Below are 57,671 nucleotides of genomic sequence, written 5' to 3'. Positions count from 1 at the left end.
TCCATTTCCTAAAATAGTCTCAGAACATCGTTCAGGATGAGGCATTAATCCAAATACATTCTTCTCTTTATTACAAATCCCAGCAATATTCTTAACAGAACCATTTGGATTCTCTTCTTCTGCTGCATATTGAACTACAATCTGATCATTGGCAACTAATTCTTCTAAACCATCCTCATCAATATGATAATTACCTTCTCCGTGAGCAACAGGAAGATTTAATATTTCTCCTTCTTCACATTCATTGGTAAAAGGAGTGTCAGCATTAACTACTTTTAAATTAACATATTTACAAGTAAACTTTAAAGAATCATTTATCTTCATTGCCCCTGGTAAAAGCCCGGCTTCTAATAAAATCTGAAATCCATTACAGATTCCTATTACTAAACCACCATTATTAGCATAATCTATGACGGAATTCATAATTGGAGAAAACCTAGCAATCGCTCCTGTTCTCAAATAATCCCCATAAGAAAAACCTCCAGGCAGTATTACACAATCATAATCTGATAAATCTTGTGCTTCTTTATGCCATAACATTTCAGTAGGTTGACTTAATACTTCATGGGCTACGTGATAACAATCCTGATCACAGTTAGAACCAGGAAAGGTGACTACAGCAAATTTCATACTACCCCTCCATCTCTTCAACTTCAAAAGTATAATCTTCAATTACAGGATTAGCTAATAGACGTTGACACATCTCATCTACTTGCGTCTTAACTTTATCTTTCGTTACTACATCTTCAATCTCTAATTCCATATACTTACCAATATTGACATCAGATACATTCTTATATCCTAGGGAATCTAAACCACCTTCTACTGCCTGTCCTTGTGGATCCAGGATACTTTCCTTTAATAGCACTTTAATTTTTACTTTCCAATTCATTTTATATCCTCCCTATCTATAAGTTCAATCGTTTTAATATTTCTTGATATGCCCCTTCTACTTCACCTAAATCTCTTCTAAATCTATCTTTGTCTAGTTTCTTTTTACTTTGAGCATCCCAAAAGCGGCAAGTATCTGGAGAAATTTCATCTCCTAAATAGATCTCCCCATCCGTTCCTTTACCAAACTCTAATTTAAAATCAACTAAATCGATCCCTTTATCAGCTAAAAATTCAACCAGTATTTCATTAATCTTAAAGGCTAAATCTTTAATCACTTCTAAATCATTAGGATCAGCTATTTCTTCCGCTTGAATATGATATTCATTAATCATTGGATCTCCTAAGTCATCATCTTTATAATAAAACTCTAAAATCGGTTGACTTAACTCAGTACCTTCTTCTAAACCTAATCTCTTTGCTAAACTACCCGCTGCTATATTTCTCATTACTACTTCAACCAAAATAATATCTAATTTCTTAGCTAGTACATCTGTGTCATTTAGTCGTTCTATTAAATGAGTTGGAATATCGTTATCTTCTAATAGTTCAAAAAAGATAGTAGAAATTTCCGCATTAAGCTTACCTTTCTCAACAATTTGCCCTTTTTTCTCACCATTAAAAGCAGTTGCATCATCTTTATACTCTACAATTACCTTATCATCTTCTTCTGTCTTATAAATCCTTTTCGCTTTTCCTTCATAAAGTTCCTCTAATTTCTCCATTTTTATAACCCCCACTCTTAATATTTCAGCTAAATTATTAATAATATAAATTAAATATTTAAAATTCCTTGCCAATAATCCACTACTTTCTCTGTCTTTTGTACTGCAATCCCAATATATTTTTCTGGCTTAGTTAGTAGTTCCTTTTGTTTTTGATTTAACTTTTGCCAGTAGGCTTCTAATTCCTCTTTATCTTGAATCAATTCTCTCAATGTTTGTCCTGTTTCTTGAGCTTCTAAAGTCAACTTTCTGACTGCTTCATGAGCATCTGGGTGTCCTAAAGAGGCTAATAGAATATAAAGAGGCTCTGCTACTATCATTTCTTTGCTTTGATTAAAGTTCTCCTCCATATTCTCCTGATCAACTACTAGTTTACGACAAGTTCTAATTAAACGATTAACTGATGACAAAAAGCCCACTATTAATTCTGGAATAAATCTTGACGAAGCTGAATTAGTTAAGTCTCGTTGGTGTTCTGAAATTTGATCTTGATAAAGAGTCATCATTCGCGGCATAAATTCCTTCCACATACTCTTAATATTTTCATAATTAATAGGATTTCGTTTATGAGGCATAGTCGAAGAACCAACCTGATCCTTACCAAAATATTCTCCTACTTCACCGATCTCTGTTCTTTGCAAATGTCGCATATCATCACTAAAATTGGCAATTACTCCAAAGCCAGAGACTAAAGCATGAATAAAATCTGTTAAATATTCCGGTTCCACTATTTGAGTAGAGTGAGTACTAGCCTCTAAACCTAACTCTTCTAAAACTTCAGCTTCAAATGTCTCTGGATTATTAAAGAAAAGGTGACTTGCATTATAAGCTCCTACTGCTCCGGTCATCTTTCCTTTTAGTCTTTCACCGCTTTCTTTAATTGCTAAAATTCTATTACCTAATCTACTAACATATTCAGCCACTGCAAAACCAAATGTTACCGGCACTGCATGCTGCCCATGAGTTCTTCCCACTTGAATTGTATCTTTCTCTCTTAAAGCTATCTCCATTAAAATTTTCTGTAACTCTTTAAGGGTAGGTAAAATTAATTCTTCAGCGCATTCCTTATATCGTACAGAATTAGCAGTGTCTACTATATCAAATGATGTTGTAGTAAAATGAACATATGGTTTAGCTTCCTTACTAACTTTTCTTTGAATACAATTCACTAAAGCCCGAATATTATGTCTAGTCTTCTTCTCTTCTTCATATACCTCTTCTGCTGTAAGTTCTTCGATTGCTTTCTCTACTTCTTTAACTACTTCAAAAGAACAGATACCTTCTTTAGCTAATGCTTTAACTAAAGCTAGTTCTACTTGGGCTTGATATTTAATCTTAGCTTCTTCTGATAAGTATTTTGAATAATCTTCAAAATTTTCTTTACGTAAAGAGTAACGGTGGTCTAATGGACTTATATTTTTGAAAATATTTCGTTCTATCACTTTTTACTTACCTCCTTTTATCAACCTTTCTATTTTAGGAACTAACTGGTATCCGATCTGCCTCCCAGTCTTTAGAAGATATGGGATCTTTTCTATATCAGTTAAACTGGCCTTTTCCACTTTAGGTTCAATTATTAGATCAGCGTAATCTTCTAATATTAAGTTGGAAACCTCCTGCCCCATAATATCAACTGACTGCAGGATAAGATCTACTGGATTCTTAATCAATTTATCATCTTGGATGGCAAAACCTAAATCAATTGCTACCTTAATATCTACTCCTAACTCATCTAAAATATCTGCTGGCACATTATTTTTTAAACCACCATCTACTAGTAAATGTCCTTCAACCTCTAATGGGATGAATAATCCAGGAATAGAAATAGTAGCTCTAATAGCAGTAGCTATCTGTTGATCAGTAATAAAGATTCTATCATCTAAATGCTGTAAGTCTGGCTTGAATTCATTAGCAATAAATATTACTAATTCTCCACTCATAATATTGGTTGCTGTAATAGCTATTGGTATTCTTGCTTCATTAAAATATTTTCCTTCCGTTTCCTTCAATAAATCTTTTTTAATCTTATTACCTGATATTAAGCCCATAGGCATTTCTTTTGGAGAAGGACCTAATTTTGCAGATATGCTCTTTATTAAAAATTTAATTATTTCAATAAAACCTAAACTTAAGTCAAAACGCTTACCATCTTTAACTTCTAATGCTAATTTATCTAAATCACTAGGTTCTAATCCTGCTCCATATAAACCGGCGATTAGGCCTCCCATGCTACTACCACTAATCATATCAATCTGAATTCCTTCTTTAGATAAGACTTCTAAGATACCAATATGAACTATCCCTCTCAACCCACCGCCTCCTAAAGCGAGTCCTATAGTAGGACGATTAACTGCTTTTCTTCCTAACATCAACCTCCACCTACCTTGAATTATATATATTTATCTTATTAACTGATATTAAAAAGAGTGCAGCCTGTTAAGAATGATTATTCAAGTATTCTTGATACCCCAAGTTTTCTAATTCCTCAGCAGTTTCTTTAACTTTGTCAGCCATTTTTTCTTTATATTTTTTAAATTTTTCTCTAATTTCCTGATTAGCTACTCCTAAAATTTGAATTGCCAATAAACCAGCATTCTTAGCACCATTAAGAGCAACAGTCGCCACTGGAACTCCTCCTGGCATCTGCACCATAGAATATAAAGAATCATTTCCACCTAATGTAGAAGTTTTAATCGGTACTCCAATTACTGGCAAAGAAGTATAAGCAGCTAATACTCCTGCTAAATGTGCTGCCTTTCCAGCTCCAGCAATAATCACCTCTAATCCTCTATCCTCAGCTGTCTTTGCATATTCTTCAGCTTTAGCTGGTGTTCTATGAGCAGAAATAACAGTTAACTCATATTCAATTTCAAAATCCTCTAAAACCTCTGCCGTTTCTTTCATAATAGGTAAGTCTGAATCACTACCCATTATTATCCCTACTTTAACCATTGAATTCATCTCCTTTTTATTTTAGTTATAATAGTTATTTATTTAAAGCTTTTTGTCCTATATCTTCTCGATAATGAGCATCTTCAAAATTAATCTTCTCTACTCCTTCATATGCCTTTTGAATAGTATCTTCATAGCCATCACCTAAAGCTGTAACGCCTAAAACCCTGCCTCCTGCCGTTACTAATTTACCATCCTCTTTAGCTGTCCCTGCCTGAAAAACATTAATATTCGATTCCTTAATCATCTCAGCTATACCCTGAATCTCTTTACCTGTTTCATATTCAATTGGATATCCTCCTGAAGCCATGACTACACAAACTGCCGTTTTATTTAACCATTCTATTTCTACTTCTTCTAATTTTTCATCAATAATCGCTTCTGCTATCTCTACTAAATCAGTCTTTAATAAAGGCAATACAGCCTGTGCCTCTGGGTCGCCAAATCTAACATTATATTCTAAAACTTTTGGTTCTCTATCTTCAATCATCAATCCACTATATAATATCCCTTTAAAATTAATTCCTTCTGCTTGCAATGCCTCAATAGTAGGAATTAAGATTTGATCATACGTCTTCTGTAAAACCTCATCTGTCACTACTGGTGCCGGAGCATATGCCCCCATCCCTCCAGTATTTGGCCCTTCATCATTATCATAAGCAGCTTTATGATCTTGTGAAGGAAGCATAGCAACTATTTCTTGGCCATCAGTAAAAGCTAAAACTGTCGCCTCTTCACCTGTTAAAACCTCTTCAATAACTACTCTTTCTCCAGCTTCACCAAACTTTTGTTCAACCATAATAGTCTTAACTGCCTCTATAGCTTCTTCTTTAGTTTCTGCTACAATAACACCTTTCCCAGCCGCTAAACCTTCTGCTTTTACTACTATTGGAGCTCCTTCTTCTTTAATATAATTAATTGCTTCTTCTTGGTCAGTAAATACTTCGTAATTTGCTGTTGGTATATCATACTTTTTCATTAAATCCTTTGAAAATACTTTACTACCTTCTAATTGTGCAGCTTCTTGATTAGGTCCAAAAATCTTTAACCCTTCTTCTTCAAAAAGCTCTACAATCCCAGCAACTAAAGGTGCTTCTGGACCTACAAATGTTAAATCAATCTCTTCATCTTGAGCAAATTTAAGTAAATTATCTAAATCATTACTTTTTATATCTACGTTATTAGCACTTTCTTCTGTTCCAGCATTACCAGGAGCCACAAAAATATCATCTACATATTGGCTTTCTTTCAATTTCCAAACTAAAGCATCTTCACGCCCACCACTGCCAATCACTAATACTTTCATTAAATCACCTCAGCTTTTTAATTTTTGTTAATAATTAATAGATAATAATAAAAACCCAGGCAGGCAGGCTCCACTATCAATAAACTAAGAGTAGAACCTCCCCGCCTGGGCTTTTTTCCCTTCGGTGTGATTAACTGTACCGCTCGGACCAGACCATTATACATGCGGAACCCTAGGTACACTTCCCTCATAGTCAGGTAGTTTACGGCTACCTGGTAGAAACTTGTGAGCCTTATTCTCACGGTTATATGAGGTTATTATTATTCAAATATTATTTATACATTATTAACTTACAGATTTATAATAACAAATATAGAACATTTAGTCAACAAATAAACGAATATTTTTGGGTTTTTTGTTTATAATATTCGGTAATAGTTTAATCCAAGCAATTCTTCCTACTTATTTTATTATAAAAATTAATTTCTGATCCTAAATAAAACAAAACCGCTTAGGTGACAATTAAGCACTTAAGCGGTCAATTATTCTATATATTATATTCTCTTAATCTACAAATTTATCTAAAATCATAGTTTCAGCTCTTTTAGGCCCAACAGATAAAATTGAAATCTTAGTACCTACTAATTCAGATATCCTATCTAAATACTTTTTAGCATTCTCAGGTAATTCATCATACTCTCTAATCTTAGAAGTATCTTCTTCCCAACCTGGAAATTCTTCATAGATAGGTTCACATTCTTCTAGTATATTCTGATTCGTTGGAAACTCTTCCAAAACTTCATCTTTATACTTATAGCCGGTACATATCTTAATCTTTTCTAAGCCATCTAAAACATCTAATTTAGTAATAGCTAAACTAGTTAAACCATTAACTCTATTAGCATATTTAACTATCGTAGCATCGAACCAACCGCATCTTCTTGGACGTCCAGTGGTTGTTCCAAATTCTCCACCTTTATCTCTAATAATCTCTCCCATTTCCCCAGTTAATTCTGTAGGGAAAGGACCTTCTCCTACTCTAGTTGTATAAGCCTTAACAATACCAATTACATCCTCAATCTTTGTTGGACCTACCCCAGTTCCAGTACAGACTCCACCAGAAGTTGGATTAGAAGAAGTTACAAACGGATAAGTTCCATGATCAATATCTAATAGTGTTCCTTGAGCACCTTCAAATAAAACATTAGCACCTTTATTAATAGCTTGATTAATGAAATAAGAAGTATCTGTTACAAATGATTCTAACTTTTTACCATACTCTAAATACTCAGCAACTAATTCATCTACTTCAAAACCATCTGCTTCATAAACTTTCTCTAACATTATATTCTTCAAGGCTAAAGTCTTTTCAAGTTTTTCTCTTAAAGCTTCTTCATCTAATAAATCAACCATTCTAATTCCAAATCGTCCAATCTTATCCATATAAACTGGACCAATTCCCTTTCCTGTCGTTCCAATCTTACCATTACCTTTACGTTCTTCTTCTAATTTATCTAATGCACGATGATAAGGCATAATCACATGAGCATTAGAACTAATATGAAAGTCAGTTACCTCTACTCCTTTATTAGCTAAATAATCTAACTCTTCAATTAAAACTGCTGGATCAACAACTACACCATTAGCTATAATACAAGTAGTATCTTCATATAAAATTCCAGATGGTACTAGATGTAGTTTGAATTCTTTGTCTCCAACAACTACTGTATGGCCTGCATTATTACCTCCTTGGTAGCGGACTACAAAATCTGCTTTTCGGGAAATCATATCCGTAATCTTCCCTTTTCCTTCATCTCCCCATTGTGACCCTACCACAACTACAGTTGCCATTAATAAAACCTCCATTTTTTCTAAAATATTTTTTTCTTTACTCTAAATTTAAACGCTTATAGATAGCATCTATATTTCTAAGATGATAATCATAATCAAAGATTTTATTAATTTCTTCTTCATTTAGATGCTTTAAAACCTCTTCATCTTCTAATAGATAATCTTTAAAAGGCTTCTCATCTTCCCATGCTTTTAAAGCATTTCTTTGTACCAATCCATAAGCATCATCTCTTAATAATCCTTTATCAACCAACTCTAACATAACCTTCTGTGAAAAGATTAAACCATTAGTTTGCTCTAAGTTACGTAACATATTATCTTCTAAAACCCTTAACTTTTCAATAACCGTCTCAAATTTAGCTAGCATATAATCTATTAAAATATTACTATCTGGGAAAATTATTCTTTCTACAGATGAGTGTGTTAAATCTCGCTCATGCCATAATGGTTGATTCTCATAAGCAGAAATGGTATTAGACCTAACCACCCTAGATAAACCAGAAATCCGTTCACAAGTAATTGGATTCTTTTTATGAGGCATAGCAGAAGAACCTTTTTGTCCCTTTTTAAATGATTCTTCTACCTCTAAAATATCAGTTCGTTGTAAATTTCTAATTTCAGTGGCAAACTTATCTAGTGAACCAGCAATAACTGCTAAAACAGAAATATATTCAGCATGCCTATCTCTTTGTAGAATTTGAGAAGAAATAGGTGCCGGAGTCAAACCTAAAGCTTCACAAGTCATCTCTTCAACTTTAGGACTAATATTTGCAAAAGTCCCTACTGCTCCTGAAATTTTACCATAACTAATCCGATCTTTGGCAGCTTTAAACCTCTCAATATTTCTTTCCATTTCAGCATACCAATTAGCTAATTTTAATCCAAAAGTAATTGGTTCTGCATGAATACCATGGGTTCTACCTACCATTACTACTTTTTTATATTCAACTGCTTTCTCACCTAATAACTTAGTCACTTTCTCTAAACGCTCTAATATTATTTCTGCTGACTCTTTCAGTTGTAATGAACGAGCTGTGTCTTTAATATCAGATGAAGTTAAACCTAAATGAATATATTTTGATTCTGACCCTAAACTTTCAGCCACAGCTGTTAAGAAAGCTAAAATATCATGTCTAGTTTCTTTTTCTATCTCTTTAATTCTATCTACTGTAAAAGTGGAATTTTCTTTTATCTTATCTACATCTTCTTGAGGGATATCACCTAATTCACCTAATGCTTCACAGACTGCTACTTCAATTTCTAACCATTTAGCAAATTTATTCTCTTCACTCCAAATCTTTTTCATTGCAGGCAAAGTATATCTATCTATCATTAAATTCAACCTCCTTATGTACACATTACCTTAAACCGAATAACCCACTAATATAATAGCAGAATAACCTGATAATGTCAAGTTAAATACGAATTTAAAACCAATATTTCAATTTAATATTCGTGTATTTCACCACTTTACTATTTTAAAGTAATAGAACAATAAAGAAAATTTAGCCATGGTGCTAATGAACCATGACTAAATCATATTTTATCCTAACCATATATTAATTATGATTACTGTGCATCTCTATGTGACAAGTCTACAAACTTAGTATATTCTTTCTGGAATGCCAGTTCTACCTTTCCTACTGGTCCATTACGCTGTTTTCCAACAATAATTTCAGTAATACCCTGTTTTTCAGAATCAGGATTATAATAATCATCTCTATAAATGAATGCTACCAAGTCTGCATCCTGCTCAATACTTCCACTAGATCTAAGATCACTTAGTTGAGGTCTCTTATCATTTCTTTGCTCCACAGCTCTACTTAACTGTGACAAAGAAACTACTGGTACATTTAACTCTCTAGCTAACCCTTTAAGGGAACGAGAGATTTTAGAAACCTCTTGCTGTCTACTCTCAGGTCGTCCACTTCCCTGCATCAACTGCATATAATCAATCAGAATTAAACCTAAACCATGCTCTGCCTTAATTCTTCTCGCTTTAGCACGCATTTCCATAACAGTAATACCTGGTGTATCATCAATAAATATCTTTGAATCACTTAGTTTCCCAGCAGCATCTGTTAATCTATTCCAATCATTCTCATTTAAATAACCTGTTCTCAAACGATGATTATCAACCTGCGCTTCAGAACATAACATTCTTTGTACTAATTGTTCTTTAGACATCTCTAAAGAGAAAATAGCTACTGGTATTTCAGATTGAATAGCGGCAAATTGTCCTATATTTAAAGCTAACGCTGTCTTACCCATACTAGGCCGGGCAGCAATAATTATTAAATCAGAATCCTGAAAACCAGAAGTCATATTATCTAAATCCTTAAATCCAGTTGGAACTCCTGTTACACCGCCTTTATTATCATAGAGTTGTTCTAAATTATCAAAAGTCTTCATTAATACATCTTTAATTCCAGAATAACTCTGTACTGCTCTCTTTTGAGAAATATTGAAGATTAATTGCTCTGCTTTATCTAAAACCACTTCTGTATCTTTCTCACCATTATAACCTAGCTGTGAAATATGGTTTGATGCTTTAATTAAATTTCTTAGAATTGACTTCTCTTCAACCATCTTTGCATAATAAGTGACATTTGCAGAAGTCGGAACACTATTAGCTATAGAAGTAAGATATGATACTCCTCCTATATCTTCTAATGCATCTTCATCTCTTAACTCCTCACTAACAGTCACTAAATCTACAGGTTCTCCATTATCAAATAACTTATTAATTACTTTATAGATAATCGAATGTGCTTCACGATAAAAATCAGCTGGCTTTAGAACCTCTATTACCTTTGCTATGGCATCACGGTCAATTAACATTGCACCTAATGTTGACTTTTCAGCATCAATACTTTGTGGTGGAACTTTATCACTTAATTGGGATTGCATATTATCCCTCCTTTAACCAACCCGTTCTTCTTTAGTAACTAATACTTCTTGTAATATTTCTTCAACATCTTTAATTAGGTTAATCTTTACTTCTGTCTCATTTTTTGGCACTTCCTTACGGTTAGCATATGGAAGAAAGACTTCTTTAATTCCTGCTTGTTTAGCTCCATAAATTTTTTCTACAATTCCACCTACCGGCTTTGCCTTACCACGAATCGAAACTTCACCAGTAATGGCTATATCCTGTCTAATTGGTTCTTCTTGTATAGCACTAATAATGGCTAAGACAATCGCTAAGCCTGCCGAAGGACCATCTATCTGTCCACCACCGACTACATTAATATGAAGATCATAATTACTTATATCTTCTCCTGTTATCTTTCTGACAACTGAAGCCGCATTGAAGACAGCATCTTTGGCCATACTCCCAGCCGTCTCATTAAATCTTATTTGACCTTTATTCTCCTGGGCTGCTGGGAAAGCAATAGCTTCAATCTCCAATACACTACCTAAAAATCCTCTCACCCCTAGACCAAAGACTTTTCCAACCTCTGGACTAGTACTAACCTTTTTTTGTTGATAAGGAGTTAATCTACTAGTCTGAACTACTTTATAGATATCCTCTTTATTAATTTTAATATCTGTCTTTTCTCTTTCTTCAACTTCAGCTTCATATAAAACCATACCGTAAGCATCAGCTAAAATATTTACTGCTTTCCGTCCTTCAATAGTATATTGACTAATTAAATTTGAAACTTTTCCATCCATATCTACTTTTAATTTACCTTGAGCATTTTCCACAATCTTTTCAATGCTTTCTCTTTGTAAAGGTTCAAAAAACACCTCAACAGCCCGTGAGCGTAATGCTGGATTAATCTCACTTGGTGAGCGAGTAGTAGCACCTATCAAAACAAAATCAGCCGGCGCTCCTTCTTCAAATAATTTCTTAATATATTGGGGAACATTCTTATCACTAGGATCATAATAAGATGACTCAAAATAAACTCGCTTATCTTCTAATACTTTTAAAAGTTTATTTTGTAACATAGAATCCAATTCACCGATTTCATCTATAAAGAGTACTCCACCATGAGCCTCTGTTACTAATCCTGTTTTAGGTTCTGGAACTCCACCATCGACTAAATTCTTACTAGCCCCTTGATAAATTGGATCATGAACTGATCCTAATAAAGGATTAGTAACTTCTCTTGGATCCCAACGTAAAGTAGTACCATCTACCTCTACAAAATCAGCCTCTTTATTAAAAGGAGTATGGAACATCTCTTTAGCTTCTTCTAAGGCTAATCTAGCAGCAGTTGTTTTACCTACTCCAGGTGGTCCATAAATAATTATATGTTGAGGAAAAGGTGAAGCTAACTTAGATAACAAAGCTTTAATAGCACTCTTTTGACCAACTATTTCCTCTAAGCTAGCAGGACGCAATACTTCCATAGCTGATTTAACTAATCCTTGGCTTTCCAATTTCTCTAATTCACCATATTTTTTTAGAGTTTGGGGATTATCAACAGTACCGCTTTCTTCTTCAAGAATTTCCTTCTTTATCTCTTTGAGGTACTCTTCATGTCTCTCCTGCATCTTTTGAGTTATCTTTTTCTCCACTCTTTCATTAACTGTTCTTTTTATGAATAACCCAGTAACTTCTTCTTCTATATCAGCTAATAATTCTTTTAAATCTTTATCCTCTATATCCAATTTTTCAATAGTAGGATCTTCATAAATAATTCTTTCCATAGCCACTAATTGATCAATAACTGAGTCTGATTCCATCAAATCTAAAGCATCTAATTTCCCTGCCTTTAAAACTAATTTATCAGCCCCATAAAACTCTGATAAAAGTTCAAAGAGAGCAGTTACTTGATACTGCAACTGCTCTTCCTTTAATTGATCAAATGCTAGGCTATCCTTTTCCTCTATAAGTAATTTCTGTAATATACTTTTCTTCATCTTAACCCCTTTCTATGCTTCAGTAACTTTAACTTTTACTGTAGCAGAGACATCCTTATGTAGGTTAATTGAAACTTTTTTAGTCCCTAAAGACTTAATATAATCCTCTAATTCAACCTTACGTTTATCTATCTTAATTCCTACTTGCTCTTGAATAGTATCTGCAATATCATTAGTAGTTACTGAACCAAATAATTTACCAGTTTCACCTGCTTTAACTGAAATTTCTAGAATAACATCTTCTAATTCAGCTGCTTTTCCTTTAGCTTCTTCTAGTTCTTGTTCTTTCTGACGTTTTTTAGCCTTTTCCTTCTCTTTTAACTTAGCTAATTCAGTACCACTAGCCTCAACAGCTAAACCTCTTGGCAATAGATAATTACGAGCATGCCCATCAGCTGCTTTAACTATTTCACCTTTTTCACCTAAACTTTTAACGTCTTCTTTTAAAATAACCTTCATACCTAATTCCTCCTTCTTAAATTATATAATATCCTTGAATAATTAACAACATTAATAGACTAGTAATTAATCCTAAGATTAGAAGCATTAATCCAACTTTAGAAGCATTAACTTAAAATTTAGTCTTCTAACTTCCTAAAATCAAACCATTGATCTAAAATTCCTACAAAAGCTAAAATTTGGTTTATTGGAATAATTGCTAAGATAAACAAGATCACTTTTTGAACTACATTAGAAATATTTAACCGTTTTAAGTAATGAGCTGCCACCGCCAACCCCTGGATTAAATATACGAAATTAAATATAAAATAAATATTCTTCCCAAAACTATTACTAATTAAAAGTATCCCTAATATATAACCCAAAATTATATATTTAGGAAGTCTCCATCTCGCAAAAGGAGTAGGAGTATCAAAATCATAACCTAATCTATTTAGCACAGGTAAAGCTATGTAATAATTAATTAAACCTTTAACTGAACTGGCTGCTAAAATGATAGAAGGGAAAAATATCTTAAACATCTTCTGCATATCATTAATTATCGTTTCTAGTTGTTTCATAGTTGCTTGGTCAAGCCCTAACTGTTTATATTGCTCTAAGGCAGTATTAAAAGCATTAGTAACATCAAAATCAAGAAAATACAAATTCACTCCAATTATCAGTATTGTTGATAGAATAGAAGTTACAATAGATACAGCAATAATTTTAAATGGAGAGAAATTTTCTTCAAAAGCTGCCCCCAAAACTACTCCAGTTAAACCAAAACTAAGTAATACAATTAAAACCATAAATGGATTAACAATAATACCTAAAATAATTGCACTTATTATAGTAGATAAAATACTAGTCTTACTACCTTGTCTTACTCCTAAAATTATAATGGGAACTGGTAAAGTTAAAATTATAGCAATTCCAAATGGGGGTGGTAAATAAAAACCAAACAATGACAAGACTACAGTTATAGCACTAAATAAAGCCCCTTCAACTAATGCCTTCGTTTCAAATTTTGCCAAAACTTTTATCTCCTTTCACCTATTTTCTTTTGACCAAGTGCTTCAGTAATAAACTTAAATCACCATACCATTCTTCGATCTGATGCTTCTGGTCTATATTCTCTCGTAAATTATCCTTAACTTTCCTCTCCAATCTTTCTGGAGAAATACCTAACCTCTTGGCTAATAAATAAGTAGAAATTATTAAATTAGCTAAGGTACCAATTATTTTGTCCTGATTCCCTTTTAACATTACTTTAAATAAATGTGAGACACTACCTAATAATTCACTCTTTAGCCATTCTATTACTTTTAAATTTTTAGTAATATTATTCTTATTATTCTTAAAGTTATACTCTCTCATGTAGCTCCCCCTAAAACTTATTTTCTATTAAGATAATTTCTTGAGAGAAATACATTTTCCTGCTTAAGATAAAAAAACAGAGAGGAAATTCCTCTCTGTTTTAGTTCTTTTAATTAATTGTAAAAGGTAATAAAGCAATATTTCTAGATCTCTTTATTGCTTGAGTTAACTGTCTCTGGTGACGAGCACAGTTCCCAGAAATTCTGCGTGGTATAATCTTACCACGATCTGTGATATACTTTTCTAATCTATTAACATCTTTATAATCTATATGCTCAACTTTGTTAGCACAAAAGTCACACGACTTATTTCTACCACGTGCCATTTAGTTTACCTCCTTATCTAATTCTAAAATGGGACATCTATATCATCTTGGTCAGTATTATTATTAGAAGCTTGTCCCTGGCGATTATCATCATCAGGCCAATCTAAGAACTTAACATTATTAGCTACAACTTCAGAAACTCTCCTACGTTGACCCTCATTATTCTCATAACTTCTAATCTGTAAACGTCCTTCTACTGCAACTAGTCTTCCTTTTCCTAGGTGGTTTGCACAATTCTCGGCCTGCTTTCTCCAAACAACTATATCAATAAAATCTACGTCTTTCTCTCCACTTTTATTCGTGAAGGGACGTTCAACTGCTATACTAAAGTTAGACACAGCTACTCCATTAGGAGTATATCGTAATTCTGGATCTTGAGCTAGCCGTCCAATTAAGATTATCTTATTAAGCAATTAAAAGCACCACCTTAAATTTCAAAATTACTCTTCATCACGTAAAATTAAGAACTTTAAGATATTATCATTTATTCTATAAATTCTTTGTAATTCATTTACAGTGTCAGCCTCACCTTCAAACTTAACAACTGTGTAATAACCAGCTTTATGATCTTCTACTTCATAAGCTAACTTTTTAGTTCCCCATTTATCTAAATTAGTAATTTCACCTTTAGTATTATTAAGAGTATCTTCAACTTTTTCTACTATAGCTTCAGTTGCTTCATCATCTAAATCAGGATTTATAATAAAGATTGTTTCATACTTACGCATTATCTCTTCACCTCCCCCACTTGGACATAAGGCCCTCCCTTTATCAGGATAGAGCATGGATATGAAAGTATTATAACATCTTCATTTACAAAATGCAAATCTTAAACATTAAATCTAAAATAACAAACATCTCCATCCTTAACTATATAATCTTTCCCTTCTAATCTCAATAAACCTTCGTCTCTAGCTTTAGCAAAAGATCCAACCTCTATTAAATCTTCATAACTGATAACTTCTGCTCTAATAAATCCTTTCTGCATATCAGTATGAATCTTACCAGCAGCTTCTGGAGCTGTAGAACCTTCCTCTGCTGTCCATGCTCTTACTTCTTTTTCACCGGCAGTAAAGAAAGTAATCAAACCTAATAATTTATAGCCAGCTCTAATCAACTTATCTAGACCAGATTCTTCAATCCCTAATTCCTCTAAAAAGAGTTCTTCTTCTGCTCCCTCTAATTCAGCCACTTCTGCTTCTAATTTAGCACTTACAGTAATTACAGCCGCCTCTTCTTTATCTGCATAATCTCTAACAGCTTGTACATGCTTATTATCTTCTTCACCAATCTCATCTTCACCTACATTAGCTACATAAAGAATTGGTTTAATAGTTAATAAATGACAATCTCTAATTATATCCTTTTCTTCAAAGGATAAATTCAAGCTTCTCACTGGCTTGCCATCCTCTAAAGTTCCTATAATCTTTTCTAAAACTTCCATCTCTTCTTTATACTTTTTCTCCCCAGTCTTTAACATTTTCTCTGTCTTCTCAGCTCTCTTTTCCATCGTTTCTAAGTCAGCCAATATTAACTCCATGCTGATAGTTTCAATATCTCGAATCGGATCTAAATCTCCTTCAACATGAGTAATATTTGAATCATCAAAACAACGCACTACATGTGCAATAGCATCAACTTCTCTAATATGAGATAAAAACTTATTTCCTAAGCCTTCTCCTTTGCTAGCTCCCTTTACTAAACCAGCAATATCAACAAATTCAATAGCTGTTGGTATACTCTCTTTAGGATCAATAACTTCAGTCAATACATCTAATCTTTTATCTGGAACATCAACTATACCTACATTTGGATCTATAGTACAGAAAGGGTAGTTTTCTGCTCCTGCACCTGCTTCCGTAATTGCATTAAATAATGTAGATTTACCTACATTTGGTAAACCTACAATACCACATGTCATTCCCATATCCAATAACATCCCCTTTAATTATTTAAAATTTAATCACAACAATGATTATAACTTAAACTGGATTTATTTGCAAGATTAACCTATGATCAATATCTCTCATATTTAAAATTAAATAGCTATTCCTCTACCCTTTCTTTAAAATTCTTTTCAAATTTCTTACGTGGAAGCATAATTACTCGCCCACATCCTACACATTTCACTCTAAAATCCATCCCTGTTCTCATTATCTCCCATTTATCTTCTCCACAAGGGTGCTCCTTTCTAAAACTAACTACTTCCCCTACATTAAATTTCATTAATACTCCTCCTGTTCATTACTTTCAGTGATAACCACCCGTTTAGGATAAGGTATTTCTATACCCTCTTCTTCTAATTTCTCCTTTATCCTTCTCTTTAATTCCCTAGCAACCTGCCATTTTTCTAAAGGTGGCGTCCAAGCTAATATCCTTAAAACTACACTAGAACCTGCTAATTCTTCTACTCCTAAAACTCTAGGACCTTCTTTAATATCCGTCATATCTTCAGCTAACTTTTCACAATAATCATTTAACATACTAATCACTTCAGTAACATCCTCATCATAACCTATACCTACATCAACTAAGACTCTACTATTATCAGCTGTATAATTAGTTACCATCTTAATTTGACTATTGGGAAGAATATATAAGTCACCATCAAAACTCTTAATTCTAGTAATACGTAGATCTATTGCTTCTACAATTCCTGACACACCAGCTGTTTCAATATGATCCCCAACTCCAAATTGATTTTCAAAAAGTATGAAAAAACCAGTAATTATATCTTGTACTAAACTCCGAGCCCCAAAACCAACAGCTAAACCAACTATTCCAGCACCAGCTAATATAGATGAAGTTGGAATTCCTAATACTTCTAGTCCCATAGTTATACCTAAAAAATAAATTACATAACGAATAACACTCTTAACTAGAGAATTTAGTGTCTTTGCCCGTTGGTCACTGATTCCACTCCACTCACCTTTACTTTGCTTTAAAACTTTATCTACTAACATATACCCTAATTTTTTTAATATATTACCTAAAACCATAATACCTGCTAATTGTAAGATTGAAATACCAATTAATATTAAATTTTTCGGTGAAACAGACTGTTTGACTATCTGAATTAAGTCATTAAATACTTTTTCTAACGTCATATTTATCTTCCCCCTGACAACCCTTTACCTTAAACATTTTAATATTATTTAACTAAACCTTTTTAACTCTAGTACTAATCCTTGAAATAAATCCTAATTATTATTTTTACCCTTTTCCTATTAATTAATACCCCTATCCTTAAGCCAATCTAAATTATTAAATAATGATTCTCTGTTTTATATAGTTAAAAAATAAATATAAAATAATTAATCCACCAACATTACCTAGTACTGGATAAACTGTAGCCACTAAGATACCAAAACGAAATCTAGCTAATATAAAACTTAAAGCAATTACAATAATTAATAATCTATTCTCTGAAATAAAATAACGTTCTTTTAGTCTTGTAATTAAACCATATAAACTACTAGTGGCTGTAGTAATCATAGCTAACCATAATACTAAAGAGTATAATATATATATGTTATTATCTTGATAATTTAAAATTTCTAAAATAGGTATTTGACTTTCTTTAATTAATTCCAAATTCTGAACCAATAAAGTATTAATAATTAACGCTAATATAGCTAATATGCCTCCTGCTAGAAAACTTCCTTTTTTCAAAAGACTTTTTTGATTAATTTGAGTAGGAATTGCAACTAAGATTGGGAGTGCTAAAAAGAAGTTATAAATAACATAAATAATAGCATGAAAAAACCAATTATTAAATAGTAAATTATCATAAGAATTTAGATTAAGATTGGTATCTACATTCAAAAGAAAAGTTATAGATATAATTATAACTAATCCAGGAATTAAAACTATATTTAAATTCATAACTCCCTGAATTCCAAACTTAATTGCAAAAATTATAATAATAAGAGTTAAAACAATACCAAAATTCTTATTCAACTGAAAATAAGTAAAGAATATTTCACCGCTACCAGATAACATTACTATAAAACTACCAAATAAAAATAACAAAATAATTAAATCAGCAAATTTACCTAACATTTTATCTCCAAGTCTATAAAATAATTGATCATAAGTACTTAAATTAAACTGTAAACTAATAGTAAAAATTATATACCCCAAAATCCCAAATAAAGCTCCACATATGATAATACCTAAATATCCCCACCCACCTTGTAAAGTGAAGAATTGTAGTATTTCCTGTCCTGAGGCAAAACCAGCTCCAATCACAGCCCCAACATATGTAGTAGCAATTAAGAAAATAGCTTTATAATCTTCAATCATTTCCTGTTTCCCCCTAAAACTTCGTTACACCTAATTATATTCCCTTGTTTTACGCTTTATTAAAATTAAACACCAACATTTAACAGTTTATTATCCTCCTCTTTTACATATATTAAATTAAGACTTTTTTAATAATTAGGGGGGCTTAACTTGGGAAACTTTCAAGCTATTACTTGTCAGGGATGTGGTCGACAAATAATGGATTTAGAATTTTTCAACAATACTAAAACTGTCTGTAACAGGTGTGCTAATGCTTCATCAAAAGAAAAAAGATTAACCAAAAAATCAAAACTAAACAAGAATAAACTTTCTAAAAAAGAAAATAGAGTACATATAGATAATCCTTTAGCAGCTAATAAATTAAAAAAAATAATTATTTATACTCTAAAAGAATTATATTCAGACACTAACCAAATTGTTATTTTATGTATAGGTACTGACCGTTCTACTGGGGATGCTTTAGGTCCGCTAATTGGGAGCAAATTGACTAGATTAATCACAACTAATATTCCAGTCTTTGGCACTTTGGATGAACCTGTTCATGCTAGAAATTTACAAGAGCAGATAGAATTAATTGAACAAGAATACTTTAACCCTTTTATTCTAGCTATTGATGCTGGATTAGGTAAAAATAGTAGCGTAGGGTCCGTTACAGTAAAACCTGGTCCTCTCAAACCAGGTTCAGGAGTAAATAAGGATTTACCACCTATTGGAGATATGCATATTACTGGATTAGTTAACATTGGTGGATACATGGAATATATGGTCCTCCAAAGTACTCGGCTAAGTCTAGTCTTTAAGATGGCTAAATTAATCTCTAGAGGTATTAATTGGAGCATTAGAAGTGTCAACTATATAAACTAAATTATTTACTGCTAAGATTTTTTCCTCATTTTCTTTTTCCTTTTAAAATCATCCTTTGCTTTAGCTTTAGTATCATTGACTGCTTTACTATCATTTTCTTCAGTCTCATTCTTATTAAAACGCTTGGTAGTAGCTGTCCTAGATTCACTCTGTCCTTTAAAGACAGCTCCATCTTCTACAATTAAATTAGCAATCTTAATATCTCCAATTAACTTTCCAGTAGAAACGATTACTAACTTTCCACTAGCGATAACATTACCCGTTATACTACCTGCTACTGTTATATTCTTTGCTTCTATATCCGCCTCTAACACCCCATCTTCCCCAACTACTACATCACCTTGCGATTTTAACTTGCCATTTAATGCACCATCCACTCTTAATGAAGTCTCTGTCTCAATAGTCCCTTCGATTTTTGTCCCTTTTCCAATTATAGTCTCCATATCGTTTGAATTCAATTTCTCTCTCTGTTGTCTCTGTTGTCTCTTTTTCTTTTTTTTCTTTTTGCTACCAAATAACATTATCCTTCCTCCTTAAATTTACTATATCTTTATTTAATATAAGGTAATGGATCTATAGGTTTACCATTAATTGTGATTTCATAATGTAAATGCGGACCAGTACTGCGACCAGAATTCCCTGAATAAGCGATAATATCCCCGCGCTTAACTTTATCTCCTACTCTAACATTTAATCTTCGATTATGTGCATAAATAGTCTTAAGACCATATCCATGATCTATGATAACCGCTTTTCCATAACCACCCTTCCACCCAGAATGAGTTATTCTACCAGCTCCAGTAGCATATACCTTAGTTCCATACCAAACTCCAATATCTAAACCTTCATGTATAGTACGTTCCCCAGTGACAGGGTGAGTACGATATCCAAAGTAGGAAGTTATTCTCTTTTCCTTAGCTTTAAGCGGCCACCCTGTCGGTTTAGCAGCTAAATAATCTTTATACTTAATTACAGAGTCTTTTAACTCTTTTAACTCTATCTTCTTTTTTGGTAATAATGCCTTTAATTCCGCTAATCTATTTTCTGTGTTATTTACTATTTGGTTATTATTCTTACCTAAATTAAGTTGATAATTTTGATTAGCAATTGTCGGTCGACTATCAATGTCTGATCCAACACTTGTTTTTTTATTCACTTGAGTATTATCACTATCATAATTAATTAGGCGTTTTATCTCTTGATTAGTATCCTGAATTTCTTTAAATTCAGCCTTTAATTTTTGTGATTCTTTTGATAAAATATGTAACTTGTTTTTTAATTCTTCATTTTTATATTTAACATGCTTTAAATTATTGATTATTTTTACAGATTTTGAATTCTGATTATAATAAAATAAAAATCCTAAACTACTTACTAACAAAATAGTTAATAAAAAAGTAATTATTGATTTAAATAAAAATTTAGAAATTTTAAAACTAATTAATTTACCGTCAACATGAGGAATAATCTTAATTGTAATTTGCTTTTTTTGTTTATCATAAGACATACTTTACTCCTCCTGAAAACTTATATTATTTAAATTTATTTCTATGATTAATCTATTTCAAAAATACCTTTTACTTATCTAAATCTTCCCTTCCTCATATCTTTTATTCAACACAAAAAACAAATTTCCTCTTTCTCTTTTTAATACTAAAACAAACTTATTATTTGTTGATTACCATATATTATATTAATTAGTAATTAATATAAAAACCCCTCGACTTATGACTAAGCCGAGGGGTAATATACAATTACTTATTTAATTAACATCCAGTTGGAGCTTTCTTAGTACTAGGTTCTTTCTTATCCTCTTTTAAATTACCATCTTTAACTCTATCTTTTAATTCATCATATTTAACTTTTAATTTTCCATAATCATCAACTAAATTAGTATATTTAGCTTTTAAATCTGTAAATTCTGCTTTTAAACTCTTATATTTCTCTAGTAGTTTATTCTTACTTAAGGATGAATAATCAGCTCCATAAAGAGTAAGTTGACTACAAAACAAGATTAGTAGTAATGCTAAACTTACTATTAAGTACTTTTTAGAATTAACCATCAAACTAGCCCTCCTTTAATAAAATCAGAATTTTAATTTAATTCTTTCAATGATGAATTAGCTTCACCAGGATTATAATGAAACTCTTTTCTAATCTTATCAAGTTTCTCTTTTAGGTCTCCTTTAGCCTCATTTGCTTTATCAGCAGTCTCAATTATTGGCTTAATATTTTCTATACTATGACAATCTATACATTTAGCTGTTCTATCTACTTGATGACAATCTGCACATTCTAACCCTAGCATACCGTGAACACTATTTTTAAATCGTTCTTTATCAATATAAATTCTATCAACTGTCTCTTTTTTAATTAATTTACCTTTGATAGTAGGTAACTTTTGCGGATAAATTTTCTTATTAGTATGACAAGTTTCACAACTCTTTGCTTTATCACTCCAACTATGTCTTACTTTAACTACCCATGCATGGCCCGGTACATCTTTATTTGGAACCTCTGGATAAGTTGGTAAAGGTGTCTTAGTCATAGTATATACCTTACCCTCATATCTACCTAAATAGAAATCATCTGATGTAAGTTCACCAACAGTATATTTAGGTGGTTCTTCTAAGTGACAACCTTCTTGACAGTTCATATACCAATCTGTATGACATGCTGAACAGTCTAAGTCATCTTTATGAGTTGCATGTGGATATGAATATTCATTAAATTGATTAACTGGTAATCCATTGTATTCCTTCTTTTTATTATCATGACAGTCTGCACAATTATTATCAACAACCTCAGTCATTGATTGATGTACTTCACCATCACCATGCATCTGTTCTTCACCATGACAGTCTACACACTCTAAACCTGCTTTAGAATGTACACTTTCTGGATATTCTTCACCCCATCCAACATAACTAAATCCTGTTTGACTATGACAGTCTACACAATTAGATGTTGTTGGCTGCTTAAAGTTATGACTATCAACAGCTGTTACCATATTACCTTGATCATCTTTTTCCTTAAGATGACAGTCTGAACAATCAGCATGGCACCTTGCACAGTAATCATTCCAAGTCTGTGTACCTACTTCTTCTCCTAATAAATGAACCGCACCATTCTTTTGACCCCGAGCAGTTCCGTGTAAAGATTTCTCAAATCGATGAGAAATGTCAGTATGACATTGACCACAAGTCTCTTCTGCTTTATTAGATGTACCTGGCTTAGAAATTAAATTTTGATGAGCCTCTTCCTTTGAACTAGCAGATAAGTTACCTTGATGACAAGTAACACAACCAAACATAGCATGTGTGTCCTTATTAAATTTCTTTTGAGAAACATATACTTTTGAATCTTCTTTAGATTTTAAATATTCTTGATCACTATGACAATCTAAACATCCTTTCTCAGATGCATTAACTGCTAAGGACATAAAAACCAAAAGCATTAATATTAGTATTAAACTAACTTTAAATTTTCGTTTCAAGCTAAATCCTCCTTCCCTTCACTAATTTAATTTTATTACTTTTGTGCTTCTTTAACTTTATCATAAAGGTCTGATAGTAACGTCTTACCTTTTGGAGTTAATAAACCAACTACTGCTCGACCTTGACCGGCTATTAAATCTATATCTGTATTCTTCTTTCCACCTAATTTAATTGATTTATTTCCTTGCTTATCTTCTATATGCCAAGCCTTCACTGTATTTCCTTCCACATTATCAACTACAATTTTGAAGTAACCTTCTGGACCTTTGAAAGTACTACCATCACCACGTAAGATAATAGACTTCTTATTAGTAATCATAGTTCCAAATAAATGTCCAACTGGACAAGCAATTGGGTAAGTTTCAAATCGCTTATCGAATGGATATGATTCTCCAGCTTTAATATTAAAGCTTCCACTATATACTTTTAGATAAGCTTTTCCATTCTTAGTTGGACCAGTCCATGGATCAAGAACTACTGTTACTTCATCATGCTTCATGATTAACTTTTCACGAGTATTAGTGTCTTCAATTAATCTCTTTGGGTGTTTAATGTTACCTAGTTCTTTTTCTGCTTTAACTTTTCCATTCTTTAATATTTGAATAGTAGATGCACCTTTTGATACACTAGCAACATTAATCTCATAATCTCCAGCAGTAATTTTCTTGCCTTCTACTGCCCAATCTTTATAGACTCTATTCTTAGCCATTCTCATTCCTCTAAAGTAAGTTCCACTTAAATAATTGAAATTAACAGCTTTCTTACCTACTTTCTTGGCTTTACCTTGTGCATATCCTAATTCAAATCCTTTTTCAAACCAATTATCTTCATTAAAAGATAAGATCCCAGGACTTAATCCAGCAAAAGCCCAGTCAACCCCGTGTAAAGTATTTACTGTCATATTTACATTAGCCATAGTTGATTCATGACCTACAGCAGAAGTAAATGTATAAATTTGATCTCCTACAGCAACTCTCTCACCTGGTTTAATAGTTACATCATCTTTAACTGCTACCACTTGATCAAAGTCTAAGTAATAATACTTATTACCTGCTATATACTCATACTCTCCTAATAATGGAAGCATTCCCCTCCATGTGTCAGCCATATAATATAGCCCTCCTGGTGGAATAATAATCATATTGTTCATAACCTTACTTCCTCGAATTACTACTCCATCATACTTAGGAACCTTTTTGCCATAATCATTAACCATTACTTTATTATTGATAAACCCTGGTAAATCTGCAACATATTCTGGATTATCAGGAAGTAATGTAGCATTTCGCGGCATTTTAACCTCATCTTGAGAAACCACCGGAAATGGTAATGGCCAATCTTTCTGAGGTGGCTTAATCTTTTCCTCACTAGCAACAACCCCAATAGTAAAAGTAAATAAAAGACTTAATACCAACACTATCGCTAAACTTTTTCTTCTCATTTGATCCCCTCCTTAGTTTTTATGCAAGTGATTTAATTCACTATTATATAAATGCAATTTCTATTCCAAACTGATCCTTATTACAAAAAAAGGCTATAAAAATAAGTAAGAACCCTATAACCAAAGGTTCTTACGTAGATAAACTAATTTATTTTAATTTATATATATATATTTACAACTTCTTATATTGGTGCACTATCTCACCGCTGATTTAGAAAAATATGTAGAAATAATAAATATATAGTATAATTATGATTAAAATTTGACCTTTTTGTGATGATTATGTGAATAAAAATGCGATAATTCGTGAAATATATTACAATATACAAGGTGTAATGTTGTGGTGCTAAGTTGCACCAACTGGTGCTATATGTCACCAACACTTTAAACTTTCAAATTAATCTCTGTAGTCAAGATTACCAATATAAAACTTATAAATATTAAACTAAAGCTTACTAATCCTAATAACCCTTTAATATATAACATATACCAATGGTTTACACCTAAGGTAAGTAATCCAACAAAACCTAATATAAATAAAAGAATAGTTTTTTTCTTCTTCAATTTAAATTTAATGTTTGAAAAGTTATCCCATAAACTGATACAAACTAAAAATATAATATTAACTGACATTCCAATCCAGATTGGATGTATATTTAAATAAAAATGAATAATATCCCACCCACCTAAATAATTCCACATAATCCCTGATAAAAATCCAGTAATCATTGCATAAATTACCCCTCTCTTAGTAGCTACTGGCCAAAAGAGAGCAGCTATCACTGGTGAAAAAGTGGCTGAATTTCTTACTACCCAAGCAAACACATTCCACCAAGCTGAAGCTTCAGATCTTAATAGACTATAACAAATCATTAATAATGTTAAAACTAATAAAGAAATCTTTGTATATCTTATATCTGTCATATTATCATCATTAGAACTTAATTTCCCTAAGACATCTTTTCCTAGACTAGTAGCTCCTGAAAACTGACAAGGAGCTCCCCAGCCTAAAGCACAAGCCCAGATTCCTAATCCAAATATTCCTACTAGAGGCGGAGGTAAAACAGATTTTAAATATAATGGAAAAGCTACCAACCCTTTATCAAGATAAGGAAATTTAATTACAGCTGCCATCCCAAAAAGTACTCCAAAAATCATAAAAAATATATCTAAAATTAATGCAATATATAAACCTTTCCTTCCTTCTTCTACAGTCTTACATGCTGTAGCCATTTGGAAACAAGCTTGAGCTAAGAAAGTATTAATAATAAATGTTGCAAACCAAACAATAATTTTTTGCAAACCAATACTATCTGGAGATAGATACTCAGGATGTGTTGTCACAAAATTAGCTAATCCATCAAGACCAGGCTCAATTAATAAAGCATAAAAACCTACTCCAAACATAATAAATGAAACTATCACATTCAAAATTTGAGTATAACCTAAAGCCCACATCCCACCAGATCTTAAATATAAAAATAATAATAAAGCTGTAAAAATAACAGATAAATGAAGAGATAGTCCAGTAAAAACATGTAATGCAGATGCAAAAGCTAAAGCAGTAGCAGTCGACCACATAGGAAAGGTAATTGCTGTAATTAATCCTGAAATAATACTAGCCAATTCTCCATACTTTTTGCCAATTAACCCAGAAATAGTTACTACTAGTTTCTCTCTAAAAGATGATAATAAAAAGAAAGCAATAATAAAAACATGAAGACTTTCTGCTATACCATACCAAATAGCAGATAGACCATAATTATATGATAACTCTAAAATAGCTACAAATGATGAACCAGAGAATAAACCAGTAATACATACGGCTACATGCCAAGCTCCAAAATTACGATTACCCGAGAAGTATCCTACATCATCTTGGGCAAGTTTTTTAGCTTTCCTACCAATTACAATTAATAATAAAGTATAAACTAATGCCATTCCTAAAAACCAAACTGCATACTGATTAATTGTCTCTCCCAACACAATCCCCCCTTCTTATATAAAACTGATACATAAATAAAATAACTTTAATTATTTAATGTAATTCCAAACTTTTGTGCCTTTCGAACAATAGTAGAATGATGCACTCCTAAATACTTTGCAGCTTCTCTTGTTGAAGCATCACCATTCAATGCTAATTTCAATAAATCTTTTTCAACTCTTTGCTTAGCTTCTTTTAATGGTATAATACGATTAATTTCTAAATCACTTTGTTCCTTCTGCTTATCTTCATTATGTAGTATACCTGAAAGGTGTTTTGATAAAATAGAATCTCCTTCTACCATTATTACCAATCTTTCAATAGTATTCTTTAATTCTCTAATATTTCCTGACCAAGTATAAGAGAGTAATACATCCCAAGCACCTTCAGAAATTTGTTTATTAGTATTGTACTTTTGATTAAAATTATTTAAGAAATGATAGATTAAAGGAGCTATATCTTCCTTTCGTTGACATAATGGTGGTATTTCAATTGGTAAGACATTAAGGCGATAGAATAAATCTCTACGAAATTCACCTTGCTCTGTCATATTCCACAAGTTCTGATTGGTGGCAGCTAAAATTCGAACGTCAACATGAACAGGTTCAGTACTTCCAATCGGATAAATTTTTTCTTCTTCTAATGCTTTTAGTAACTTAACTTGAAGTTCTAAAGGTAATTCTCCAATTTCATCTAAAAATAATGTACCATTATTAGCAGCCTCAAATAATCCGACTTTACCTCCTTCTTTAGCATTAGTAAAAGATCCAGATTCATATCCAAAAAGCTCAGACTCCAATAAGTTAGCAGGAATAGCTCCACAGTTCACTTCAATAAATGGTTTATTAGCCCGATCACTTAACTTATGAATTAATTTAGTTATCATTCCCTTTCCTACACCAGATTTTCCTGTAATTAGAACTGTAGCCTCCACTGTGGAAACTCTTCTTACTCTCTGTAATACTTCTTTCATTTTTGTACTCTCAGCAATAATATTATCAAAATCTAATTGCTTACTCCTTAACTCCTCTAATTCAGAATGATATCTACGGTTAAGGCTTTTTGTCTCTTCAACTACTTCTTTTAAATTATTAAGTTCGGTCATATCCCTTAAATTAAATATTATTTTGGTAACTTTTCTTTCATCATCTAAGACTGGTTTCCCTGTAATATACACCTTATTATCACCATTAATCTCTTGCATAACAGTAATTGGTTCTTTTCTTTCATGAATTTTCTCTACAAGTTCTAATTGTGGAGTTATAAGTTCTAAATCAGAGATTTGTTTGCCTATTAACTCTTTTGACTTAACCCCTGTAATTCTTTCAAAACCTTGATTTACGCGTAATACTTTCTCTTTATCTGTAACAATTATTCCATCATAAGAAAGATCTATTACAGCTTCTAACTCTGAGTTTAACTCCTTAACTATCTTTAGTTCATTAACTAAATTCTCAATTCTAGATATACATTGGAATACTGCCACTGCTCCTATAGGAGTCTGCTCTTTTCTAACCACACTTTTATTAATAATAAATCTATTATTATTAATCTCTCTTTTTTCAGTAATAAACCCATTTTGATTAATAATTTCTTTTAAGTTCAATTCAGGAAATAATTCATCAATACCTTTACCAATAACCTGTCCCTTAACCCCAAGTTTTTCTTTTAACTTTTGACTACAGATTGTTATAAGACCTTTAGAATCAATAGAAATAACACCATTACTCATAGATTCAAGTAAAGCGCTTAATTCACCCTCCTTCTCCCCTAACTTCTCATGAACAGTCTTAATTAAGTTAATTTTTGTTACAATTCCACTAAACTGTCCTTGTTGATTCAATATGAGTAATCTGCCTATAGGATAATTGTATAATTTCTTTACAGAAGTACTTTCATTTATAGTCTCTATATTCGTCTCCATCACTTTTCTAATTGGTGTTTGAATTGTAGAATTAGACTTTAACGATTCAAACACTCTAGTATTAGTTAGTATTCCTATAGGATAATTATCATCATTTAAAATCGGTATACAGTTCACTTGGTGATTAATATATGTATCTATTGCATCTTTTATCTTATTATCTGGAGATAATGTAGGTGGTGATTTAATCATAACATCTTTAGCCTTCATCATAATCCCTCCTTTTCATGTGATATATCTCACACTTCCCTTATTTAAGTAATTCACAGAATTATCATAAATTCCTTTTTTAGGTATGAAAAAACGACATTTTTTTAACAAATAAAAAGCAGATATCATCTTATTATAAGATGATATCTGCTTATATAGAAAACCAAAGAATATTAAATTGAATAATTAATAGTATATATTCTAATATTTAATAACCAAAAAAATATTAAATATTTAATTTCAATAACATTAATATAACTGCAACGAAGATACTTGGTAATAAGTTCCCAACTTTAATTTTTGCTATCTCTAAAATATTAATTGCAATCCCAATAATTAATAAACCACCAGTAGCTGTCATTTCAGCTATAATATTTGGAGTTAAAAAAGCTTCCACACTACTTGCCAATAGAGTAATAATACCTTGATATAAGAATACGGCAACTGATGAAAAAATAACTCCAATACCCATGGTAGAAGCAAAAGCAATAGCAGAAAATCCATCTAACATTGACTTAGCATATAATGTTGATGGATCTCCTGTTAATCCATCTTGTATTGCCCCCATAATCGCCATAGCTCCAACACAATATACTAAAGTAGTTCTAACGAAGGCCTGGGCTACATTGCTATCTTGAGAACTAAATTTATTTTCTATCCATTGACCTAAATTATCTAACCTACGCTCAATACTTAATGTTTCTCCGATAACTCCACCAATTAGCAAACTAAAAATAACTATACGTGGATCGTTTGTTTCTAAAGCCATACTACCACCAATTAATAACACAGCTAAACTTAACCCCTGCATTACTGTTATTTTTAAAGACTCAGAAAATCTATTTCCAAGGACTACTCCTAAACTCCCCCCTACTATAATAGCTACTGTATTTACAATTGTACCTTGCATAATATTCATCCCCTACTAAATTTGTTATTTTAAATTTAATTTTATCAAAATAAAAAGCTAATCCACCTCTTTAGCAATCTCTTCAATAGCTTCTAATAAAGCTTCACAATCAGATTTTGTATTAAAACTCCCTACACTAATTCTAACAGTACCCTGCTCTATTGTACCTAATGTTTCATGGGCTAAAGGTGCACAATGCAACCCTGTTCTTACTCCAATATCAAAGGCACTATCTAAAATAAATCCTATTTCAGAAGCAGCTTCCTCTCCTAAATTTATTGAAATTACTGGAGCTTGTTTCTTAATATCCTGCGGACCGTAAATATTAACATGTGGAATCTTAACTAACTCATTTAATAAGTATTCAGTTAATTCCAATTCATATTCACGTAGATTGTCAATCCCTTTTTCTAGAATATAATCAATACCTGCTCCTAATCCAACAATCCCTACACCATTAGGAGTCCCACTTTCATACTTATCAGGAATAATTTCAGGTTGATAAATAAGCTCAGAATTACTTCCAGTTCCACCTTGGCGTTGACTCTTTAACTTTAACTTTCGACTAATATATAATCCTCCTGTACCTTGTGGCCCTAATAGGCCTTTATGCCCCGGAAAAGCCATTAAGTCTAGCTTTAATTCCTGTACATCTATTGGATAAAATCCTGCTGTCTGTGCTACATCAACCATAAATAGAATTCCATGCTGATCAGCTAACTCTCCTATCTCTTTGATCGGCATTAAAGTCCCAGTTACATTAGAAGCATGAGTTATAACTATTAACTTAGTTTCATCTCTAATCTCTTTCTCTATATCTACAACAGATAACTCTCCTGTCTTAGAATCACAGTCGACTATACTTAATTCAATTTTATTTTTTCTTTCTAAATGCTTTAATGGTCGGCTAACAGAGTTATGCTCCATACTACTAGTGATTACATGGTCACCTTTAACTAAACTTCCTTTTATACCTAAATTTAAAGCATCTGTAGTATTTAAAGTAAAAACTACTTCAGCTGAATCTTCAATATTAAAAAATTTAGCTACTAACTCTCTCGTAGAAAATATCTCTCTACTAGCTGAAACCGCTAATTTATGACTTCCTCGACCAGGATTAGCCCCTTTATTACGCATAAATTTATCCATTTTTTTATAAACAGATTCAGGCTTAGGAAATGAAGTTGCAGCATTATCAAGGTAAATCAAAATCATCACCCTTTCCAATCATTATATCTCTTTCTCTAAATATATTCATTATCCTCCTATAATAATTAAACTAATTAAAAATCTACTGAAAAAGGTTCTAATGCTCTTTCCAAAATCCCATTCACGTAGGCAATTAACATACCATAATTAACAATGGGTACCCCTAAACTATCTGCTTTTTTTAACCTATATAATATTTCTTTTCTATTGGTCATACATCCTCCACATTGAACAATTAAATCATATTCATCTAAATCTTCAGGAAATTCGCGCCCTGCAACATGAGCAAATTCTAAATTTCCTCCTGCCATCTTAGATAACCAATTAGGAATTTTAACTGTTCCAATATCAACCTTAGTTCGATGATGAGTACAAGATTCAGCAATTAAAACCTTATCTCCTACTTGTAAATTATTAAGGCTCTTAACCCCTTTAACTAATATTTTTAAATCACCTTTATAACGAGCAAATAAAACAGAAAAACCTGTTAACATAATATCATCTGATACTTGAGGCTCTACTTCCTTAAACGCTTGTGAGTCAGTAACAACCATTTTGGGCTTAACATCTAAAGTAGTTAAAGCATGGGATAATTCGCTTTCCTTTACTACTACCGCTTGGCCATCATTATCTAATATATCTCGTAATGTTTGTGTTTGAGGTAAAATCAATCTCCCTTTAGGAGCAGCATCATCAATCGGAATGACTAAAACCACTATATCCTGTGAATCAATCAAATCACCAATAATATATGGTTCTTCAAATTTCTCTGGTGCTTTCATTACCATCTCTTTCTTTAAAACTTCAATTCCTGTTCCTTCTTTAGCACTAACTTTTAATAATTTAATTCCTAATTCTTTAATTAACGATTTTAAATCTAAATCTTCAATTATATCTTCTTTATTAATTACTCCAACTATAGGAATCTCTCGTTCATTAATTTCAGCCAATAATTCTTTTTCATACTCATCTATTCCTATGATAGGGTCTATAACTAAGATAGCTAAATCTGTTCTACCTAATACTTCTTTAGTCTTTTTTACTCTTAATTCTCCTAATTCACCATCATCATCTATACCTGCCGTATCAATAACTACTACCGGTCCAATCGGTAGAATTTCCATTTTCTTATAAACAGGGTCTGTTGTTGTACCGGCTATTTCAGAAACTACAGCTAAGTCTTGATTAGTTAAAGCATTAATTAAACTGGATTTTCCTGCGTTTCTTCGACCTAAAATTGCAATATGCAATCTATTAGCCTGTGGTGTATCTTGCATCGACTTCACTCCTATCTATTCTATTTAATTTATCCAAATTTAAATATTCTGGAATCTTTCTATTAGCAGCCATGATCGATTCTACTGCCCAATCTAAATCGACCATATTCTTATTACTATAAATTTCATAATTTTCTCTTAACTGAGGCGGTGTCATAATTAACATAATTACATTAGCTCCAGATTCTAATGCTTTCTCTTGACCTTCTGAGTCTAATGAAGCTATAGCAGTAGTAGCAGGAATAAATACATTCTGACAGACTAAACGCATTACTGCTACTACTTTCAAAGTAGTTATCAAATCACCAGATTTATACTCTGCATAAGGAGTATTATTTGCCGGCAAGAAAGGTCCAACTCCAATCATATGAATTCCATATTTTTTTTGAAATAGAATATCCTTAGCTAAATCTTCAATTGATTGGCTAGGTAAACCAATCATTCCCCCAGAACCAGTAATATAACCTAATTCTTTAAGCCATTTAGTATGTTTAGACCTAACTTCATAATTATCATCAGGATGGATTTGATTAAATAAGTCTTTATTAGCTGCCTCTATCTTTAATAAATAGTTATCAGCGCCAGCTTCTTTAAAAACTTTATATTCTTTTTTTGTTCTTTCTCCCAAACTTAAAGTAATCTTCATCCCAAACTCTTCTTTTATTCTCCGAATAATCTTTACTATCTTATCTGTAGTATACCATGGATCTTCTCCAGATTGTAAAATGACAGTCTCAATACCTAACTCATATATTTCCTTAGTAACTTTAATGATTTCGTCCTCTGTCATCCTATATCTTGTTAAATTTTTGTTTTCTCGCCTTAACCCACAATAATTACAATTCTTATGACAGTAATTCGAAAATTCAATTGCTGCTCTAACATCAACAGTATCTTTAACTGCTTCTTCTCTAATCCTATTAGCAGCTAAAAATAAAGCTTCCAATTCTGATTCTCTATTAGCTTTCAAAAGTGTTTTAATTTCTGATATATTTAAAACTTCATCTTTAGCTATCTTTTTTAATACTCTACTAAATTTTGAGTTGATTTCTAAATTCCAAATATCCTTCCAATCCTCTAAACGATTCTTCTTTTCAATATCATAAATTCCCTTCCAATCAATATCAGTAGCCATAATCACATCTTTAATTTCTTCTTTTAAATTTTTAGCAAATCTAATAGCAGTAGTACACGCTGAACCTATACCTCTCGGAGTTGGTACTAATTCTACTTTAAAGTTATGCTGTCTTAACAATCTGTCTGCTTGCAACATATGATGAGTAGATGAGCAGATTAGAACTGATTCTTCCTCACTACTATCTTTTTTAATGAATTTATCCCTTAAGACCATAGTCTCCCCCTCTTTAATTTATATTTTTTTATAAATATATATCTCTAGCCCCATCTTTAACCTTCTTAATTTTTTGTTGAGCCTTCTTTCTTAATTTTGAATCTTTGATTCTATTTAACTGTTCATAGATTACTCTTTCACCTGCTTTTTTAGTTTCTAATGAAGCATAATCCTCTAAATACTCTTGAAAAGTGATTAAAGCATTAGGTTGACAAAACTTATGAATATCTCCTACCTTAGCTAAATCCATGAACTCCTCGCCAGTTCTTTCAGTTCTATAGCAAGCAGTGCAAAAGCTTGGTAAATAATTAGAATTACATATTCCTTTAATAACTTGGTCAGGAGTTCTATGATCAGCAGTTTTAAATTGCTTTGCATCAATTCTTCGATTATTATTTTGTTTATATCCACCAGGGTCAGTACAAGAACCTGCACTCATCTGTGAAATACCTAAATTTAATAACTCTTCCCTCAATTCTATACTTTCTCTAGTAGATAGAATTATTCCTGTATACGGAACAGCCAATCGAATAATAGCAACTAGTTTTTTAAACTCTTTATCAGAAACAGGAGAAGGTATATCATTCATCTTAACTCCTGAAGCTGACTTCCACCTTGGAACAGAAATAGTATGAGGGCCGACTCCATAATTCTCTTCTAAATATAAAGTATGCTCTAGCATAGCTAAAACTTCATACTTATAATTGTATAGACCAAATAAAACCCCGATACCAATATCATCTATCCCTGCCTTCATAGCCCTATCCATAGCTGTTAGATGGTAGTCATAATCTGCTTTAGGACCTGAAGGATGCATTTTCTCATAAGTCTGTCTATGATAAGTCTCTTGAAATAACTGATATGTGCCAATACCTGAATCCTTTAGTTTCTTAAAATCATCCACCTCTAAAGCAGCAACATTAACATTGACTCGTCGAATATCACCATTATTATATATAGTTTCTATGGATTTCACTACTTTATCTATTGAGCTAGCTTCTGGATCCTCTCCAAACTCTACTAAAATTCGCTTATGTCCCATCTTTTCAATTATTTTTACTTGTCCTGCAATCTCTTCTGACGTTAAACTGATTCTTTCTAAATCTTGATTATCTTTTTTGAAACCACAGTACTGACAGTTATTAATACATTTATTACTAACATAAAGCGGCGCGAAGAGTACAACCCTATCTCCATAAATATCATCTTTAATCTCTTTAGCTGCTTTAAATAATTCTTCTAATAAGCCTTTATCATTAATTTCAAGTAAAGTAGCTATTTCTTTTAATCCTAGTCCCTTCTTTTCTTTAGCTTTATCTATAATTTGTCTTATTCTACCTTTAGACACACCTTGATTCTCTATTAATAAGTTCTCAATCTTCTGATGATCTATAATTTTAGTCATTTTAATCTCCTCCTAATTATTACTATATTAAGTACATGAAATTAAATGTTTCACATGAAACATTCTTACTATAGATTGTTAATAATTTCACTAACTTTATTATAACATAAATAATATTTATTAAAAGTGATTATTATCATCTATACTAATAATATATGTTATTTTTATGCTAATATATTGAGATTAAGGATAAAGAGGCAATATTTTAATGAAAAAACCATAAATTGGGTGGGGATTCAAGGAAAGCATTAATAACATAAATTTAAAAATAAAAATAAATAGTGCATGATAGGCAACAACTTAATAACTACATAAGTCATCTTTAATGCCCTAACATTCACTATTTTAAAATTAATCATTCATGAAATATGATTTTTATAAAATAAAAAAAGGTGAAAAAGACTCCACCCTCTTATCTATCTAAATGTTCTAAAACCCTAGCTAATTCTTCATCTGAATAATATTCAATTACTATCTTGCCTTTGTCGCTTCCATGATTTATATTAACTTTAGTACCTAATCTTTTCCGTAATCTATCTTCAATTGCAATTATGTTAGGATCTTTCTCCTTAATTTCTTTTTTAACTTCTTCTTTTTCATGCTCATCTGAAGTCAACTCCTTAATTAATCTTTCTGTCTCTCTAACTGATAATTCATTTTCAATTATTTCCTTAGCAACACTTTCCTGTTCCTTAAAAGTGTCTAAGGCTAATAAAGTTCTAGCATGTCCAACAGTTAATGTTTCATGTGAAACATATTCTTGAATTTTAGGAGCAAGATTAAGAAGCCTTAAAGAATTAGATATAGTTGAACGACTTTTACCCACACTCTCAGCTACTTCCGCTTGAATCAAATCAAATTCTTCAATCAATCTTTGATAAGCTTTTGCTTCTTCTAAGGGATTTAAGTCTTCTCTTTGTAAATTTTCTATTAATGCTACTTCCATCATTTGTTGAGGACTGTAGTCCTGAACTACTGCTGCAATCTTATCTAAACCGGCTAATTTAGCTGCCCGCCATCTTCTCTCCCCAGCTACTAACTGATATACTCCTTTTTCTTCCTCTTTTACAGTTATAGGTTGAATTAATCCATGTTCTTTAATGGAATAACTTAAATCCTCTAAAAGCTCATCATTAAATTCTTCCCGCGGTTGATATGGATTAGATTCAATTTTATTAATATCTATCTTCTTTATTTCATTTTCGGGTACACTTCCCGAATCACCATTAGGTATTAAAGCATCTAGACCTCTCCCTAATCGTTTCTTACTCACTACTCACCACTTCCTTTGCTAAGTTCAGATATGCTTTTGCTCCTTTTGAACTCTTATCATATAAATTAATTGGTTGTCCAAAACTTGGCGCCTCACTTAGTCTTACATTTCTAGGAATAACCGTACTATATACCTGATTTTCAAAATAATTAAATACTTCTTCTTTAACTTGCTGAGATAAGTTAGTTCGAGCATCATACATAGTCAAGACTACACCATTAATTTCTAAATCTTTATTTAAATTATTTTGTACTAAATTAACCGTATTTAATAGCTGGCTCAAACCTTCTAATGCATAATATTCACACTGAATCGGAATCAATACTGAATCCGCTGCTGTAAGAGCATTTAAAGTTAACAGACTTAAAGAAGGTGGACAATCTATTAATATATAATCATAATCTAGATCAACTTCTGCAAGAGCTTTCTTTAACCTTTCTTCTCTAGAAAGCTTAGAAACTAACTCTATTTCAGCTCCTGCTAACTCCAAAGTAGCAGGAACTAAATCAAAATTAATTAATTCAGTATTGACTATAATATCCTTTAATTTATAATCATTAACTAAGACATCATATATACAATGTTCAATCGCCTTCTTATCTAGACCTACTCCACTACTAGCATTGCCTTGGGGATCTATATCTAACAATAACACATCTTTATCAAACTCTGTCAAGCAAGCACCTAAATTAACTGCTGTAGTACTCTTTCCTACTCCACCTTTTTGATTTACAACCGCAATTATTTCACCCATTCGAATATCATCACCTCAAAGTTACTTTATTTCTTAGGCAAACGAATCTTTACTTCTATATACTCATCCTCATCTATCTCTTCAACCTCTACATCTAATCCACTTTCTTCTATATCTTTAATTGTTTTACGAATAGTATTTAAGGAAAGTCGTACATCTTCAAAATACTTAACTACACTTCCTTTTTCTTCCTCTGTATCCTCTTCATTATTCAATTCTTTTAATATCTGCTCAATAAACGCTTCCATCTCTCGTACAGTATATCCATTTTTGATAACTTCTTCAATAACACTTTTCCGCAGTTTTTTATTGGGCAATTTTAATAATGCTCTAGTATGTCTTTCAGTAACATTAGGATCTTTAACTAATTCTTGAATTTCATCAGATAATTTTAATAATCTTAATTTATTAGCAATAGTTGATTGACTCTTTCCAATTTGATCTGCTAATTCTTTCTGTGTTAAACTAAACACTTCTAATAATTTCTTATAACCTACTGCCTCTTCTAAAAAATTCAAATCTTTCCTTTGTAAATTCTCTATAAGAGCAATTTCTGCCATCTCTTTCTCTTCAAACTCTCTAATAATGGCTGGTACTTTTTCTAAATTGATTAATTTACTAGCTCGTAGTCGTCTTTCACCAGCAATTAACTCATAGCCTTTTTCCTCTACTTTCTTTTTTACTGTTAATGGTTGAATAATACCATGTTTTTCAATAGAATTAGCTAACTCACGTAATTCATCTTCATTAAATTCAACTCGTGGTTGGTATGGATTAGGTTCTATCTCCTCGACAGATATACATTTTATGTCTCTTTTTTTGTCATTTTCTATTGGACAATCTAATTCTTCTAGGTTATTTCCATTTTTTCTACTATTATCTAGCCCTTCTCCTTTTGCTTTAAACCCTAATAGTTTTGATAATTGATTCTTCATCGATACACCTCACTTTTTTCAGATATTAGTTTTATTAATTCTTTAACTAAACCTATATTTCCTGCTTTAAAAGCCTTTTTTGGTAAAATTTTACCAAAAAATTGAAATAAAACCTTCATGAATGAGGATTTTATCTCTCTAGTTTAAAATTAGTAACTGCTATTAATTTCTCATCTATGTAAAGTTTAATCGAATATTGTCCTGTTTTATCAGGTATTAATAATTGAGTTTTAACTTCTTCTTTTAAACTAATGTAAGACTTAATAGTATTATTTCTAAAATTAAATAATTTTAATTGATTCACTACTCTACCACTAGGATCAATCCATTTAACTATGATTTTATGTCCTCTATCATCAGGATGCCAAGATACATAATACTGAACTGCAAGATCTTCATTTAAATTAAATATCCTCTTAAATTCCAATGGAAAACCAGAATCATTTAAACCATTGGTCACTAAAATAGAATTTAATTTTATTTCAGAAGTAGACTCAGAAGCTACAGCACTGTCAGAAATAAAATTAACTGTAAATAGAACACATAATATAATTATCACTAAAATTTTTTTGTTTTTTACCATCTATTCTTCCCCTTCCTTAACCAGAAATCGGATCTTGTTTAGGAACTCCAGCTTGGCGAGGATAATGTTTAGGCGTTTCTCTTACTTTATTTATTATTACTAAATTTCTTTCAGCAGCTGTATAAGGTAATTCAATAGGAATAATATCATAGAATTCAGCACCTAAAATTTCAATTGAACTTAAAGCTTCAGCTACTTCTTTTTTAACCTCTGATCCTTTTTGAGAAATAAAACTACCTCTATGTTTTAAAAAGGGTATTGTATATTCATTTAATATATTTAAAGCCGCAACTGCTCTAGCAAATACATAATCAAAATTTTCTCTATACTCTGGATTCTGCCCATAATCTTCAGCTCGACCATGAATGAATTCTATATTATCTAAATCCAACTCTCTGCTTAAACTTTTCAAAAAATTTATTCTCTTATTTCTTGAATCCAGTAAAGATAATTCAATCTCAGGATACAGAATTTTTAACGGTATGCCAGGAAAACCTGCTCCAGTACCTATATCCATTACTTTATCACCTGGTTTCAAATCTATTACTGTTGCACAAGAAATAGAATCAAGAAAATGTTTAACCACAACATCTTGTGGATCATCAATAGCTGTTAGGTTTACCTTTTCATTCCACTTAAGCAGAATATCTATATAATCTAAAAATTTTTCTATCTGTTCTGAATTAATACTCAGATCTAATTTCTCAACCCCAGTTACTAATAACTTCTTGACCTCCATCCTTATCCCTCCCTTAAATTTTTAATTTATTTTTTTAAATAAACAGTTAGAAGTGAAATATCTGCTGGTGAAACCCCAGAAATTCTAGCTGCTTGCCCCACTGAAACTGGTTGCACTTCTTTAAGTTTTTCTAAAGCTTCAGCAGATAAACCATTAATTTCTTTATAATTTATATTCTTTGGAATTTTTTGCTCATCTAACTCTTTTTGAGATTCTACTTGTTTTAATTGTCTCTCGATATATCCTTCATATTTTAATTGAATCTCTACTTCTTCTTTGACTTCAGGGTCTAATTTAGGCCTTTTAGGATCTATTACTTCTAAATCATCATAACTTAGTTCTGGTCTCCTTAAAAGTCGTGCTATAGTATCTATATTCTTAATTTCAGAAGTGCCTAAATTCCTTAAACTCTCTTGAATATCTTCCTCAGGATATAATTTATATTCCTTTAAACGTTTCCTCTCTTGTTTAATAAATTCCTCTTTTTTCTTAAATTTTTGATATCTTTTCTCAGAAATTAATCCAATCTCATATCCTAAATGTGTTAATCTTAAGTCTGCATTATCCTGCCTTAATAAAAGACGATACTCCGCTCTAGAAGTTAGCATTCGATATGGTTCTTCAGTTCCCTTAGTTACTAAATCATCAATTAAAACGCCAATATATGCTTCTGATCTCTTCAAAATTAATGGTTCTTTATCTTGTAACTGATGAACTGCATTAATTCCTGCCATCAATCCTTGACCAGCTGCTTCTTCATAGCCAGAAGTACCATTAATTTGTCCAGCAGTATATAACCCTTCTACTACTTTAGTCTCTAAAGTTGGTTTCAGTTGTAATGGATTAATGCAGTCATATTCAATAGCATAAGCTGGTCTCATAATTTCAGCTTCTTCAAATCCTGGTAAAGTCCGAAGCATTTCCAATTGTATCTTATGAGGTAAGCTAGTAGAAAATCCAGATAGATACATTTCATAAATATATTCACCTTCTGGCTCAACAAAAATCTGATGCCTCTCCTTTTCAGGATACTTCATCACCTTATCCTCAATAGATGGACAATATCTAGGCCCTTCACCTTCTATAATACCACTATACATTGGAGAAAGTTTAATATTATCTCTAATAACTTGATGTGTTTCTTCATTAGTTCTTACTAGCCAACATGATTCCTGATTTTTTTGTGTAGTACTACTTACTCCAGTGAAAGAAAAAGCAATATCTTCATCAGTTCCTGGCTGTTCTATTAATTCAGAAAAGTTAATACTCCTCTTATCTACTCGTGGTGGAGTCCCTGTTTTGAACCGTCTAATTTCAAAACCTAATTCCTTTAAATTATGTGATAAAGCATTAGCTGGAAATTGATTATGAGGACCAGAGTTAAATGAATGATTTCCCACAATTATTGATCCCTTTAAGAAAGTACCAGTAGTCAGAATCACTTTATTTCCCTGGAAATCAAGTCCAGTCTTTAAGGTAACACCTATTACTCTACCATTCTCCTCTATTAATTCCTCAACTATACCCTGTTTTAAATCTAAATTTTTTTCTTTTTCTAAAGTCTTTTTCATATTTAAATGATAAGCCTTCTTATCTGCTTGAGCTCGTAAAGCTTGTACAGCTGGTCCTTTTCCGGTATTTAGCATTCTGACTTGAATAAATGATTTATCAATATTTTTAGCAATTTCCCCACCTAAAGCATCTATCTCCCTAACAATATTACTCTTAGCTGGACCTCCTATAGCTGGGTTACAAGGCATTAAAGCAACATTATCTAAATCAACCGTTAAAGCTAAGGTTTTACATCCTAATCTTGCCGCTGCTAATGCTGCTTCACAGCCAGCATGACCAGTCCCAACTACGATTACATCATATTCTTTCATTCTTTACCCGCTCCTCGTGCATTAAATTCTTCAAGATATATCATTAAGACTGAGATATCAGCCGGTGAAACTCCAGAAATTCGAGAAGCCTGTCCTAGAGAAACCGGCTGAATCTCTGTTAATTTTTCTCTTGCTTCATTTCGTAGGTTATCTAATTGGTGATAATCAATATTTTCAGGTATTAATTTTTCTTCTGTCTGTTTAAATTTTTCAATTTGGCGTAATTGTCGTTTGATATACCCTTCATATTTAATTTCTATTTCCATCTGTTCCTTAACATCTTCAGGATATTCTGGAATTTGCTCATGAAATTCCTTCAAAGTATCATAATCTAATTTTGGCCTACGTAATAAAGTGGCTAAAGAAACTGGCTTCTTCATTCCACCACTACCTAACTCTTCTAATTTATTTCTTACTTCTTTAGTTGGAGTAATCTGAATCCCATCTAAATATTCTAAACCTTCTTTAATTTGTTTCTCTTTTTCTTTTAAATTTTTATAAATTTCTTCTTTTACTAGTCCAAGTTCATATCCTAAAGGTGTTAATCTTAAATTAGCATTATCCTGCCTTAATAGTAATCTATATTCTGCTCTAGATGTTAGCATTCTATATGGTTCGTTAGTTCCTTTAGTGATTAAATCATCAATTAAAACGCCAATATATGCTTCAGACCTTTTTAAAATTACCGGCTCTTTTTCTTTTAATTCTCTAGTAGCATTAATACCTGCCATTAAACCCTGAGCAGCAGCCTCTTCATAACCAGAAGTACCATTGATTTGCCCAGCAGTGTATAATCCTTTAACTTTCTTAGTCTCAAGAGTTGCTTTCAATTGTGTAGGTGGTAAATAATCATATTCCACTGCATAAGCCGGTCTCATAATTTCTGCATTTTCTAATCCTGGAACACTTCGTAAGATATTTAACTGTTCTTCTTCAGGCATAGCAGTAGTTAAGCCATTAACATACATTTCATTAGTATTTAAACCTTCTGGTTCAATAAATACTTGGTGACTAGTCTTTTCTGGAAATCTCATAATCTTACGATCAATAGAAGGGCAGTATCTCGGACCTTCTCCTTCTACAATTCCAGTATTCAAAGGAGATTTTTTAATATTTTCTTGAATAACTTCCTTTGTTTTTTCACCAGTATACGTTAACCAACAAGGAATTTGCTCTCTTTCAGCCCGTGGTTCAGTAAATGAAAACTGAAGTGGCTCTTCAGATCCAGGATGTATAGTCATTTTAGAGAAATCTAAAGTATCCTTATCTACTCTTGGAGGAGTAGCAGTTTGAAATCTTTTTAATTCTAATCCTAATTCTTTTAAACTATCGGATAATTCAACAGCTGCAAACTCTCCTTGACGACCACCAGTATATTTAGTTTCGCCAATAATTACTTTACCACCTAATGAAGTTCCTGTCGTTAAGACAATCTTTTTAGCTTCATAATCCATACCTGTAATAGTCTTCACTCCGGTAACTCTATCACCATCATAAGTTAAATCAGTAACTACAGCTTGTTTTAAATCTAAATTATCTTGACCTTGAATAGTCTTAGTCATTTCCAATTGATAAAGATGTTTATCAGCTTGAGCTCGTAGTGCATGAACGGCTGGACCTTTAGCTGTATTTAATAGCATAATATTAACATACGCTTTATCAATAGTCTTAGCCATCTCTCCACCTAAAGCATCTATCTCTCTAACAATATGTCCTTTAGCCGGACCTCCAATCGATGGATTACAAGGCATTAAAGATATATGGTCCACATTTAATGTCAATAATAATGTTTTACACCCTAATCTAGCTGTAGCTAATGCTGCCTCACATCCAGCATGTCCAGCTCCAATTACAATTATATCGTATTTATTCAATTTACATCACTCCCGACAACTTAGTTCTATTTACCTAAACAAAAGTCTGCAAAAATTTGATCTATAATATCCTCACCTAGTGTATTTCCAGTAATCTTACCTAGTTCTTCTAAGGCTGCCTTTAAATCTATAGTAACAAAATCAGCTGGAAGTCCTTGTCCAACAGTTTCTTGTACAGTTAACATATTCTCATGAGCTGCTTCCAAAGCTTCTTTATGCCGCATATTAGTTACCACTGTCTGATCAGTAGCTTTAACCTTTCCAGCAAAAACCATTTCTAGAATTAAATCTTCTAATTTTTTAATTCCAACTCTTTCAGTAGCAGCCGTTTTAACTATCTGTACATTATCTATTCTTTCCTGTAATTCATCTAAATCTAAATTAGATGTTAAATCTGTTTTGTTGACAACTATAATAGTATCCTTATCAGTTACTAAATTAATTATTCTTTCATCTTCTTCTGTAATTCCTTGATGAGCATCTAAAACTAATAAAATCAAATCTGCTCTCTTTAAAAACTTCTGTGACCTTTCAACACCTATTTTTTCTACTTCATCTTCAGTCTTTCTAATACCTGCTGTGTCCATTATTTTCAATGGTACACCATCCAAATTAATTACTTCTTCAATTACATCACGAGTAGTTCCTGGTACATCTGTCACTATAGCTCTATTCTCTTGTAACATAGCATTTAAAAGACTGGATTTTCCAACATTCGGTTTACCTATAATAGCCGTCTGAACTCCTTCTTTTACTATTTTACCTCTTTTACTAGTAGCTAATAATTTCTCTATCATCTCTATAATCTTAGCTACCCTTTCTCCTACCTCATCGATAGTAAAGTCCTCAATCTCATCTTCAGGAAAATCAATTGAAGCTTCTAAATGAGCTAGTAGCTTTATTAACTTCTGCCGAATTTCACTAACTTGCCCGGATAGACCACCTTCTAACTGATCCATTGCTATTTCTAAACCCGCTTCTGTCTGAGATGTAATCACATCCATAACTGCCTCTGCTTGAGAAAGATCAATTCTCCCGTTTAAGAAAGCTCGTTTAGTAAATTCTCCTGGTTCAGCTAACCTAGCACCCACTTTTAATACTAGTTCCAATATTTTCTGTAATGGAATACTTCCTCCATGACAATCAATTTCAACAACATCCTCTTTAGTATAAGTTCTAGGTGACTTCATTACTAAACAAACAACTTCATCAACTACTTGCTCTTCTTTAGGCTCAATAATATGTCCATAATGTGCAGTATATGTATCAGCTTCAGTTAAACCTTTCTTTTTTCCATAACTTTTAAATATTTTATTAACAACCTTAATAGCTTCAGGACCACTTACCCGAACTATTCCAATTCCTCCATCTCCAACAGCAGTAGAAATTGCTGCAATAGTATCTTTAGAATACAATTAAATCACCTCTTAATTTTAATTACTTCAATTATAAATTACCCTAATTACATAATTAGAATTCAATACCTAAATTTTTAAAACCCAGCAGACTGATCTACTGGGTTTAATAATTAATTTATTGAGCTACAATAATAACCTTTCTATATGGATCTTGTCCCTCACTATGGGTACGCACTTTGGGATCCTCTTGCAAAGTGCTATGAATAATCCGTCTTTCATGAGGAGGCATAGGTTCTAAAACTACTTTCTTACCTTTAGCTTTTGCTTTACTAGCCAGTCTCAAGGCTAAATCCTGTAAAGTTCCTTTTCTACGTTCTCTATAACCTTCTGCATCAACGATTACCCTTAAGTGATCATCATCATGGTGCTTATTAACAGCTAGATTAGTCAAATACTGCAAAGCATCTAAAGTCTTACCTCTTCTACCAATCACAATACCCAAATTAGGTCCAGTTAAATTAATTACCACTTGTTCATGATTAGTTTCACTTTCAATTTTTTCAACATCAATACCCAAATTCATTTTATCAATTATCTTTGTCATAAATTTAAGAGCCTTTTTATGTTTATCATCTTTCTTAATAACTTTAATTTTAGCATCTTTACTACCAAGTAATCCTAAAAATCCTTTATTCCCTTCATCTAAAACCTCTACTTCCACCTTATCTTTAGTAGTAGATAATTTCTCTAAAGCTTTGTCTAAAGCATCCTCAACCGTCTTGCCTTCTTGAATAATTTCTTTCATGTTAACTCGATTCCCCCTCTATACTCACCGGCTCCTTATACAAGAAGTATTGCTGAATAACCATAACTAAATTAGAAGTAAACCAATATAATAATACACCAGCCGGTAATCGAAAACCGATTACAACAATTATTAACGGCATAAATAACATCATCTTATTATTACTTGCAGGATTTCCAGACATGTTTTGTTGCAGTAATGATTGTCCTAACATTATTAAACCAGTTAGAATCACTAGTATTATATCCGGCTGTGCTAAATTACTAACCCATAGAAAACTAACACCTTTTAAAGCCTCAAATTCTCTTAAAGATCTAAATAAAGCAATTAAAATTGGCATCTGAACTAAAAGAGGTAAACATCCAGCAGCTGGATTAACTTTATGTTTTTTATATAGTTCCATTACCTTTTGTTGATATTCTTCAGGTTGATCTTCATACTTGCTTTTTAATTCTTCCATCTTAGGTTGTAACTCTTGCATTGCTTTCATCGAACGAGTCTGCTTAGCAACTAAAGGAAAAAGAAGAATTCTTATAGCCAATGTTAGAAATATAATTGCTAAGCCATAACTATTAGTAAACCCATAAAAAAAATCAAGCGAATCAGTCATTAAACCACCTAATGCTCCAAAAACTTCTCCAAAAACTTCAAAAAAACCTACCGAAATTAAGTTCAACAAATTTGCAACCTCCTCAATAAAATATCTTACTATCTATCTATTCTACAGGGTCGTATCCACCAGGATGGAAAGGATGACAAGATAAAATTCTTCTTACTGCCATAATACCTCCTTTAATAATATCATATTTTTCTACAGCCTCCAAGGCATAATTTGAACATGTTGGATAAAATCGACACTTCCCTGGCTTTAACGGAGAAATAAACTTCTGATAAACCCTGATCAGACCTAATAACAATTCTTTTAGCATTTTAAAACCTCTCTATAATTATTTGTGGAAATCTATTTGATAATTTTGGATCTTTTAAATATATCTAAAACAGCAGTCTCAATTTCATCATAAGAAGCGTGTCTAATCCTTCTTCTAGCAATAATAACTAAGTCAACCCCACATATTAATTTATATTTATTTCTCCGATAAACTTCTTTTAAAACTCTTTTTAGCTTATTTCTAACAACTGCTTTTCCAACTTTTTTACTAACTGAAAACCCTACTCTTCTCTGATTATCTTTCTTCTTTAATATATATAGAACAACTAATTTGTTAGCTTTTGATTTCCCACGATTATAAACTTTTTTAAATTGATAATTTTTAGTAAGTCTTTCAATTTTGGATAGAGATTCATCCTGTACGGACATTTAGTTATTTCCTCCTAATACATAATTATTAACAGATTTCATTTATTAGTTTAGAATTTTCAAACTTATTCAGAATATTCTACTATATAAATTATAAATTATTTATCACCACTATGTCAAGATATATTAAGAATTGAATTATTAAAAAAAATGTGGATTATTAATAAATTGTTAATAAAAAGACTACTTTCTGTTAAATAACTGTTGATAATCTGTGAATAATTTGTTATTATTATTATATCTTATTTTGTATTAAATATTGCTTATGTTTACTTCTACCAGGTTGCAAGGTTATTAACACTATGTTGATAACCTTGTGTATAACTTATATCTTGTATATTTTTTTGCGTCTTTTTACGTATCTATCCACATATTGTGTGTAAATATTAGATTTTTGTGGATAAGTACAGTTATTTTTTGTATTTTTTAGACTATTATGTTATTTGTTGGTTAAAATATAATTAAGTGGGCTTTGTTTGATTACTCACAATACTGAATTCATTGTGAGTAATTTCTTAAATCTTTAGGAGGGTTTTTATTAATGGAAAATGAAGACTTAGCACATATTTGGCAAAAAGCTTTAGAAATATTTGAATCAGAACTAAGTAAACCTAGTTTTGAAACATGGCTTAAATCAACTAAACTATTATCTATTGAAGACAATTACATTTTAATTGAAGTACCTAACGATTTTTCTAAAGATTGGCTAGAAACAAGATATGCTAATTTAATTAAAGACACAATTAATGACCTAATTAATAGAAATTTGGATGTAGAGTTTGTTATTCCTGAAGATGAAGAGAAGGAAATTACTAATAAAAAAGATAGTAAAGAAAAAACTACTGAGAAGAAAAAGAATAAAAAAGATCCAGCTTCCTTCTTAAATCCTAAATATACATTCGATACATTTGTAATTGGTAGTAGCAACCGTTTTGCTCATGCCGCTTCTTTAGCAGTAGCTGAAGCTCCAGCTAAAGCATATAATCCTCTTTTTATATATGGTGATGTAGGATTAGGTAAAACCCACTTAATGCACGCCATTGGACATTATATACTTAAACATGACCCTAATTTGAAAGTTGTTTATGCTACTTCAGAAAAGTTTACAAATGAATTAATTAATTCTATTAGAGATGATAAAACTGTTGATTTCAGAAATAAATACAGAAATATCGATATTTTATTAGTAGATGATATTCAATTCTTAGCAGGTAAAGAAAGAACTCAAGAAGAGTTTTTCCATACATTTAACGCTTTACATGAGGCAAATAAACAAATAATTATCTCTAGCGATCGACCACCAAAAGAAATCCCAACTTTAGAAGAACGTTTAAGATCTAGATTCGAATGGGGATTAATTACTGATATTCAAGAACCAGATTTAGAAACTAGAATTGCAATTTTACGCAAAAAAGCTACTCTAGAAGATTTAGAAGTACCTAATGAAGTTATAGTATATATTGCTAATCAAATTCCTTCTAATATTAGAGAATTAGAAGGAGCATTAATTAGAGTTGTAGCCTATTCATCTTTGACTAATAATAAAATTACTGTAGACTTAGCTAAAGAAGCTTTAAAAGATATTATACCTACTTCTGAACCAAAAGAAATAACTATTGAATTAATCCAGGAAGTAGTTACTAATTATTACAATTTAGAAATGAAAGATATGAAATCCAAGAAAAGAACTAGAGCAATAGCATTTCCTAGACAAGTAGCTATGTATATAGCCAGAGAGTTAACAGATTCTTCACTTCCTAAAATAGGTGATGAATTTGGAGGTAGAGACCATACAACAGTTATCCATGGTTATGATAAAATTAGTAATAAGCTAAAAGAAGAACCTAGATTTAGAAATACTTTAGAAACATTGATGAATAAAGTTCAAACATAATTATACCTGTTTATAACCATGCTAATAAGTTGTTTATGGATTGTGGGTAAGTAAAAAGAGGATAGATACCTGTTTATATGTGTATAAGTGGAGATTGGTTAGTAACATTTACTCCACATGTGGATAAGTAGACAAGCCATGGGTTGAATTCACTTTTCCACATATCCACAGCCCCTACTACTACTACTACTATGTATTATATATATACAAGAAATAGTAAGTAATTAATTAATATGTTGATAATTTTCCTCAAGGAGGTCTTTTTATGCAGATTAAAGTAGACAAGAAAGAAATTTATAATGGAATCAAAACTGTCAGTAAAGCTGTTTCATCAAAAAGTACTTTACCAATTTTATCTGGAATTTTAATGGAAGCTAAAGATGATAAGATAAAACTGGTAGGTACTGATTTAGAAATAGGAATAGAATGCAGTATAAATGCAAAAGTTATAAATGAAGGAAATATAGTCCTTCCAGCTACATATCTATCTAATATTATTAAAGAATTACCTAATCAAGATATAGAGTTAATAGTAGATGAAGATAATAATGCAAAAATCAATTGTAATCTATCAGAATTTAAAATTCACGGTTTTCCTGCTGATGAATTTCCATTACTACCGGAAGTAGAAGCAGGTACACAATACAAATTAGAACAACAAACATTTAAAAATATGATAGATAGAATTAAATTTGCTACTTCTAATGATGAAAGTAGACCTTTTTTAACTGGAGGATTACTTTTAATAGAAGACCAAGAAATTAAAATGGTATCTACTGATTCCTATCGTTTAGCTTATACTGAATTAGAATTAAATAAAGATTTATCATTTAATAAAGTAATTATACCAAGTAAAACACTAAGTGAATTAAGTAAATTAATAAATTCTGATGAAGAAATGAAAATTTTAGTAACAGATAATCAAATTTTATTTGAATTTTCGAATATTACTATTATTTCACGTTTAATTGAAGGACAGTTTCCTAATTATAACCAAGTAATCCCTAATGATTCTACAACTGAAATCAAAGTAAATAAAAAAGAATTATTAAATGCAACTAAAAGAGCTTCCTTATTTGTTAAAGATAATTCTAACATTATAAAAACTTCATTTAAAAATAATAAATTAATAATAGAATCTACTGGTTCAAAAGTTGGTGAATCCTATGAAGAGATAAATACATCTCAACAAGGAGAAAACACAGAAATTGCATTTAATGCTAATTATTTAATTGATGTTTTAAAAGTCATCAAAAATGACCAAGTTTTAATTAAATTATCTGGTGGATTAAGTCCAGGAGTTATTCAAGAATCTAATAATGATGATTATATCTATGTAATTATGCCGGTTAGATCTACTTAAAAGGAGTGATAAATATGGAAGAAATAAGTATTAATACAGAAACAATTAATTTAGACCAATTCTTAAAATGGAGTAATATTACTGCTACAGGAGGAGAGGCTAAATTAATTATAAAAGAAGGAAAAGTAATGGTTAATGGTGAAATAGAAAAGAGGCGTAGTACCTCATTATCTTCAGGGGATATTATAAAAGTACAAGACCAGCAATATAAAATAATAAACCAATAAAGTTGGTGAGGAGTGTAACTGATTTGTATCTTACCGACATATATTTAAATAGTTTTAGGAATTATAATAAATTAGAATTAAATTTAAATAAAAACTTGAATTTATTTATAGGTGATAATGCACAAGGAAAAACTAACATTCTGGAGTCTATTTATTTGTTAAGTACAGGTGACTCTCATCGAACAAATATTGCTTCAGAAATGGTAAATTGGCAAAAAAATAAATCTTATATCAAAAGTAATATTTATAAGAATGGACAAGATTTTAAAATAGAAGTTTTAATTGAAGGTAGAAGGAAAAAAGTTAAAGTTAATTCGAATAAATTAAAAAAGATTAATAATCTTATAGGATATCTTAATGTTGTAATCTTTTCTCCAGAAGATTTAAGACTAGTTAAAGGTAGCCCTAGTAAAAGGAGAAAATTTATTAATTTAGAGATCTCTCAAATTAATTCGTATTATCGCCATAATTTAAAAGAGTATAGTAAAGTATTAAAACAACGTAATAACTTATTAAAAGAAATTAGAGAGAAAAGAAGTTCTAAAGATATGTTGAAGATTTGGAATCAACAATTAATAGAATTAGGTAGTAAAATAATTGCTAAAAGGTTAGAAACATTAGATAAATTAAGTATTTTAGCTAGATTGATGCATCGTAAAATTACAGATGGGTTAGAAACTTTAGAATTAAATTATGATTCTACATTAGATTTAGATGATACTTGGAGTTTAGAAATTATTAAAAATAATTTTACAGAGAGGTTAAGTTCTAACCAAGAACGGGAAATTCAAAGAGGGGTTAGTTTATTTGGACCTCATCGTGATGATATTTTATTTAACGTTAATGATATAAATATTAGAAAGTTTGGTTCTCAAGGGCAACAAAGAACTACTGCCTTGGCTTTAAAACTGGCTGAATTAGAATTTATGAAATCTGAAATAGGTGAATACCCTGTGTTATTATTGGATGACGTATTTTCTGAATTGGATAATAAACGAAGAAACCACCTTTTAAAAGTAATAAAGAATAAGATTCAAACATTTATAACTAGTACCCAACTAAATAAATTAAATGAAATTGAAGATAATATGAATCTATATAAAGTTAAAAAGGGTAAGGTGGTGAAAATGAAAAATGGTTAAGTCTATTAATAATGTTTTAGATAAGACCTTAAAGAACTTAAATTTAAGTAAAAAACTAAAAGAAAAGAGTGTACTAAATATTTGGCCAGAAGTTATCGGAAAAGAATTAGTAAAGTATACTAAGGCTAGTTATATAAATAAAGGAATTTTATTTGTAAAAGTTAATAGTTCTACATGGGCTCATCAATTACTCTTTTTAAAAAAAGATTTAATTGAAAAATTGAATAATAAATTAGATGAAGAAATAGTAAAAGACATTAGATTTAAAGTAGGCTCTACTAATACTAATAACAAACTAAATTCAAAGAGAAAAGAATCCTTTGATTTGGATGTAATAGATTTAACTGAAAAGGAAATAAGTAAAATTGAAGATGACTTAAAAAATATTTCTGATCCAGAGATGAAGGAAAAATTTTATTCATTAATGATTAAAGATAAAAAACTAAATAAATTAAAATCAAAAGAAGGTTGGGTTAGGTGCAAATATTGTTCTGCTCTCCATCCTGAAGATGTTAACGAGTGTATGATATGTCAACTAAAGAAGAATAAGAATTTTAATAAGTTAGAGCAAATGTTATTAGAAATTCCTTGGTTGGATTATGAAGAAATAAGTGATATTTATCCCAATCTGTTAAATTCAGATTATAAAAGAATCAAACAGAGATTACTTAATAAGTTTTGGGATGATATAAAAGATAAATTACCAAAAGCTATTAATAATGATGATCAAAAGGTTACTCAAGAACTCAAAGTTTTAATTCAATATTATGTTATGTTAAACAGGGGAGTCTATCCAAATGAATTAAATAGAGATATAATTCAAGAAGTTATTGGAAATAATTATATACAGATTTATGATCAGTTGTAAGGGGGGCTACAAGATGTTATTACATTTAGGGAACGATTATATGATTCCGACCAAAGATGTAGTGTTGATTGCTGATATTGAATCTACCTCATCAGAGATTACAGAAGAATTTTTAGAAATAGCGGAAGAAGAAGGATTTATTAAGAACTTTTCTAAAGGAGAACCTAAGTCATTTGTAATAACAGATGAGACAATTTATTATTCTAATATATCTTCAAAAACATTAAGAAAGAGAATGAATTTTGTCAATCGCTTAAACCGTGATCATTAGTGTCACGGTTTTAATCAGTTTATAAAAGGTAACTAAATGGAGGTTATATCTATGAAAAATGATGAATTTATCCATTCTGAATATGATGCCGAACAGATTCAAGTACTAGAAGGTTTAGAAGCGGTTAGAAAAAGACCAGGGATGTATGTAGGTAATACTGATTTAAGAGGATTACATCATTTAGTTTATGAGGTAGTAGATAATAGTATAGATGAAGCAATGGCTGGTTATTGTGATACTATAGAAGTGAATATTGAACCGGGAAATATAATTACAATTACTGATGATGGTCGAGGAATTCCTGTTTCTCCACATCCTAAGTTAGAAAAAACAGCAGTAGAAATTGTAATGACTGTTTTACATGCAGGAGGAAAATTTGATAGTGATGGATATAAAGTTTCCGGTGGATTACATGGAGTTGGGGTTTCAGTAGTAAATGCTTTATCAGAATGGCTTGAAGTAGAAGTTAAACGAAATAATAAAGTATATCATCAAAGATATGAGAGTGGTATCCCAACTAAAGAATTAACTGTAATAGGAGACAGCAATAGAAGTGGTACAAAAATTAGGTTTAAACCAGATCAGACAATCTTTGAAAATATTGAATTTAAGTATAAAACTTTAATAAAAAGATTAAGAGAGTTGGCTTATTTAAATAAAGGGATTGAAATTAAAGTTAAAGATTTGCGGTTAGAAGAGGTTAAAGAGGATACTTTTCAATATGAAGGTGGAATTGTTTCGTTTGTTAAAAATTTAAATAAAAATAAAGATCCAATTTATGATGAGCCTATTTATTTTGAGACTGAAGATGGAGATAATCATGTAGAGGTTGCAATCCAGTATAATGAAACATATGTAGATAATATATTTACATTTGCTAATAATATTAATACTCATGAAGGTGGAACACATTTAAGTGGATTTAAGAGTGCTTTAACTAGAACTGTTAATGATTACGCTAGGAAACAAAATCACTTAAAAGAAGATGATCCTAATCTTTCTGGGGATGATATACGTGAAGGAATAGTAGCTATCATTAATATTAAATTAACTGATCCTCAATTTGAAGGTCAGACTAAGACTAAATTAGGGAATAGTGAAATTCGAGGTGTTGTTGATTCAGCCATTTCAGAAAATTTAAGACAATATTTAGAACAGAATCCTAAAATCGGATCTATCATTATTCAAAAAGCACTTAGAGCAGCACAAGCTAGAAAAGCAGCTAAAAAAGCAAGAGAATTAACTAGAAGAAAGAGTGCTTTGACAAGTACTTCATTGCCTGGGAAATTAGCTGATTGTTCGTCTCGAGATCCAGAAGAATCAGAAATTTATATTGTAGAGGGAGATTCAGCTGGCGGTTCTGCTAAACAAGGGAGAGATAGAAAGTTTCAAGCTATTTTACCATTAAGAGGAAAAATATTAAATGTAGAGAAGGCTCGTTTAAATAGAATTTTAAATAATAATGAAATAAGGTCATTAATTACTGCTTTGGGTACAGGAATTGCCGATGAATTTGATATTAGTAAAATTAGATATAAAAAAGTTATAATTATGACTGATGCTGATGTTGATGGAGCTCATATTAGAACATTATTATTAACATTCTTTTATCGTTATATGCGTCCACTTTTAGAAGCAGGAAATATTTATATTGCTCAACCACCTCTTTATAAAATCAGCAGAGGTAGGGCAGAATATTATGTTTATAATGATAGAAAGTTAGAGGAATTATTAAATGATATTGGTAAAAAAGGAATATCTATGCAACGATATAAGGGATTAGGAGAGATGAATCCAAATCAATTATGGAAGACTACAATGGATCCAGAAAATAGAACAGTTTTACAAGTTCAAATAGAAGATGCAGTAATGGCTGATGATATCTTTACGACTTTAATGGGAGATAAGGTAGCACCAAGAAGAGAATTTATTCAAACTCATGCTAAGGAAGCTAGAAATATAGATATTTAAATAATAATGTTAGATAGGAGGAAATATCATGCCAGAAATAAGCAAGGGGCAGGTAAACCCTATAGATATTCAAGATGAAATGAAAGATTCATATATAGATTATGCTATGAGCGTTATTGTGGGTAGAGCATTACCTGATGTTCGAGATGGTTTAAAACCTGTACATCGTCGAATTTTATATGCTATGTATGATTTAGGTATGACTCCAAAGAAACCTCATAAAAAATCAGCAAGAATAGTAGGAGAAGTACTAGGTAAGTATCACCCTCATGGAGACACAGCAGTTTACGACACTATGGTTAGAATGGCTCAAGATTTCTCATATAGATATAGATTAGTTGATGGTCATGGGAATTTTGGATCAATAGATGGTGATTCCGCTGCAGCAATGCGTTATACAGAAGCTAGGATGTCTAATATAGCAACTGAATTATTATCAGATATAAAACAGGATACAGTTGACTTTCAGCCAAACTTTGATGATTCATTAGAAGAGCCAGAGGTATTACCAGCTAGATTACCTAATCTTTTAATAAATGGATCATCTGGAATTGCTGTAGGAATGTCAACTAATATTCCTCCTCATAATTTAGGAGAAGTTGTCGATGGATTAATAGCTATGATAGATAACCCTGATATTAAAATTATTGATTTAATGAAAATTATAAAAGGTCCTGATTTTCCAACTGGTGGAATAATTATGGGGCGTAAAGCAATTAAGAAAGCTTTTGAAACCGGTAAAGGTAAAGTGAAGGTTAGAGCACGGTCTGAAATTGAAGAATTAGATAATGGAAAACCACGGATTATAATTAATGAGTTACCATATCGGGTTAATAAGGCTAAATTAGTTGAGAATATTGCTGATTTAGTTAGAGAAGAGAAAGTTGAAGGAATTACTGATTTAAGAGATGAATCAGACCGTAATGGAATGCGGGTAGTAATTGAATTAAAGAAGAGTGTTAATCCAAGAATCACTTTAAATAAATTATTTAAACATACACGATTACAGACGACTTTTGGAATTATTATGTTAGCATTAGTTGATAATGAACCTAAAGTCTTAAATCTAAAAGAAATTTTAAAACATTATCTAGAACATCAAAAGGAAGTAGTAACTCGTCGAACTAAATACAAACTTAATAAAGCAGAAGCGAGACTACATATCTTAAAAGGATTAAGAATTGCTTTAGATAATATTGATTCAGTAATTAAAACAATTCGTAGTTCTGATAACAAGAAGATAGCTAAGGAAAGATTAATATCTAGGTTTGACTTAACTGATAAACAAGCTAAAGCTATCTTAAGTATGAGATTGCAGAGGTTAACTGGGTTAGAAATAGATAAGATACTTTCTGAGTATGAAGAACTGACTAAAAAGATAGAATACTTAAAATCTATTTTAGCTAGTGAGACCAAATTATTAGGAATTATTAAAGAAGAAATTTTAGAATTAAAAGGTAAATATTTAGATGAAAGAATGACTGAAATTAGAGATCAAGAAGCAGACATAGATATAGAAGATTTAATTAAAGAAGAAGATATAGCAATTACTTTAACACACAGTGGTTATATCAAAAGAATACCATTAGATACATATCGTGGTCAACGCCGAGGTGGAAAAGGAATTATTGGTATTAATACTCATGAAGAGGATTTTGTAGAGCATTTATATTCTACATCTACACATAATTATTTATTATTCTTTACTAATCAAGGTAGAGTATATCGTTTAAAAGGATATCAAATTCCAGAAGCTAGTAGACAAGCTAAAGGAACAGCAATTGTTAATTTATTAGAAATAGAGTCTGATGAAAAAATTACAGCGGTTATTCCAATTAAAGAATTTAAAGAAGATAATTATTTAGTTATGGCCACTAAAGAAGGAAAAATTAAGAAGACAGATTTACAAGAATTTAATACTAATTATACTGGTTTAATTGGAATAGATCTTCAAAAAGATGATGAACTAATGGGAGTTAAGCTAACTAGTGGAAAAGAAGAGATTATGTTAGGAACAAAATTAGGATTAGCAATTAGATTTCATGAATCAGAAGTTAGAAGTATGGGAAGAACAGCTAGAGGAGTAAACGGGATTGATTTATCAATAGAAGATCAAGTGGTTGGTCTAGATATAGTTAGAGATAATGCAGAATTATTAGTAATTACAGACCAAGGATATGGAAAACGAACGCCTATTGATAGATATCGTGTTCAAAGTAGAGCAGGAAAAGGACTACTTACACTGAAGAGAACAGAAAAAAATGGTAAGTTAATAACTTTAAAAGTAGTTGATGATGATGATGAAATAATGTTAATTTCAGAAAAGGGGATTTTAATTAGAATATCTGTTGATGAAATTTCATCAACAGGTCGAAATACACAAGGTGTAAGAGTTATGAGATTATCTGAAGGTGACCAAGTTGTTTCTTTAGCTTATATTAATAATGATGAGGAAGATATAGAGGATATAAAAGAAGAAGATGATGATCATCAGATTGAAGAAGATATTATTAAAGAAGTTGAGGAAGTTACTGAAAAATAATTTAAATATTAGAACCATTAGTCAGTAGTGAGTATGAATAGATGTAAAATTAACGTTCATATTCACTACTTTTAAATATTAACTAGTGTATATAAGTAATAATAGAGTTCTTGACATATTATAATCTATTAGATTTGTTATTTAAAATTATTACTTGACACAGTTTCTTTTAGATGTTAAGATAGTAATTGTCGCTTGAAAAAAGCGAGCGCAAAAGATTGATATTTTTCTTGACAAGCTTTACTTGATACATTATAAATATACATTAATATATTGAGTCTGCTTGCAGAAATATTGCAAACAAATTGTTTAAAAGTTTTACTTGACACTTTTTGAGTTATTTGTTACACTATTAATTGTCGCTTAAACGAGTAATTGATTTACTTGACATTATTTAAGTTGTTTGTTACAATATTAATCGTTGTCTTGAAAAACACGACAAATTATTTTTTCGATTTTTCAAATTTGTTATTGACAAGACTTCTTAAAAGTGTTATCATATTAATTGTCGCTTGAAAAAAGCGCTAACAAATTAATCATATAAAGTTAATCAAATGATTGGTCTTTGAAAACTGAACATTGTCTAATTTTTGAATTTTTGAAGCCATTAAGTCAATTTGAGTGAGTAATCCTCAAATCAAATAAGAGCCAATTTAAACTCGTAATTGAATCTGCTTTGCAGATTTAAATATATTTTTTGGAGAGTTTGATCCTGGCTCAGGACGAACGCTGGCGGCGTGCTTAACACATGCAAGTTGTGCGAGAAAGCTACCTTCGGGTAGTTAGTAAAGCAGCGGACGGGTGAGTAACGCGT

General features: G+C 31.2%; 54 protein-coding genes, 1 rRNA gene and 1 riboswitch (1 of these 56 running past the window's edge). Of the genes, 10 read left to right on the top strand and 45 right to left on the bottom strand.

Features of this window, described 5'->3' with window-relative positions:
• The 21 genes from purQ to B5D41_RS09085 form a co-directional block, all read right to left on the bottom strand.
• Positions 1 to 630: the 5' portion of a phosphoribosylformylglycinamidine synthase subunit PurQ gene (gene purQ, locus B5D41_RS09185; protein ID WP_078810332.1), read on the bottom strand. It extends 72 nt beyond the left edge of the window; only the first 630 of its 702 coding nucleotides appear in the window; it begins with the start codon at positions 628 to 630; its stop codon lies off the left edge, out of view.
• Between the two features lies 1 nt (position 631).
• On the bottom strand, positions 632 to 892 hold the full coding sequence (purS, locus tag B5D41_RS09180; protein WP_078810331.1) for a phosphoribosylformylglycinamidine synthase subunit PurS: 261 nt from the start codon (positions 890 to 892) through the stop codon (positions 632 to 634).
• Positions 893 to 908: 16 nt separating this feature from the next.
• Positions 909 to 1,616: a phosphoribosylaminoimidazolesuccinocarboxamide synthase gene (gene purC, locus B5D41_RS09175; RefSeq protein ID WP_078810352.1), complete on the bottom strand. Its 708-nt coding sequence runs from the start codon at positions 1,614 to 1,616 to the stop codon at positions 909 to 911.
• Positions 1,617 to 1,666: 50 nt separating this feature from the next.
• Positions 1,667 to 3,058: an adenylosuccinate lyase gene (purB, locus tag B5D41_RS09170; RefSeq protein ID WP_078810330.1), complete on the bottom strand. Its 1,392-nt coding sequence runs from the start codon at positions 3,056 to 3,058 to the stop codon at positions 1,667 to 1,669.
• A gap of 3 nt (positions 3,059 to 3,061) precedes the next feature.
• Positions 3,062 to 3,985, bottom strand: a complete 924-nt coding sequence (locus B5D41_RS09165) for a patatin-like phospholipase family protein (protein ID WP_078810329.1) — start codon at positions 3,983 to 3,985, stop codon at positions 3,062 to 3,064.
• Positions 3,986 to 4,052: 67 nt separating this feature from the next.
• Positions 4,053 to 4,568 (bottom strand): 5-(carboxyamino)imidazole ribonucleotide mutase, encoded by a 516-nt coding sequence (purE, locus tag B5D41_RS09160; RefSeq protein WP_078810328.1) that lies wholly within the window; start codon positions 4,566 to 4,568, stop codon positions 4,053 to 4,055.
• Positions 4,569 to 4,602: 34 nt separating this feature from the next.
• Positions 4,603 to 5,874, bottom strand: a complete 1,272-nt coding sequence (purD, locus tag B5D41_RS09155; RefSeq protein WP_078810327.1) for a phosphoribosylamine--glycine ligase — start codon at positions 5,872 to 5,874, stop codon at positions 4,603 to 4,605.
• A 170-nt stretch (positions 5,875 to 6,044) separates the two neighbouring features.
• Positions 6,045 to 6,146: riboswitch (purine riboswitch) on the bottom strand.
• Positions 6,147 to 6,378: 232 nt separating this feature from the next.
• Complete coding sequence (locus B5D41_RS09150) at positions 6,379 to 7,665, bottom strand: adenylosuccinate synthase (RefSeq protein WP_078810326.1); 1,287 nt, start codon at positions 7,663 to 7,665, stop codon at positions 6,379 to 6,381.
• A gap of 37 nt (positions 7,666 to 7,702) precedes the next feature.
• Positions 7,703 to 8,998, bottom strand: a complete 1,296-nt coding sequence (gene purB, locus B5D41_RS09145; RefSeq protein ID WP_078810325.1) for an adenylosuccinate lyase — start codon at positions 8,996 to 8,998, stop codon at positions 7,703 to 7,705.
• Positions 8,999 to 9,234: 236 nt separating this feature from the next.
• Positions 9,235 to 10,575: a replicative DNA helicase gene (gene dnaB / locus B5D41_RS09140; protein ID WP_078810324.1), complete on the bottom strand. Its 1,341-nt coding sequence runs from the start codon at positions 10,573 to 10,575 to the stop codon at positions 9,235 to 9,237.
• A 12-nt stretch (positions 10,576 to 10,587) separates the two neighbouring features.
• Complete coding sequence (gene lonC / locus B5D41_RS09135; protein WP_078810323.1) at positions 10,588 to 12,540, bottom strand: Lon family ATP-dependent protease; 1,953 nt, start codon at positions 12,538 to 12,540, stop codon at positions 10,588 to 10,590.
• A gap of 12 nt (positions 12,541 to 12,552) precedes the next feature.
• A complete protein-coding gene (gene rplI / locus B5D41_RS09130; protein ID WP_078810322.1) occupies positions 12,553 to 12,999 on the bottom strand; it encodes a 50S ribosomal protein L9 in 447 nt (148 codons plus the stop codon).
• A gap of 119 nt (positions 13,000 to 13,118) precedes the next feature.
• Positions 13,119 to 14,012, bottom strand: coding sequence for a YybS family protein (locus B5D41_RS09125; protein ID WP_159442928.1), 894 nt, complete (start codon positions 14,010 to 14,012; stop codon positions 13,119 to 13,121).
• Positions 14,013 to 14,031: 19 nt separating this feature from the next.
• A complete protein-coding gene (locus tag B5D41_RS09120; RefSeq protein ID WP_078810320.1) occupies positions 14,032 to 14,355 on the bottom strand; it encodes a MazG-like family protein in 324 nt (107 codons plus the stop codon).
• 109 nt (positions 14,356 to 14,464) lie between these two features.
• Positions 14,465 to 14,680, bottom strand: coding sequence for a 30S ribosomal protein S18 (gene rpsR / locus B5D41_RS09115; protein WP_078810319.1), 216 nt, complete (start codon positions 14,678 to 14,680; stop codon positions 14,465 to 14,467).
• A gap of 23 nt (positions 14,681 to 14,703) precedes the next feature.
• Positions 14,704 to 15,093 (bottom strand): single-stranded DNA-binding protein, encoded by a 390-nt coding sequence (locus B5D41_RS09110; protein ID WP_078810318.1) that lies wholly within the window; start codon positions 15,091 to 15,093, stop codon positions 14,704 to 14,706.
• Between the two features lie 27 nt (positions 15,094 to 15,120).
• Complete coding sequence (gene rpsF / locus B5D41_RS09105) at positions 15,121 to 15,408, bottom strand: 30S ribosomal protein S6 (RefSeq protein ID WP_078810317.1); 288 nt, start codon at positions 15,406 to 15,408, stop codon at positions 15,121 to 15,123.
• A gap of 101 nt (positions 15,409 to 15,509) precedes the next feature.
• Positions 15,510 to 16,607 carry a redox-regulated ATPase YchF gene (gene ychF, locus B5D41_RS09100; protein WP_078810316.1) on the bottom strand — a complete coding sequence of 366 codons (1,098 nt, stop codon included), beginning with the start codon at positions 16,605 to 16,607 and terminating at the stop codon, positions 15,510 to 15,512.
• 119 nt (positions 16,608 to 16,726) lie between these two features.
• Positions 16,727 to 16,906, bottom strand: coding sequence for a DUF951 domain-containing protein (locus tag B5D41_RS09095; protein WP_078810315.1), 180 nt, complete (start codon positions 16,904 to 16,906; stop codon positions 16,727 to 16,729).
• A complete protein-coding gene (locus B5D41_RS09090) occupies positions 16,906 to 17,787 on the bottom strand; it encodes a mechanosensitive ion channel family protein (protein WP_078810314.1) in 882 nt (293 codons plus the stop codon). The genes B5D41_RS09095 and B5D41_RS09090 overlap by 1 nt, the downstream gene beginning before the upstream one ends.
• Positions 17,788 to 17,944: 157 nt before the next feature.
• Complete coding sequence (locus B5D41_RS09085; protein WP_078810313.1) at positions 17,945 to 18,985, bottom strand: YkvI family membrane protein; 1,041 nt, start codon at positions 18,983 to 18,985, stop codon at positions 17,945 to 17,947.
• Positions 18,986 to 19,135: 150 nt separating this feature from the next.
• Between B5D41_RS09085 and yyaC the strand changes: the two genes are divergently transcribed.
• A complete protein-coding gene (gene yyaC, locus B5D41_RS09080; RefSeq protein ID WP_234983924.1) occupies positions 19,136 to 19,849 on the top strand; it encodes a spore protease YyaC in 714 nt (237 codons plus the stop codon).
• Positions 19,850 to 19,860: 11 nt separating this feature from the next.
• Here yyaC and B5D41_RS09075 read toward each other — a convergent pair whose 3' ends face one another.
• The 24 genes from B5D41_RS09075 to rnpA all read right to left on the bottom strand — a co-directional run bounded on the left by B5D41_RS09075 (position 19,861) and on the right by rnpA (position 46,579).
• Positions 19,861 to 20,370 carry a bactofilin family protein gene (locus B5D41_RS09075; protein ID WP_078810312.1) on the bottom strand — a complete coding sequence of 170 codons (510 nt, stop codon included), beginning with the start codon at positions 20,368 to 20,370 and terminating at the stop codon, positions 19,861 to 19,863.
• A gap of 29 nt (positions 20,371 to 20,399) precedes the next feature.
• Positions 20,400 to 21,356, bottom strand: a complete 957-nt coding sequence (locus B5D41_RS09070) for a M23 family metallopeptidase (protein WP_078810311.1) — start codon at positions 21,354 to 21,356, stop codon at positions 20,400 to 20,402.
• 259 nt (positions 21,357 to 21,615) lie between these two features.
• The gene (locus B5D41_RS09065; protein WP_078810310.1) at positions 21,616 to 21,912 is read right to left on the bottom strand and encodes a guided entry of tail-anchored proteins factor 1; all 297 of its coding nucleotides are present in this window, start codon (positions 21,910 to 21,912) and stop codon (positions 21,616 to 21,618) included.
• A gap of 32 nt (positions 21,913 to 21,944) precedes the next feature.
• A complete protein-coding gene (locus tag B5D41_RS09060) occupies positions 21,945 to 23,345 on the bottom strand; it encodes a cytochrome c3 family protein (protein ID WP_078810309.1) in 1,401 nt (466 codons plus the stop codon).
• A gap of 35 nt (positions 23,346 to 23,380) precedes the next feature.
• Positions 23,381 to 24,787 (bottom strand): hypothetical protein, encoded by a 1,407-nt coding sequence (locus B5D41_RS09055; protein ID WP_078810308.1) that lies wholly within the window; start codon positions 24,785 to 24,787, stop codon positions 23,381 to 23,383.
• Between the two features lie 384 nt (positions 24,788 to 25,171).
• The gene (locus tag B5D41_RS09050; protein ID WP_200806451.1) at positions 25,172 to 26,770 is read right to left on the bottom strand and encodes a sodium:solute symporter family protein; all 1,599 of its coding nucleotides are present in this window, start codon (positions 26,768 to 26,770) and stop codon (positions 25,172 to 25,174) included.
• Between the two features lie 47 nt (positions 26,771 to 26,817).
• Entirely contained in the window at positions 26,818 to 28,905 is a 2,088-nt protein-coding gene (locus tag B5D41_RS09045) for a sigma 54-interacting transcriptional regulator (protein ID WP_159442927.1), read from the bottom strand.
• A 226-nt stretch (positions 28,906 to 29,131) separates the two neighbouring features.
• On the bottom strand, positions 29,132 to 29,815 hold the full coding sequence (locus B5D41_RS09040) for a DUF554 domain-containing protein (protein WP_078810306.1): 684 nt from the start codon (positions 29,813 to 29,815) through the stop codon (positions 29,132 to 29,134).
• Positions 29,816 to 29,872: 57 nt separating this feature from the next.
• Positions 29,873 to 31,024 (bottom strand): aminotransferase class V-fold PLP-dependent enzyme, encoded by a 1,152-nt coding sequence (locus tag B5D41_RS09035; protein WP_078810349.1) that lies wholly within the window; start codon positions 31,022 to 31,024, stop codon positions 29,873 to 29,875.
• 74 nt (positions 31,025 to 31,098) lie between these two features.
• A complete protein-coding gene (gene hydF, locus B5D41_RS09030; RefSeq protein ID WP_078810305.1) occupies positions 31,099 to 32,301 on the bottom strand; it encodes a [FeFe] hydrogenase H-cluster maturation GTPase HydF in 1,203 nt (400 codons plus the stop codon).
• On the bottom strand, positions 32,279 to 33,652 hold the full coding sequence (gene hydE, locus B5D41_RS09025) for a [FeFe] hydrogenase H-cluster radical SAM maturase HydE (protein ID WP_078810304.1): 1,374 nt from the start codon (positions 33,650 to 33,652) through the stop codon (positions 32,279 to 32,281). Before hydE ends, hydF begins: the two co-directional genes overlap by 23 nt.
• A 28-nt stretch (positions 33,653 to 33,680) precedes the next feature.
• Positions 33,681 to 35,057 (bottom strand): [FeFe] hydrogenase H-cluster radical SAM maturase HydG, encoded by a 1,377-nt coding sequence (gene hydG / locus B5D41_RS09020; protein ID WP_078810303.1) that lies wholly within the window; start codon positions 35,055 to 35,057, stop codon positions 33,681 to 33,683.
• Positions 35,058 to 35,469: 412 nt separating this feature from the next.
• Positions 35,470 to 36,330, bottom strand: coding sequence for a ParB/RepB/Spo0J family partition protein (locus B5D41_RS09015; protein WP_078810302.1), 861 nt, complete (start codon positions 36,328 to 36,330; stop codon positions 35,470 to 35,472).
• Positions 36,323 to 37,084, bottom strand: coding sequence for a ParA family protein (locus B5D41_RS09010; RefSeq protein WP_078810301.1), 762 nt, complete (start codon positions 37,082 to 37,084; stop codon positions 36,323 to 36,325). Before B5D41_RS09010 ends, B5D41_RS09015 begins: the two co-directional genes overlap by 8 nt.
• 26 nt (positions 37,085 to 37,110) lie before the next feature.
• Positions 37,111 to 38,019: a nucleoid occlusion protein gene (gene noc / locus B5D41_RS09005; RefSeq protein WP_200806450.1), complete on the bottom strand. Its 909-nt coding sequence runs from the start codon at positions 38,017 to 38,019 to the stop codon at positions 37,111 to 37,113.
• A gap of 130 nt (positions 38,020 to 38,149) precedes the next feature.
• On the bottom strand, positions 38,150 to 38,602 hold the full coding sequence (locus B5D41_RS09000) for a hypothetical protein (protein ID WP_078810300.1): 453 nt from the start codon (positions 38,600 to 38,602) through the stop codon (positions 38,150 to 38,152).
• 16 nt (positions 38,603 to 38,618) lie between these two features.
• A complete protein-coding gene (gene rsmG / locus B5D41_RS08995; RefSeq protein ID WP_078810299.1) occupies positions 38,619 to 39,341 on the bottom strand; it encodes a 16S rRNA (guanine(527)-N(7))-methyltransferase RsmG in 723 nt (240 codons plus the stop codon).
• Between the two features lie 26 nt (positions 39,342 to 39,367).
• Entirely contained in the window at positions 39,368 to 41,224 is a 1,857-nt protein-coding gene (gene mnmG, locus B5D41_RS08990) for a tRNA uridine-5-carboxymethylaminomethyl(34) synthesis enzyme MnmG (RefSeq protein ID WP_078810298.1), read from the bottom strand.
• Positions 41,221 to 43,098, bottom strand: a complete 1,878-nt coding sequence (mnmG, locus tag B5D41_RS08985) for a tRNA uridine-5-carboxymethylaminomethyl(34) synthesis enzyme MnmG (RefSeq protein WP_078810297.1) — start codon at positions 43,096 to 43,098, stop codon at positions 41,221 to 41,223. Before mnmG (B5D41_RS08985) ends, mnmG (B5D41_RS08990) begins: the two co-directional genes overlap by 4 nt.
• Positions 43,099 to 43,124: 26 nt before the next feature.
• A complete protein-coding gene (gene mnmE / locus B5D41_RS08980) occupies positions 43,125 to 44,513 on the bottom strand; it encodes a tRNA uridine-5-carboxymethylaminomethyl(34) synthesis GTPase MnmE (RefSeq protein ID WP_078810296.1) in 1,389 nt (462 codons plus the stop codon).
• Between the two features lie 118 nt (positions 44,514 to 44,631).
• Entirely contained in the window at positions 44,632 to 45,261 is a 630-nt protein-coding gene (gene jag, locus B5D41_RS08975; protein WP_078810295.1) for an RNA-binding cell elongation regulator Jag/EloR, read from the bottom strand.
• 1 nt (position 45,262) lies between these two features.
• Positions 45,263 to 45,937, bottom strand: a complete 675-nt coding sequence (locus B5D41_RS08970; RefSeq protein WP_078810347.1) for a YidC/Oxa1 family membrane protein insertase — start codon at positions 45,935 to 45,937, stop codon at positions 45,263 to 45,265.
• A 40-nt stretch (positions 45,938 to 45,977) separates the two neighbouring features.
• The gene (yidD, locus tag B5D41_RS08965; RefSeq protein ID WP_078810294.1) at positions 45,978 to 46,190 is read right to left on the bottom strand and encodes a membrane protein insertion efficiency factor YidD; all 213 of its coding nucleotides are present in this window, start codon (positions 46,188 to 46,190) and stop codon (positions 45,978 to 45,980) included.
• Positions 46,191 to 46,222: 32 nt separating this feature from the next.
• Positions 46,223 to 46,579, bottom strand: a complete 357-nt coding sequence (gene rnpA, locus B5D41_RS08960) for a ribonuclease P protein component (RefSeq protein ID WP_078810293.1) — start codon at positions 46,577 to 46,579, stop codon at positions 46,223 to 46,225.
• A gap of 541 nt (positions 46,580 to 47,120) precedes the next feature.
• Here rnpA and dnaA point away from each other — a divergent pair.
• From dnaA to B5D41_RS08915, 9 genes are all read left to right on the top strand, one after another.
• Entirely contained in the window at positions 47,121 to 48,473 is a 1,353-nt protein-coding gene (gene dnaA, locus B5D41_RS08955; RefSeq protein ID WP_078810292.1) for a chromosomal replication initiator protein DnaA, read from the top strand.
• Positions 48,474 to 48,738: 265 nt separating this feature from the next.
• Complete coding sequence (gene dnaN / locus B5D41_RS08950) at positions 48,739 to 49,836, top strand: DNA polymerase III subunit beta (protein ID WP_078810291.1); 1,098 nt, start codon at positions 48,739 to 48,741, stop codon at positions 49,834 to 49,836.
• Positions 49,837 to 49,850: 14 nt separating this feature from the next.
• Positions 49,851 to 50,063, top strand: a complete 213-nt coding sequence (locus B5D41_RS08945) for an RNA-binding S4 domain-containing protein (RefSeq protein WP_078810290.1) — start codon at positions 49,851 to 49,853, stop codon at positions 50,061 to 50,063.
• Between the two features lie 5 nt (positions 50,064 to 50,068).
• Positions 50,069 to 51,205 carry a DNA replication/repair protein RecF gene (gene recF, locus B5D41_RS08940; RefSeq protein WP_327292954.1) on the top strand — a complete coding sequence of 379 codons (1,137 nt, stop codon included), beginning with the start codon at positions 50,069 to 50,071 and terminating at the stop codon, positions 51,203 to 51,205.
• Positions 51,198 to 52,073, top strand: coding sequence for a DciA family protein (locus B5D41_RS08935; protein ID WP_078810288.1), 876 nt, complete (start codon positions 51,198 to 51,200; stop codon positions 52,071 to 52,073). The genes recF and B5D41_RS08935 overlap by 8 nt, the downstream gene beginning before the upstream one ends.
• Positions 52,074 to 52,086: 13 nt before the next feature.
• The gene (gene remB / locus B5D41_RS08930) at positions 52,087 to 52,344 is read left to right on the top strand and encodes an extracellular matrix regulator RemB (RefSeq protein ID WP_078810287.1); all 258 of its coding nucleotides are present in this window, start codon (positions 52,087 to 52,089) and stop codon (positions 52,342 to 52,344) included.
• Between the two features lie 51 nt (positions 52,345 to 52,395).
• The gene (gene gyrB, locus B5D41_RS08925; protein ID WP_078810286.1) at positions 52,396 to 54,315 is read left to right on the top strand and encodes a DNA topoisomerase (ATP-hydrolyzing) subunit B; all 1,920 of its coding nucleotides are present in this window, start codon (positions 52,396 to 52,398) and stop codon (positions 54,313 to 54,315) included.
• A gap of 28 nt (positions 54,316 to 54,343) precedes the next feature.
• On the top strand, positions 54,344 to 56,857 hold the full coding sequence (gene gyrA / locus B5D41_RS08920; RefSeq protein WP_078810285.1) for a DNA gyrase subunit A: 2,514 nt from the start codon (positions 54,344 to 54,346) through the stop codon (positions 56,855 to 56,857).
• 694 nt (positions 56,858 to 57,551) lie between these two features.
• Positions 57,552 to 57,671, top strand: a 16S ribosomal RNA gene (locus B5D41_RS08915); the annotation flags it as partial.

Origin of the sequence: Selenihalanaerobacter shriftii (assembly GCF_900167185.1) — a bacterium.
In the GTDB taxonomy this organism is placed as follows: Bacteria; Bacillota; Halanaerobiia; order Halobacteroidales; family Acetohalobiaceae; genus Selenihalanaerobacter; species Selenihalanaerobacter shriftii.
The sequence above is the reverse complement of the archived record's forward strand: the minus strand, read 5'-3'. Positions and strand labels throughout refer to the sequence as shown.

Bases quoted from the DNA above. Each gene is read 5' to 3' on its own strand.
- purS (WP_078810331.1), bottom strand. From the start codon at position 892: ATGAATTGGAAAGTAAAAATTAAAGTGCTATTAAAGGAAAGTATCCTG.
- purC (WP_078810352.1), bottom strand. From the start codon at position 1,616: ATGGAGAAATTAGAGGAACTTTATGAAGGAAAAGCGAAAAGGATTTAT.
- B5D41_RS09165 (WP_078810329.1), bottom strand. From the start codon at position 3,985: ATGTTAGGAAGAAAAGCAGTTAATCGTCCTACTATAGGACTCGCTTTA.
- purE (WP_078810328.1), bottom strand. From the start codon at position 4,568: ATGGTTAAAGTAGGGATAATAATGGGTAGTGATTCAGACTTACCTATT.
- purD (WP_078810327.1), bottom strand. From the start codon at position 5,874: ATGAAAGTATTAGTGATTGGCAGTGGTGGGCGTGAAGATGCTTTAGTT.
- B5D41_RS09150 (WP_078810326.1), bottom strand. From the start codon at position 7,665: ATGGCAACTGTAGTTGTGGTAGGGTCACAATGGGGAGATGAAGGAAAA.
- purB (WP_078810325.1), bottom strand. From the start codon at position 8,998: ATGATAGATAGATATACTTTGCCTGCAATGAAAAAGATTTGGAGTGAA.
- dnaB (WP_078810324.1), bottom strand. From the start codon at position 10,575: ATGCAATCCCAATTAAGTGATAAAGTTCCACCACAAAGTATTGATGCT.
- lonC (WP_078810323.1), bottom strand. From the start codon at position 12,540: ATGAAGAAAAGTATATTACAGAAATTACTTATAGAGGAAAAGGATAGC.
- rplI (WP_078810322.1), bottom strand. From the start codon at position 12,999: ATGAAGGTTATTTTAAAAGAAGACGTTAAAAGTTTAGGTGAAAAAGGT.
- B5D41_RS09120 (WP_078810320.1), bottom strand. From the start codon at position 14,355: ATGAGAGAGTATAACTTTAAGAATAATAAGAATAATATTACTAAAAAT.
- rpsR (WP_078810319.1), bottom strand. From the start codon at position 14,680: ATGGCACGTGGTAGAAATAAGTCGTGTGACTTTTGTGCTAACAAAGTT.
- rpsF (WP_078810317.1), bottom strand. From the start codon at position 15,408: ATGCGTAAGTATGAAACAATCTTTATTATAAATCCTGATTTAGATGAT.
- ychF (WP_078810316.1), bottom strand. From the start codon at position 16,607: ATGGGAATGACATGTGGTATTGTAGGTTTACCAAATGTAGGTAAATCT.
- B5D41_RS09095 (WP_078810315.1), bottom strand. From the start codon at position 16,906: ATGAAATTTAATGTAGGGGAAGTAGTTAGTTTTAGAAAGGAGCACCCT.
- B5D41_RS09090 (WP_078810314.1), bottom strand. From the start codon at position 17,787: ATGACGTTAGAAAAAGTATTTAATGACTTAATTCAGATAGTCAAACAG.
- B5D41_RS09085 (WP_078810313.1), bottom strand. From the start codon at position 18,985: ATGATTGAAGATTATAAAGCTATTTTCTTAATTGCTACTACATATGTT.
- B5D41_RS09075 (WP_078810312.1), bottom strand. From the start codon at position 20,370: ATGTTATTTGGTAGCAAAAAGAAAAAAAAGAAAAAGAGACAACAGAGA.
- B5D41_RS09070 (WP_078810311.1), bottom strand. From the start codon at position 21,356: ATGTCTTATGATAAACAAAAAAAGCAAATTACAATTAAGATTATTCCT.
- B5D41_RS09065 (WP_078810310.1), bottom strand. From the start codon at position 21,912: ATGGTTAATTCTAAAAAGTACTTAATAGTAAGTTTAGCATTACTACTA.
- B5D41_RS09055 (WP_078810308.1), bottom strand. From the start codon at position 24,787: ATGAGAAGAAAAAGTTTAGCGATAGTGTTGGTATTAAGTCTTTTATTT.
- B5D41_RS09045 (WP_159442927.1), bottom strand. From the start codon at position 28,905: ATGAAGGCTAAAGATGTTATGATTAAATCACCACCTACATTATCTCCA.
- B5D41_RS09040 (WP_078810306.1), bottom strand. From the start codon at position 29,815: ATGCAAGGTACAATTGTAAATACAGTAGCTATTATAGTAGGGGGGAGT.
- hydF (WP_078810305.1), bottom strand. From the start codon at position 32,301: ATGCAAGATACACCACAGGCTAATAGATTGCATATTGCAATTTTAGGT.
- hydE (WP_078810304.1), bottom strand. From the start codon at position 33,652: ATGGTCTTAAGGGATAAATTCATTAAAAAAGATAGTAGTGAGGAAGAA.
- hydG (WP_078810303.1), bottom strand. From the start codon at position 35,057: ATGACTAAAATTATAGATCATCAGAAGATTGAGAACTTATTAATAGAG.
- B5D41_RS09010 (WP_078810301.1), bottom strand. From the start codon at position 37,084: ATGGGTGAAATAATTGCGGTTGTAAATCAAAAAGGTGGAGTAGGAAAG.
- noc (WP_200806450.1), bottom strand. From the start codon at position 38,019: ATGAAGAATCAATTATCAAAACTATTAGGGTTTAAAGCAAAAGGAGAA.
- B5D41_RS09000 (WP_078810300.1), bottom strand. From the start codon at position 38,602: ATGGTAAAAAACAAAAAAATTTTAGTGATAATTATATTATGTGTTCTA.
- rsmG (WP_078810299.1), bottom strand. From the start codon at position 39,341: ATGGAGGTCAAGAAGTTATTAGTAACTGGGGTTGAGAAATTAGATCTG.
- mnmG (WP_078810298.1), bottom strand. From the start codon at position 41,224: ATGAAAGAATATGATGTAATCGTAGTTGGGACTGGTCATGCTGGCTGT.
- jag (WP_078810295.1), bottom strand. From the start codon at position 45,261: ATGAAAGAAATTATTCAAGAAGGCAAGACGGTTGAGGATGCTTTAGAC.
- yidD (WP_078810294.1), bottom strand. From the start codon at position 46,190: ATGCTAAAAGAATTGTTATTAGGTCTGATCAGGGTTTATCAGAAGTTT.
- rnpA (WP_078810293.1), bottom strand. From the start codon at position 46,579: ATGTCCGTACAGGATGAATCTCTATCCAAAATTGAAAGACTTACTAAA.
- dnaA (WP_078810292.1), top strand. From the start codon at position 47,121: ATGGAAAATGAAGACTTAGCACATATTTGGCAAAAAGCTTTAGAAATA.
- dnaN (WP_078810291.1), top strand. From the start codon at position 48,739: ATGCAGATTAAAGTAGACAAGAAAGAAATTTATAATGGAATCAAAACT.
- B5D41_RS08945 (WP_078810290.1), top strand. From the start codon at position 49,851: ATGGAAGAAATAAGTATTAATACAGAAACAATTAATTTAGACCAATTC.
- B5D41_RS08935 (WP_078810288.1), top strand. From the start codon at position 51,198: ATGGTTAAGTCTATTAATAATGTTTTAGATAAGACCTTAAAGAACTTA.
- remB (WP_078810287.1), top strand. From the start codon at position 52,087: ATGTTATTACATTTAGGGAACGATTATATGATTCCGACCAAAGATGTA.
- gyrB (WP_078810286.1), top strand. From the start codon at position 52,396: ATGAAAAATGATGAATTTATCCATTCTGAATATGATGCCGAACAGATT.
- gyrA (WP_078810285.1), top strand. From the start codon at position 54,344: ATGCCAGAAATAAGCAAGGGGCAGGTAAACCCTATAGATATTCAAGAT.